Raw genomic sequence first — 54,628 nt, 5'->3', positions numbered from 1 at the left:
CCCTTCGAGGGGCCGTTCGCCATGCCTGAGGGCGTGGTGTACAGCATCCACGGACACACCCCCGTGCCGGTGCCCGCGCGGCTGGGCCGGCACCTGTACATCGACATGGGGGCCTACGAGACCGGTCGGCTGGCGCTGGCCGAGATCCAGGGCGGCGGCCTGCCCAAAATCACCGTGCTGTGCGGGCGCGGCAAGCCCAGCCTGGGCAGCAAGTACCCGCGCTTCGGCGAGCCGGTCCCGGTGCAGGCGGTGGACCTTCCCGGTGCGCCGCCGCGTTAGAGCAGTTGTCAAAAGAGCTGTTTCCTTTTGACCGAACGGAGTGAGTGGATTTCAACGAGCAGTTGGGAGAATGGAGGCATCAGAAGTCTCCTTTTCTGATGCTGTAATTCGGACGGTAGAAGGCTGGAATCATGACCGACATGGGTTCTTCATGACCACGGTGCCGAGTAGGCGCAGCACGCTCCACACCGTGTCCGTGATCCCGATGGCCATTGCTGGCGTCCGTTGCGCATATTGACGACGCCCCATCGGTTCATCCAACTTGACTCGCAGGCTCCGGTTCACCCGACAGAAGTTGTAGACCCCGCCCACCAGATCGCTGACCGTCTGACGGACGTGGGGAAGCCTCGCAAACGCGAGGCTTCTGCGGACCTGGTGTGGATTCATGCGCCGGGCCGTCCCGTTGTGCCGTTCCACCGCCGAGGTGTTGGGGGTGTTGTAGCCGAGAGAGGCCAGTTCCTGGTCGACGCGCCGCCGGCTCCCAGCGGCGCGTTCGATGCGGATGTCCACCACCCGCTTGCCCTGAGACGTCTTGATGATGCGCACGTGCCCTGAAGTCCGGGGAATGCGGTACTGAAGTTTGGGGAAGCGTCCACGCTTCCCTTGACGCTTGGGCTGGAAGGGGCGTCCAAACACGGCTGGGAACAGCGATTCATATGGAAGCCAGCCATCGGTGAAGAGCACGATGCCATGTGGATCGTGCAGCCGTGAACGGGCGCCGAACAGCAACCGCATGGCCAGATCAGTCGTTCTCGCCCCCAGAGCGTTCTGGACGATGAATTTTGAGCATGGGTCGATGACCGTAGCCTCCCAGCACGGCTGATCCTTACGCCCCACGAAGCCGTGCCGTTCATCGGCCTGGAGGCTCGTTACGTGCAGATCTTGGGCGTGTTGATCGTGAACACGCGCAGCGTGTTCGCCTGCGATGCACGCCAGCCGGGAGACGGTGGTGCGGTGGGTGTGGGTGAGTTCAGCGGTCTGCTTGAAGCTGTTCCCGCGCGTCACGTGCTCCACGATGCTCTCCACCCGCTCACAGGGGAGCTTTACGTTCCACAGGGCGGTGCCTTTGCGTTCACTGAATTCCTGGGCGCAGGTCGAGCAGCGGAGCAACCGGCGCGGCCCCGAGCGCGTGTCGTACCACTTGCGGTGACGAATATTCCCGAGACCTGACTGTCCAGCAGTTGGACAGGCGAGGTTGAGGCAGCGGAAACTGTTGAGTGAGGGTGATTGCATACGTCCGGGGATACGCCCCGGACGCCCCTCATATCAGGCATGTCGGTTATGATTCCAGCCTTCTACCATTCGGACAACTGCTCTAAACCCCGCTCCAGACCAGGGCTGCCGCCTACCAAATACGGCGGCGAACCCGATGAAAGGTTCGCCGTCCCGAAGTGGCTGAAGCTCAGCCTTCCTCGTATTCCAGGTAGGTGTAGCCCAGCAGCTCCTCGCCGTAGTCGTCGAGCAGCTCGTTTTCCTGATCGTCGGTCAGGATGCCGTGCTTGATGGCGGCGTCGGCCTGATCCTCGATAGCGTCGCGCAGCATGGGTTCCTCGTAGCCCATCGACTCGATCATGCGCCGGGCCTTCTGGCCGCGCACGAACAGATCGATGTGGAACTTGCCGCCCGGCTTGACCGTCACGTGCGCCTCGCTGACCTTGCCGAACAGGTTGTGGGCGCTGCCCAGCACGTCCTGGTACGCGCCCATTAAAAAGGTGCCCAGGTAGTACGGGCGGTCCCCCGGCTCATGCAGCGGCAGGGTGGACTTCACGTCGCGCAGGTCGATGAACTTGTCGATCTTGCCGTCGCTGTCGCAGGTGATGTCCACGATGGTGGCCTGCCGGGTGGGCTTCTCGTTCAGGCGGTCCAGCGGCACGATGGGAAACAGCGCCTGAATCGCCCAGTTGTCCGGCAGGCTCTGGAACAGCGAGAAGTTGCAGATGAACTTGTCGGCCAGCACCTTTTGCAGGTCTTCGAGTTCGTCGGGCACGTACTTCTCGTTCTGAACCAGCTTGGCGATGCGGCGCAGGATGGCGTTGAACAGCGCTTCGCCGCGTGCCCGATCCGCCAGGGTCACGTAGCCCAGATCGAACAGGTTGTGCAGGGTCTGCTTGTCGCCCACCGCGTCGTTGTACGACTCGCGGTAGTTGCGCAGCGTGATGTTTTCCAGCACGTCTTCCATGTCCTTGACGATCTGGTGGCTGTCCTCGTTGGCGGGCGCCAGGTCTTCCAGGTCACGGGTGGGGCCGGTCACGTCCACCACCGGCATGATCAGCACGGCGTGGTGCGCCGTCAGGGCGCGGCCCGACTCGCTGATGATCACGGGCTCGGGCACCTCGCGGGCCTTGCAGACCTCCTGAATGGTGTACACGATGTCGGCGGCGTACTCGCGCACGGTGTAGTTCATGGAGGCGTAGAAGGTGGTCTTGGAGCCGTCGTAGTCCACGCCCAGACCGCCGCCCACGTTCAGGTACTTTAATTTTGCGCCCGCCGCGATCATGCCCGCGTAGGTCTGGGTGGCCTCGCGCACGGCCACCTTGACCCGGCGGATGTCGGTGATCTGCGAGCCGATGTGGGTGTGCAGCATCACCAGGCTGTCGAGCATGTCCTCTTCCTTGAGGCGCTCGACGACGCGCAGCAGTTCGTAGGCGTTGAGGCCGAACTTGGCCTGATCGCCCCCCGATTCCTCCCACTGCCCCGAACCGCGTGCGTGCAGCTTGAAGCGCACGCCGATGGCCGGCTTGACGCCCAGGGCGCGGGCCTGCTTGAGGATCCGGTCGAGTTCGCTGAATTTCTCGATGGTGATGACCACGTTCTTGCCTAGCGTGCGGCCCCACAGGGCCAGCTTGATAAAACCGTCGTCCTTGAAGCCGTTGCAGCACAGCAGCGCGTCGGGGTGCATCCGCTGGGCCAGGCACAGCGCCAGTTCGGCCTTGCTGCCGGCTTCCAGCCCGTGCGCGTAATCGTAGCCAGCGGCGGCCACGGACTCGACCACCACACGGCGCTGGTTGACCTTGATGGGAAACACACCCTGGTAGTGGTTGCTGTAACCGTATTCGGCGATGGCGTTCTGGAAAGCCTCGTTCAGGTGCTTGACGCGCCCGGTGATCACCTGCGGGAAACGCAGAATCACCGGCAGGCTCTCGCCGCGCTCGACGATCTCGTCCACGATGGCGCGCAGCGGGGCGTGCAGGCCGGGAGCGGGCGTGACTTCCATCTCGCCCTGGTCGGACACGCGGAACCAGCCGCCGCTCCAGTTGGGCACCTGGTACAGCTCGGCGGCGTCGGTAATGGAAAAAGCAGGGGTGGTCAGGGGGGATTTTGTGGCAGTCACGTTCGGGCGTCCTCCTCCGGAGCTGGGGATAGGCTCGCCGTGCGCGGGGTTCGGAGCCGTGGATCAACGGAAACTTGCTCACGGACGCCGTGCGAAACCGGGCGCATGATACGTCAAAGCGCGCGCAGAGAGTGTCAGAGAGTCCGGGTTATGCTCTGCGCTGCAGGGGCCAGCGCTTCCAGCGCCGTGTGGAGGGCCAGGCGCATCGTCGCTGGATTGCGCCAACCAAGGTGGAAGCCGCCCAGGCGTGGGCAGAAGACCGATCAGGCCAGCATGAAAAAGCGCCCACCTGTTCAGGGGGCGCTTCTCTATTCTGGCGGTCCGGACGGGATTTGAACCCGCGACCTTCTGCGTGACAGGCAGATATGCTAACCGCTACACTACCGGACCATTGAACTGGCGGACCATCAGGCTGGCGGACCAGCGGACAGAAGATTAAAGGTCAGGGCCGGAGAAGTCAAGCTGGGCGCCTGTGGGGCTAGTCTGGGGGGCATGACACAGACTGGAACCCAGGTGGCCCGAGTGGTCTTCACGCGCGGCGGCGTCGATGAGAGCATCCACGAGATTCATCTGGCCGTGGTGGACGCGGGGGGCATGCCCGTCGCCAGTTGCGGTGATCCCGATCTGGTGACGTTTCCGCGCAGCAGCAGCAAGCCGGTGCAGGCGCTGCCGCTGGCCCTGGCGGCCCCGGACCTGCCGGCGGATGAGCTGGCGATTGCCTGTGCCAGCCACGCCGGAACGGCCGAGCATCGGCTGGCGGTGCTGCGCCTGCTGGAGCGTTCCGGCAGCACCGTGGCTGACCTGCGATGCGGCACGCACCCGCCGTTTGACCCGGCGGTGGCGGCAGAACTGATTCGCACGGGCGAGGCTCCGACGCCCCTGCACCACAACTGTTCGGGCAAGCACGCCGGCATGCTGTTGTCGTGCGTGCTCGGCGGCTGGCCGAAAGAGGGCTACACCGAACACGCCCATCCGCTGCAAGTCCGCATCCGCGAGTTGCACGCCGAACTGGGCGGGGTTGATCTCGAACAGGTGGAGGCGGGCACCGATGGGTGCAGCGTTCCCGCCTTCGCACTGCCGCTGGCCGCTGTTGCCCGGATTTTCGCGGGACTGGCGCAGCCCTCGGGTGAACATGCGCAGGCGCTGGAACGCATCTTTGCGGCCATGACCGAACACCCGTTCCTGGTGGCCGGACCCGGAAGGCTGGACACCACCCTGATGCCGCTGGTGCCGGGGCTGGTGGCCAAGATGGGCGCGGAGGCGTTTTACGGCATGGGCCTGCGGGGCGGCCCACGCGGGCCCCTGGGCGTGGCCTTCAAGATCATGGACGGCGGCGAGCGGGCGCGGGCCCATGTGGCCCTGGCGGTGCTGGAGGCGCTGGGCGTGCCCCTGACGCCTGAGCTGCGCGCCCTGGCCCCCACGGCGCTGCACAACTGGGCCGGGCGTGAGGTGGGCGGGGTGCGGGTGGAGTTGCCGCTGGCCTTTGCCTGACCGAAGCTTCTCCGCCATCTGGCCCATGTGCGGCTGACACGGTGGCCTCACACTGAGGCATGATCCTGACTGACGTGACCGTGACGCCGTTCGATCCCGCTGCTGCGCCGCCTGAACAGCGTCTGGCGGTGGGTCAGCTGAATGTCGATGTCTTCGCCTGGGCCTATCCCGCCGAGCCGCCGCTGAGTGCCGAGAAGCAGGCGCTGGCGCTGACCCACCTGACCCCGGGCGAGCGGGCCGAGCATGTCGTGGTCTGGGACGGTGGGCAGGCCGCCGGGTGGGGCAGCCTGAGTTACGACACGCAGCAGAACACCCACCTGGCCCACGCCCGACTGGTGGTGCATCCGCAGCGCCGCCGCCGGGGGCTGGGCCGCGCGCTGGCGGCGGCGCTGCAGGAGCTGGCCCGCCGTGAAACGCGCCGCACCCTCACCTTCGTGACCTCGGACCGTCACCCCGGCGGCGAACCCTTCGCCCGGCTGCTGGGCGCCCAGCCTGCCCTGCCCATGCGTCAGAGCCGTCTGCAGCTGTCTGCCGTCGATCCTGACCTGGTGGCGCAGTGGTTGAGCCGGCCCGCGGGCGAGCCGTACCGCCTGCACCTCTGGGACGGCCCCATTCCGGAAGAGGAGCTGGAGCGAGTGGCCGACCTGATGATGGTCATGAACTCGGCCCCCAAAGGCGAACTGGAGATGGACGACTGGCGCATCACCGCCGAGACCATCCGGGGCTGGCAGGAGAATGCGGCGCAGAGCGGGGAGCGCGACCTGCTGATCGCGGTGGAAGACGTCCGGAGCGGCGAACTGGTGGGGTACACCGATGTGTCCTGGGCCCCTGAACGCGCCGCCATCGTTCATCAGGGCTCGACCGCCGTTCGCCCTGAGGCGCGCGGGCAGGGTCTGGGGAAATGGCTCAAGGCGCTGATGCTGGACCATCTCGCAAAAAACGCTCCCGAAGCGCGCGTGATCCAGACCAACAACGCCGAGGAGAACGCCGCCATGCTGGGCATCAACGTGGCGCTGGGCTTCAAGCCGTGGGTGGCCATCACCGAATGGCAGCTCAGGCTGAAATAACGAGCGGAGGGCGGCGCAGTCATCAACGACTGCGCTGCCCCCTCTTCATTTCCCTTCAGGTCAAGTGCGTTCAGGCTTTCGCGCTGGCCCCGCGCCCCTGGCCCAGCCGGACCCTGAAGTTCCGGATCTCGTAGCCCTTGACCGTCTCGTTGCTGCCCACGGTGGGCGGGGTGACGATTTCCACGTCGTTCCAGATCAGCAATCGGCGCAGGAAGGCGTCGCTCTCGCGGATCGCCAGGAACGCGCCGGGGCAGCGGTGATGCCCGTCGCCGAAGGCCAGCACCGGGGCCTGCACGCCGCGCGGCAGTGGGCGCATGGGGCACAGGGCGTTGGCGGGCTCGCCCACCACGTCTGGATCGGTGTTGGCGTCGGTGATGTGCAGGGCCATCACGCTGCCGGCTGGAACGGTCTGCCCGTCCAGCGTCAGGTCTTCATTGGCGCGGCGGTACAGCGTGCGGACCACCGGCTCCAGCCGCAGGATCTCGTGCAGGATGGCGTGGCGCTCCTTTTCGGTGCCGTGGACGTAATCGGCGCGCAGTTCGGGGTGCTGCAGCAGATGCCACGCGGCGGCGCTGATGAACTCGCGGGTGGTGACCATGCCCGCCGTGGCGTAGGTCAGGCACTCGGTCATGATCTCGATGTCGCTGTAGTCGCGGTCCAGCAGGTGGCTGATCAGGTCGTCGCGGCGTTTGCGGCGGCGCGCGGCGATGGCGGGCTTCACGTCCAGCAGGAAGAAGGAGGCCACATTCGTCTGCATCAGGGTCTGCTTGCCCCGGCCCATGCTCTGCGCGGCTCCCGGCTGGCTGTCCAGACCGTTTTCCACGAAGCTCATCACGCGCTTTTCCAGCCCTGGCAGCACGCTGCTGGTCAGGCCCACCACCTGCGCGGCCACCTCCACGGCCAGCACCAGACTCAGGTCGTCCAGATTGGCCTCACCGTCGCGCGCCAGCCGGGCCACCAGTTTGTCGGCCAGTCCGGCGATCATGGGTTGGTAGCCCGCCACCGACGCCGGGGTGAAGTACTTGGCGGTCTGGCGGCGCATGTCGTGGTGATGGTCCCCCTCGGCGAACAGCACCGGCTGGTTGGTCAGCGACGGCCCGCTGCTCTGGGAGGACTCGGACATGAATCCGGCCTGCGAGACGCCGTCCTGTTTCAGCACCTCGCGGGCCGTGGCAAAGCGGTGGATGTGGTACAGGCCGTCCTCGCCGCGGGTCACGGCGGGCAGGGCCGCCACGTCTGTGGCCGGGTGGGTCAGCGGCTCACCGTAGCCGAAAGGGCAGCCGGAGGCGGGGGCAGGGTTGGCGGGCTTGCGTCCAGAATATTCAGTCATGGGATAGCTCCTGGCGGGTTTGATCCTGAGTGGGCGTGCTGGAAGGGGAGGGCTGCTGCAGGGCGGCGTGCGCCACCCCCTGCAGGTTTCCGATCAGGGTGAGCTGCTGTGCGTGGTCCAGCCGGGCCAGCGCGGGGCCGGTCAGGGTGCGGATGGTTTGCAGGGCCGCCCCCCAGCGCTCGCAGCCAGCCGGGGTGATGCGGACGATCACGCCGCGTCCGTCGGTGTCCCCACGCTCGCGGGTCACCGTTCCCAGCGCGTCCAGCGCCGCCAGCACCCGGCTGACCTCGTAACGCGGGACTCCCAGTTCGCGGGCCAGATCGGCCGGGTGCTGGGGTCCGGCCTGCAGGTACGACAGCGCGACGAAGCCGCGCAGGTCCAGGCCGTGCAGTGCTCGCAGGCGGGCCTCGCCCACCGTGGTCAGCGCCTGCCAGGTGTCCCACAATGCCGTCAGAAACCGGAGTTCCGGGCTGTTCAGCTCGGCCTCGGTGGAGGGAGGCGGGGACGGGTCACTCACACCTCCATGATGCCGGGTCGGGCAGATGATTGCAAACTGCAATCAATACAATTGGGGGCGCTGTATTCGACTCTCAAGGCTGTGTGAGGGTTGCCGTGTGGGTCCGGCTGCTACGTCACCCGCTCCAGCCAGTGGGCGTGGACGCGCAGTTCCTCGGCGTGCAGCAGGTGGGGCGGGCCGCCCAGCGTCAGGCCCAGCGACCCGGCCAGCGTGTTCTCGTGGATCACGGCCTCGGCACGGCGCAGCGGCCACGCGGCATGTGCGATGCGGCCCCGGTACACCCGTCCGTGTCTGTCGGCGCTGTAAAGGTTCAGGCGGTGGGTCAGCCAGTCGTCCAGGCTGCCAGGGGGCGCGGCGATGGGTTCACCCACAGGCCGGTACGCAGCGGCGAAGCGCGCGGGTGGCTGGCCGTGGTGGGTCCGCAGGCTGGCGTAGCGCGTGACGCCGCCCTGGCGCGAAACCCACATCCGCGCGTCGAAGTACGGCAGGTGAAAAAGCTGCCGCGCCAGCCGCACGGCCAGCGGTTGCGCCGCGTCCAGGCTGTAGAACCACACCCCCGGCTCCCCGCCTGCCGTCACGTAGGTGCGCAGGTTCAGTTCGGGAAAGGCGCTCAGGCCCGGCACACCGGGCAGCAGACGCGGGGCCACATCGGCCATGCGGAACGGCACGGCGCCCAGGTACGCCTGGCCGTCAAAGGTGTCGAGGTGCACGCCGCGCGGCAGGGTGCCGGCCAGGGCGTCCGCGTCCACGGTCCAGTGCATGAAGCACAGGTCGTACCAGGCCATCCTCAGAATCCAGGGGTGGGTGACGGGCAGGGTCATGCCCCAGAGGCTAGTGCGCCCATGGACAGCAGATTTCCCTGAACCGCGCATTCTGCAAAAGCCAAGGTCTTCCCAAGACCAGATGCGGCACGCCTTAAGACCGTCCACAGTCCGTTCCCAGACCTCGCGGCTAGCCTGACGGCCAACGGCAAGGGCCACCTGACCTCCGTGTCGCTGGGCCGCGCCGAAGGGAGAGACCACCATGATGAACAACGAACAGGCCATCGACAAGCTGCAGTACCTGCTGGGCACCCTGCGCGACGGCGAGAAGGGCTTCGCGCAGGCCGCCGAACACGCCGACGCGCCCAACCTCAAGAGCATGTTCTCTGAGCGCAGCCAGCAGCGGGGTCGGCTGGCGGGCGAGGTGGCCAGCAAGATCCAGAGCATGGGCGGCGACGCCGACAAGGGCGGCAGCGTGGGCGCGGCCCTGCACCGCACCTGGCTGAACGTGCGCGACGCCGTGACCGGCAAGGGCGATTACGCCGTGGTGGCCGAGGCCGAGCGCGGCGAGGACGTGGCGATCCAGAACTATCAGGACGTGCTGAACGACACGGACCTTCCCGCCGATCTGCGGTCGTTCGTCGACGGTCAGTACGCCCAGGTCAAGGCCAGCCACGATCAGATCCGTGACCTCAAGCACAGCATGAAGCCGGACTGAGCGGTTGCTGGGACGGCTGAACCTGGCCGAGACCGCTGTGTATTGACCTGAACCGGGGAGGCGGAGCCATCTGTCTCTCCGGTTCAGGTTGACCTGTGCATAGAGAGCGGCGTCAGGCTACAGCCCACTTACGGCGGGCTCCCGAGTCATGCTAGCGGGTCTCGAATGCCCCCAGCAGTTCAGGCTCTCTCTGCGTGACGTAGGCGCGCGTCAGGATGTTCATGCTGCCCTGGCCCGTCGGCAGGATCAGCACGTCTTCCAGCCGGGTCCCCTGGGCGGGCCGCCAGCCCTGGCCCTGTGGGGTCTGGACCTGCGCGGCTCCCTGGCCCGCCAGGGCCTGCGCCGTGAACTGCGCGCCGCTCAGGTTCATGAACCACGCCCGTGGCCGGACCTCGCTGTCGTAGTACAGGACGATCTTCTGGACGGGCAGCGGCGGCTTGTTGTTCCAGACGGCCAGCCGCAGGGTGCCGGGCCGACGTTCCTTCTGGTCCGCCTGCGCGTCGTAGGAGCCGGTGGCCGTGAACAGCACCTTCGCCACCAGGTCCTCGGAGTGGCCGGCCTGCGTGTCCCGGCGGCAGGCTCCCAGCGCACACAGCGCGGCGGCGGCCAGCAGGGTGGGGGCAGGACGGAGCCTCATCGCCCCAGACCATACGCCCACCGGGAAGGCGGCGTCCAGACGAAGGTCCTGGCAGCCCAGGGGTCCGGCAGACGACTATCCTGAGCGCTGTGAGCGTTCAACACCTTGCCCTGCTGTTGACCGGCGCGTTGCTGGCCGCGCTGAGCGGGCTGGGGCTGTCGCTGCAACTGGGCTGGCGCCGGGACGCGGCCCGTTGGCCGCACCACGCCCTGTTCTTCATCGTGTGCGCGGGGGTGCTGCTGTGCGGGGCGCTGCTGGGGTGGAGGGGTGGGCGCTGGTGGGCGCTGCTGCCCGCGCTGGCGCTGCTGCTGTGGATGCCGCGCACCCGTCCGGGCCGCGCAGACCACTGGCGGCTGGCGCTGGGCTGTGCGCTGGCGTACGGGCTGGGCGCGTGGGCAGCGTGGTGACGCTCGGGGCAGGGCAGTGAAGCACGGGGCAGAGTGCCCGTCCCGATGGGCTAGCCTGCCTGCATGACCTCTTCCTCCCCCTCCTCTTCCGCCCCGCCGCCGACTCCGGTGATCGAGGGCATGCTGCGGCGGCGCACCACCAACGGCCCCTTCCGGCCCGATCCGGTCAGCCGCGAACACCAGCACACGCTGATGCGCGTGGCGCAGGCCGCGCCCAGCCACTTCAATTCGCAGCCGTGGCGCTTCGTGCTGGTCGAGAACCCGCAGACCATCGGGCGGGTGGCCGAGCTGGCGGGCCAAAGCATGACCGAGCTGATCGAGGCCGGCCTGTTCTTCGAGCGCTACCGCCGCTATTTCCGCTTCTCGGGGGCCGAGATGGAAGAAAAGCGCGACGGCATCCACATCGATCATCTGCCGGGACCCCTCAAACCCTTTACGCGGCAGGTCTTCAGCGACGCTGGCTTAAAGCTGATGCGTCAGCTGGGCGTGCCGAAAAAACTGGGCGAGGACAACCGTCAGCTGGTGGCCGGCAGCCCGCTGCTGCTGGCCGCGCTGCTGGACAAGACCGAATACCGTCCCGGTGAACTGTCGGGCTTCTACAGCGTCTTCGGGCTGGGCGCGGCCATCGAGAACATCTGGAACGCGGTGGGCGAGCTGGGCATGGGCATTCAGTTCGTCAGCACCCCGGCCGAGATTCCGCGTCACTGGCAGGAGATCCAGCGCCTGCTGGCCGTACCGGACGATCTGGAACTGATGGCGCTGTACCGCCTGGGCTACCTGCCGGCGGACCAGAGCCGCCCCACCATCGACTGGAGCAGCCGTCACCGCAAGCGGCTGGGGCAGTTCGTGTACCGTGAAAGCTGCGCCGCGCCGGAGGCCGAGAGTCCAGCGCCTCAAACCTCTGGACACGCTCAACCCTGACCTTTCCCCGCCTGGACCCAGAAGGCGCACACTTCACCGATGGAGGCACCACCCATGACCGACAGAGCACACACGGCGGAACAGCCCAACGCGGCCCATAGCGGCACCTTTCAGATTGGCGGCGACCTGAGCGTCAACCGCCTGGGCTTCGGCGCCATGCGCATTACCGGCGACGGCATCTGGGGTGATCCCGCCGATCCCGAGGGCGCGCTGGAAACCCTGCGGCACCTGCCCGAACTGGGCGTCAACCTGATCGACACCGCCGACAGCTACGGCCCCGCCGTCAGCGAGGAGCTGATCCGCGAGGCGCTGCACCCCTACGACACGGTGGTGATCGCCACCAAGGCCGGCCTGACCCGCACCGGCCCCAACGTCTGGACGCCGGTGGGCCGCCCCGAGTACCTCAAGCAGCAGGCCTACATCTCGCGCCGCCGCCTGGGCGTGGACCGCATCGACCTGTGGCAGTTGCACCGGATTGATCCGGGTGTGCCGCGCGACGAACAGTTTGGGGCCATCCGCGAGCTGATGGACGAGGGCGTGATTCGCCACGCCGGCCTCTCGGAGGTCACGGTAGAGGAGATCGAGGCCGCCCGCGAGGTGTTCCCGGTCTCCACCGTGCAGAACCTGTACAACCTGGTCAACCGCAAATCCGAGGCCGTGCTCGATTATTGCGAGAAGGAGAACATCGGTTTCCTGCCGTGGTTCCCCCTGGCGGCGGGCAGCCTGGCCAAAGACGGCAGCGTGCTGGACGAGGTGGCAAAACGCCTGAACGCCACGCCGTCGCAGGTGGCCCTGGCCTGGGTGCTGCGCCGCAGCCCGGTGATGCTCCCCATTCCTGGCACCGGCAAGGTGCGCCACCTGGAAGAGAACGTGGCCGCCGCCAGCCTGACCCTGACCGACGAGGACTTCACGGCGCTCGACGCGGTGGGCCGGCAGGAGTGGGAGAAGAACCAGAAATAATCCCGACTCCGATTGAATCGTTTGCGAAAACGATGGACATCCGAGCGAAGCGAGCAGGAGGAGAACGGGTTCCGGGCGTGGAGTTGGCAAACCGGTGGTGTCCCGGTCTGCTGATGAAACAGAAGGAATCCGTCTCAGGCCTGTGGGCGGGGGCATGAACGTTTTGCTCATCCAGTGACATTTTCCGCCTCGCTTCGCGCCACAATGCCCCGATGAGTTCTGCCGTTTCACCGCCCGTCCTGCGCGCCCTGGTCACCGGAACCCCACCGTACCGGGTGGCGCAGACCGAGATCCGCGAGGCCGCCCGCACGCTGTTTCCCCGGATGGCGGCGCGGCCTCACCTGCTGGACGTGTTCAGCAACGCGCAGATCGACTCGCGGGCGCTGGCCCGGCCGCTGCCGTGGTTTCTGGAACCGCATGGCTTCGGCGAGAAGAACGCGGTGTTTCTGGAGGAAGCCCGCGCTCTAATCACCCGCTTGGGCCGGGAGGCGCTGGCCCAGGCCCAGGTGCGTCCCGCCGACATCGACGCGGTGATCGTGGTCAACACCAGCGGCCTGAGCACGCCCAGCCTGGACGCGTGGCTGATCGAGTCGCTGGGCCTCAGCCGTCACGCGGCGCGGCTGCCGGTGTGGGGGCTGGGCTGCGCGGGCGGCGCGGCGGGGCTGGCGCGGGCCGCCGATCTGGTGCGCGCGGGCTTCCGGCGGGTGCTGTACGTGGCGGCAGAGCTGTGCAGCCTGACGCTGGTGAAGGGCGACGAATCCAAGAGCAACTTCGTGGGCACCGCCCTGTTTGCCGACGGCGGCGCGGCCCTGGTGGTCACGGCCCCGGACGTGCCCGGCCCGCCTCCGCTGCTGTCCATCCACGGCGCGTACAGCACCCTGATCGAGAACAGCGAGGACATCATGGGCTGGGACGTGGTGGACGACGGTCTGAAAGTGCGGTTCAGCCGTGATATCCCCACCCTGGTGCGTGGCATGATGCGTGAGAACGTCGCCGAGGCGCTCGCCGCCCACGGCTGGCCGCGTGAGGGGGTGGACACCTTCGTCGTCCATCCGGGGGGAGTCAAGGTGCTGGCCGCCTACGAAGAAGCCCTGGGCCTTGCGCCGGGAACGCTGGACAGCAGCCGCAAGGTGCTGCGCGAGCACGGCAACATGAGCAGCGCCACCGTCCTGTTCGTGCTGGAGGAGGCGCTCAAGGCGGGGGCGCAGGGCCGCGCCATTCTGAGCGCGATGGGGCCGGGCTTCAGCGCCGAGCATGTGCTGATGGAACTCTGAGGACTGAATGTCCGAAAGCCGGGCCGGAAGACGTTCTGCTTCTGGCCCGGCTGCTGGTTCGGGCGTTCTAGAGCATCTGTCAAAAGTGCTGTTTGCTTTTGACCGAACGGAGTGAGCGAATTTTCCTGGGCATTTGGGACTGATTCAGCTCCGAAGGAGAGAATGGAGGCATCAGAAGTCTTTTTTCTGATGCAGCAATTCGGACAAATGCTCTAGATTTTCTTGTCTGCGTCCACCGTCTTGTCGGGATCGGCCGGAGCGCCGCTGGCTGGCAACCCATCCTTCAGGCCGCCGAAGCTACTGGGATTGATCGCATCGCCCCCCTGCCGCTCGGCGCGGGGGTCCAGGGTGCTGGCCACCTGCTGCGCGGTAGAGGTGGCCGCTCCATCCCCCGCGTGCTTGTCGCTCATGGCGTCCACCACGCCCTGCGCCTCCGCATCACTGGGGGTCTTGGGGGTGCCGGTGTTCCAGGTGTCATTGGTCTGCACATCCGTCTGCGCGACATTCGTCTCGGCCTGTGACTGTGGCTTGCCTTCTCCCATCTTGACGCCTCCTTGACGGTGCAGCTACGAGCGCTGATTGGGGTTTTTCAGGGTGTCCGTGCCGATCACGCTCTCCGGCAGGTTCTCGGCCTGCCTGGCCTTTTCCTGCATACCGGTCTTCTGCACGTCCTTGATGTCGCTCAGGTCGTTGGTGTCCTTCACGCCGCCCTGCGGGCTGCGGCCTTCCTGAGCGGGATGATTGGCCTGCTCGCTGCTGCGGGTGGACTCGGGTTTGCCTTCTCCCATGATCGAACCTCCTTGGGTGATGAGTGGCCCCAGGCTAGGCGAGGTCAGGAGGCACGTGGTGCGACGCGGGTTTACGGAGCTTTGGGGCTTGGGCGCAGGTTGATCCCCTGAAGACGCCTGACCTCGCCTGCGATGAATGCAAACGTGGATGACCGTGGTTCAGGAGTTGCTGCTGTCTGGACTGGCCTCACCTCGTCCTGACGGGCCTGCTTGGCCAGTGGCCCAGGATTCTCTCCATTATCCTGGGCGCAACGATGAAACTCTGGTCCATTCTCGGCCTGATCGCGCTGCTCATTCTGGGAGCGGTGCTGACCTTCTTCACCCTCGCGGCGTCGCTGTTTGCCAGCGACAGCGGCGCGCAGGACCCGGTAGGCGCGCACTTCTCGCAGACCATGTTCACCGTGCTGTACGTCTATCCCGTCTGCGTGACCGCCACGCTGGTCCTGATGGTCCTGCGGCGTGGCAGGCTGGCGCTGCTGGCCGCCGTTTTCCCATTCATCTATGTTTTCGGGGCGTTCATCTACACCGCCGTCGCCACAAAAAATTTCTGATTGCCTCTGCCTTGCCGGGACTGCCCCGATCCGAAAGCAAGAGGCCCCCTCCCGTCTGGAAAGAGGCCAGTATACGGACTCCGATTGAAAGGTGTTGAAGACACCTGGAAATCCGAGCGAAGCGAGCAGGAGAAAAACGGGTTCCGGACGTGGAGTGTAGAAATCGGAGCTGTCCCGATTTCTACACGAAACAAACGGAATCCGTATAACGGGTCTGATCTACAGCCGGTGCCCCAGCAGCCGCAGCCCCATGAACACCACGAACACGGTGCCGCCCTCGTGCGCGATCACGCCCAGCGGCAGCGGGATATGCCCGGCCACCGCCAGCGGCGCAATCAGCAGGATCACCCCGAAGGCAAAGGCCAGGTTCATGAACACGGTGCGGCGGGCGTCCTTCGCCAGTTTCACGGCCCCGGCCAGCTTGCCCAGATCGTTTTTCATCAGCACCACGTCGGCGCTTTCAATCGCCACGTCGGTGCCGCTGGCGACGGCAATGCCCAGATCGGCGCGGGCCAGGGCGGGCGCGTCGTTCACGCCGTCGCCCACCATCGCCAGCGGGCCGGGCAACTCGCCCATGATCCGCAGTTTGTCCTCGGGCAGCAGCTCGGCGCGGTACTCGGTCAGGCCGATCTGGGCGGCCACGGCCTGGGCCACCTCCATCTTGTCGCCGGTCAGCATGACCTGATGGGCCACGCCCGCCGCCCGCAGGCTGGAAATGGCCTCGGCAATGCCGGGGCGCAGCGTGTCGGACACACCCATCACGGCCAGCACCCGCGCGCCTACGCCCACGATCACGCTGCTGCTGCCCTCGGCGTTCAGCTCGCGCAGGGCGGCGTCCTGGGCCGGACTCAGGCTGGCCCCCTCCCGCGTCATCAGGCGGAGGTTGCCCGCCCAGGCCCTTTGGACACTGCCCAGCTCGCCGCCGTTCAGCGTGGCCTCGATGCCCATGCCGGGTACGGCCTGAGCATTTCGCACGGGAACCGGAGCCACGCCCCGTTCACGCGCCAGCGTCACCACCGCCTGCGCAATGGGGTGTTCGCTGTGGCTTTCCAGCCCGGCGGCCAGGGCCAGCGCCCCGGCTTCGCCCCCTTCCATATGCTCGGCGGCCAGCACGCGGGCCACGGTCATCTTCGCCTGGGTCAGGGTGCCGGTCTTGTCGAAGGCCACCGTGTTCACGCGGGCCAGGGCGTCCATCGCCGCGCTGCTCTTGAACAGCACGCCGCCGCGCGCCGCCGCCGCCATCGCGCTGAGCATCACGGCGGGCGTGCTGATGACCACCGCACAGGGGCTGGCCACCACCATGAAGGTCATGGCGCGGTACCACGAGTCGTCCACATTCAAATTAAACCCGTAGCGCAGCAACGCGAAGACCAGCGGCACCAGCACCAGCACCACCGTTGCGTAAGGGCTTTCCCAGCGCTCGGTGACGGTCTCGGTGCGGCTCTTGGCCGTCTGCGCCTGTTCCATCAGGGCCACCAGGCGGGCCAGGGTGCTGTCGCCCGCCGGACGCAGCACCTCGGCCTCCACGCTGCCGTTCAGGTTGACGGTGCCGGAGGCCAGTTCCGCGCCCACCGCCTTGTCGATGGGCAGGCTTTCCCCGGTGATGGGCGACTCGTCCACGGCGGTCTGCCCCCGCGTCACGCGGGCGTCGGCGGCGATGCGCTCGCCGGGCTTGACGATCAGCATGTCGCCAACCCTGATCTCGCCCAGCTCACACCAGCGTTCGCGCCCATCCCGGCGCACGGTGGCCCCCGCCGGATTCAGATCCATCAGGGCGCTGATGGCGTTCTTGGTGCGGCCCATCGCCCAGTCCTGCAGGGTGTTGCTCAGGCTGAACAGGAACAGCAAGATCGCCCCGTCCGCCGCCTGCCCGATGCTCGCCGCGCCCAGGGCCGCCAGCACCATCAGCAGGTCCACGTCCAGCTTGCGTTCCACGAACAGGCTGTGCATCGCCTCGCGCCCGGCGGGAATCCCCCCCGCCAAGTACGCGACGAGGTAGCCCCCCCACATGACGGCGGGTTGCTGGAGGAGATACTGTCCCGTCGCCCCCACCAGCAGCCCCCCCAGGGTCAGGCCCGTCATGAGGACGGCAAAGCGCAGTTGCGGCGAGAGGTTGAAGCGCGGTTGAGGGGTGGGCGCGGTGAAACTGGTGGGGGTAGATGTGGTCACTGGGCCTCCTGGCAGAGAATCCTTAACAGGAATTATTCTCAATAAGCCCATTCTATCTCCCTGCCATGACAAACTCAATGCTTCATCCTGAGCGGAGAAGTCAGGATGGGACGCGGTTTTTCGGCAGTATGTCGTGTGGCGTCGGGCCGGGTGTACGCTCAGTCATGAGACATCTGCTGACGCTGACCCTGGCCGCCACCGTCACGCTCGCTGCGGCGAACGAGCGCATTCCGGTCAACCAGGTGCGCTTCTCCGCCGACTCCTCGCGGGTGATGGTCCTGACTTCGGGGGTGCGGGACGGCTCCGGTTTCGGCACGGCCAGCCTGAAGGTGTTCAGCACGGCGACGGGCGCGCAGCTCTACAGCCGTCAGAAAACAGCAGACGCCGCGCCCAACACCCTGCGCTGGACGCTGCTGACCACGCCCCCCACCCCGGCCACGCTCTCGGCTTACGGATTGACGCCGGGGGTCGTGTCGGCCGCGAAATACAGCCGCGTGTATCCGCGGCCGTTTCCGCAGTGGAGCGACGGTCTGGGCGCGGGACAGACTGGAATCTCCAACGTGGCCCTGTGGTCCGTGCCCGTCCCAATTAAGCTGAACGTCTATACGCTGCCCTCCACCTGCCCCTACGGCGATCTGCTGGGGCCGGGGAATGCGCCCACCGGCTTCCGCCTGACCGTGAACACGCAGACCATCCACCAGGACTTGAGTCTGCCCGCAGACCGCCTGTGCGCCGCCCGTTACTCGCTGGAGCGGGTGGACGTGCGCGGCAACCGCGTGCTGGTGACCGTGCGGGCCTACGGGTCGGGCTTCGAGGGACCGGACGCGGTGCCGGTCTTTATCGCGGCGACGCTGCGTTAAGACCCTTCACCTACAAGCTCTCGCAACTCCCCTCTGCAAGCAGGGCGGCGACTCTCCCCGTGGTAGGGAGCCAGGAGCGATAGTTTGATCGGTCCATTACCCGCCTGCATGGGCCATGGAAAAGCCCTCTCCAGGGAGAGAGCGTTCCGTACCCGTCCGCGTCCCGGTGACTCGCCTTACGCCTGCCCCACCACCGCCTGCATCAGCGCCCGCATGGCGTCCAGTTCCTCGGTGTTGACTGAGTGGCCTAGCCCCGGAAAGACGCGGGCGTCCACCTTCGCGCCGCGCGAGCGCAGCAGCTCCTCGCTGGCCTGGAAGCGGTCCAGCGGAATATGCGCGTCGTCCGGGGCCACGCCCATGAAGACCGGTAGACCGTCCAGATCGCCGGTCTCGTCCAGCGTGATCAGCGCGCCGCTCAGGGCCACAACGCCGCCCAACCGCGCCCGGCTGCGGCTGGCGTATTCCAGCGCCAGGCACGCGCCCTGGCTGAAGCCCCCCAGCACCACGTTCTGCGGCGGGATGCCCTGCGCCTCCAGCTCGCCCAGCAGGGCGTCCACCGTCGCCAGCGCGGCGTCCAGGTAAGGCTGATTCTGTTCCACCGGGGCCAGGAACGACTGTGGATACCAACTGTTGCCGTCCGCCTGCGGGGCCAGGTAGGTGAAGGCGCTCAGGTTCAGGTCCCCCTCCAGCGACAGGATGTCCTGCGCCGTGGCGCCGCGTCCGTGCAGCAGGATGGCCGCCACGCGCGCCTCGCCCAGCGGGCGTCCGGCGGTCAAGACCTGAATGCTGGAGGGCGCGTCTTCCTCGTGAACCGGTGGTGTTGTCCCCAGCTCCCGCGTGCCCAGCGTCACGCCGTACTCGGGGCTGGTGATGCGCGGCAGGTGCGCCTCGATGGTGGGACGGCGGGCCTCGTACCACGCGGGCAGCTTGAGGTGCTGGCCCAGCTCGTCCACCGGCTCGTCATCGGGAAAGCCGGGGGCGTCGGTGGCGATCTCGAACAGGATGCCGTTGCTCTCCCGGAAATAGATGCTGTGGAAGTACTGGCGGTCCTGCACCGGGGTGGGCCGGAAGCCCGCTGCCATCAGGCTTTCCATGTACGCGGCCTGCTGCTCGTCGTCGCGGGTCCGCAGGGCGACGTGATGCACGCTGCCCGCCCCGAACGAGCCGCGCGGTTGGCCGGGCCGTTCCACCACGTCCACGAACAGGCCCACACCTGCGCCTCCATCGTCATCGCCGCTTCCCCGGAAGCGGGTGCGCTGGCCCTCGGCATCGTCCTCGCTGCCCATTTCGGTGAAGCCCAGTTGGCCCACCAGCAACTCGCGCACGGCCCCGGTGTCCCGCACCCAGCCGGTGACCGAGTGAAAGCCGCGCAGGGCGTGTTCGCTGGGGATGGGCGAGGCGGGCCACTCTTCCACGGGTGCGCCGTCCTCGAAGACCAGTTCCACCCAGGTGCCGTCCGGGTCGTCCACCGTCAGCATGGGGTGACCGAAGCGCTGGCCCCCGCGCACCTTCAGCCCCAGTCCGGTCAGGCGGCCCAGCCAGTAGTCATACGAGGCCGCCGGGGCGCTGTAGGCCGTCGCCACGATCTCGCCGTTGCCGCGCACGCCGCGCGCCGCGCCGGGCCAGGGAAAGTGGGTCATGATCGTCCCCGGCTGCCCGGTGCGGTCCCCGTAGTACAGGTGATAGGTGCCGGGATCGTCGAAGTTGACAGTCACCTTAACCATGCGCTGCCCCAGCACCCTGGTGTAGAAGTCGATGTTGCGCTGCGGGTCGCTCGCCATCACCGTGACGTGGTGCAGACCCTGAACCGGGGAAGTCTGGCTTAAAGAGGAGGAAGTCATAGCGAGATTATAGCTTAACGTTGAACGATTTTCAACAACAATATGAATCCCTGGGAAAACTGGTTCTGGGTCTTCAGCACGCAGCTTCTGGATGGGTCATCCAGATGAAGGTGAAACAGAAATGCCTTGCCTCAGCGCATTAACCGAAAGAGCGGAGGCGTCACGTCAGCAAAGGACACTTTTGGGGGGATTCACACTGCTCCCAGACGTGTCCTGATTCAGGCAATGTTCTGAATTCACTTTGATTGTCGGTTGATGGGCGAGGGCGTCTGCCCCCAATTGCTACTCGGGTTCAGACCAGACCCTTGACCAGGAACACGGCCACCAGACCTGCCAGTGCCAGCAGCGCGGCCACGCTCAGGCGGCGGTCCCGGTTCCACGCGGCCACGGCCACCCACAGCGCCGCCAGCACCGGCACGGCGCCAATCCAGGCCACCCCCACGGCGGCCAGATCTGGAAACAGCACGCCGACGGCCAGCAGCGCCACGCCCACCCAGAATCCGGCCGGATACAGCCACGACGGCAGTCCGGCGATTTCAGATTGTGGTTCGGTCATGCGTTCCCCCAGTACTTCCACAGCAGTTGCACCGCGGTAAAGATCAGCAGCAGGCTGAACACCAGTTTCAGCCGGTCCGCAGGAATGCGGCTTTGCAGCCCCGCCCCGGCCCGCGCGCCGATCAGCACGCCCAGCGCCACCCCGGCGGCCAGCCGCAGGTCCAGCAGCCCCCCCGCCTGATAGACCAGCGCGTTGCCCACGGCGGTCAGGCCCATGATGAAGGTGCTGGTGGCAATCGCCTGTCGGATCGGCAGGCCCGCCATCAGGTTCAGCACCGGCACCTGCACCGTGCCGCCGCCGATGCCCAGCAGGCCACTCATGATGCCCGCAAAGGTCATGGCTGGGGTGACCATGCGGCTGGGCTCGCGCTCAACCTCCACCCGTTTCAGGCCGCGCAGCAGGTTGTAGGCCGAGTACAGCAGCAGCGCGGCGAACACGCTGGCCACCGCCTGTGCGGGCAGCACCAGCCCCAGGAAACTGCCCACCGCGCCGCCCACGATGGTGTAGGGCGAGAGCAGGTAGCCGGTGCGGGCGCGCACCAGCCCGCGTTGCAGGTACGCGGCGGCTCCGCTGAGGCCCACCGCCAGCACCCCGATCTGACTGATGGCGATGGCCTGCCCAATGGTGATCTCCTGTCCCAGGCGCGGCAGCACGAATTCCAGCGCGGGCACCACCACCACGCCGCCGCCCAGCCCCAGAATTGCGCCCAGTACCCCGGCCAGCAGGCCCACACCGATCACAGCCAACGTCACGGCGGAAATCATCGTTGTCTCACGGCCCAGAGGCTAACACGGGCGGGAGGCGAGAGAAACGGTCTGTCCGCCTCAAGGCCACTGTGAAGCGAATGCCCGCACTTTGGTTTCTGGTGGAACGACGGCGAACCGTCAGGAATCGAAGCGGAGGAGCGGAGCGCCGGATCAGGTGCCACGCTCCTCCGCACGCCCCCCCTACAGTGCAGATTTAACGGCGCAGACGTTCGAGCTGAGCCGCGCCATCCTTCAACTCACCCATGTCCGAACGCGAAAGGGAAGGCTGAGAGGTCTCTAGGGCGGCCATCAACCGGGCCTTTGCCACGGCCTTCTGATTGCTGGAGAGAGTGGACGTTTTGGCGTTCGGATCTATGTTGGTACGGACCATTCCGAAATAGCCCTCGGTCTCAACGTCACCGCTCAGATTGAATGTCGCTGCTTCCCCGGCAAAGAAAGGGTTGCCCTTCTCGTCTGGACTGAACGCCCCGTCAGCGTCAATGGCGATCAGGTAGGACTTGACCTCGCTGCTGTCATGGAAAAAGGCGTTCGTCAGCGCTTTCTGCCCGTCCAGTGTGAGTTCACCGATGAACGCTTCTCCTCTCATCTCGGGCATGGGACGCGCCTTCAGATAGGTTCCGTCGCCGAGCATTTGGCCCTCCCTCCCCTTGTATTCACCGTTAAAGATGACCGTACCCTCGCCAACCACGCTGGTCTCGGGTTTCGCCAGATCGGTGAACAGCACCCAGTAATACTGGCCCTGGTAAGCCGTGGATTTGGGCGGCGTGGTATCGGCAGGCTGAGGGCTCCCCCCACCACCACAGGCGGCCAGCAGGAGCGCGGAGCTGAGGAGGGGCAGAAAAAGTTTTTTCACATCCTTAGGGTAGAGCGCCCGGGGCAGAACCGGGAGATGATTTGCCTTCTCAAGCCTGTCTACCCGTTCTCGCGCCACCAATCGTCAAACGGCGTCACCGGCACCGTCCGTTTGTGGCGGGTGTTGAGGTACATCCGTTCCAGACGCTGGGCCACCTCCTCGGCCACCTCCTGGCCTTCCAGATAGTCGTCGATCTGGGCGTAGGTCAGGCCCAGGGCCACCTCGTCGGGCACGCCGGGGCGGTCATCTTCCAGGTCGGCGGTGGGCACCTTGCGCCAGGTGCGCTCGGGGGCGCCCAGATGCTGCAACAATTGCGCGCCCTGGCGTTTGCTCAGACCGCTCAGAGGGGTCACGTCCGCGCCGCCGTCGCCGTACTTGGTGTAGAAGCCGGTGATCGCCTCGGCGGCGTGATCGGTGCCGACCACCAGCAGCCCGTCCTGCCCGGCCAGCGCGTACTGCGCCACCATGCGCTCGCGGGCCTTGATGTTGCCGCGCACGAAGTCGCGCAGGCGTTCCCCGGTGGCCGCGTGGGCCGCTTCCGCGCTGGCGTCCGCCGCCGCCTGAATATTCACGGTCAGGCAGCGGTCCGGGCGGATGAAGTCCAGCGCAAGCTGCGCGTCGGCCTCGTCGCTCTGAGTGCCGTAGGGCAGCCGGACGGCGGTGAAGGTGGCCTCATGCCCCGCCTTCCGCAGCCGCTCGGCGGCCAGCTGGCACAGCCGTCCGGCCAGCGTGCTGTCCTGCCCGCCGCTGATGCCCAGCACGAGGCCGCGCGCCGGAGTGCTGCGCAGGTAGTCGGTCAGAAAGGCCACGCGCCGCTCGACTTCTGTGGCCGGATCGATCTGGGGCAGCACCTGCAACTCTCGGCGGATGCGCTCACGCAGGCCAGCGGGGGCCGTCTGGGTCATGGCCCGAGTATCGGGCGACGGGTGGGCCAGGGCCAGCCGTGTGGGCTTGAGATTGCTGTCATGTTGCGGCGGACGGGGCGGGGCAGCCTCTACACTTTTCCCGTGATCCCCTCCGCGCTGCTGACCGACCTGTACCAGCTCACCATGATGCAGGGCTACTTCGCCAGTGGGCTGCACACGCAGACGGCGGTGTTCGACATGTTCTTCCGGAAATTGCCGTACCAGGGGGGCTACGCGGTCTGGGCCGGGCTGGAGGAACTGCTGGAGACCCTCGAAACCCTGCGCTTCACAGAGGACGAATTGGCGTATCTGGACACGCTGGGTCTGTTCCGTCCCGACTTCCTGGCTGCCCTGCGTGACTGGCGCTTCTCCGGCCAGATCAATGCCTTCGCCGAGGGCCGCGTGGTGTTCGCGCACGAGCCGTTGCTGACCCTCACCGCCCCGCTGTGGGAGGCTCAGCTCATCGAGACCATGCTGCTGAACACCCTCAACTTTCAGACCCTGGTGGCGACAAAAGCGGCCCGCTGCGTGCTGGCCGCCGCCGCCAGTCCCCATGGCGGCGAGGTGATCGAATTCGGCACCCGCCGTGCCCAGGGGCCGGACGGGGCGCTCAGCGCGGCGCGGGCCGCCTTCGTGGGCGGGGCCACGGGCAGCAGCAACGTGCAGGCCGGGCAGCGCTTCGGCCTGCCCCTGACCGGCACGCACGCCCACGCCTGGGTGGAAAGTTTTCCCGACGAGCTCAGCGCCTTCCGGGCCTACGCGCGGGTCTACCCCGACAGCACCACGCTGCTGCTGGACACCGTGGACACCCTGAACAGCGGGCTGCCGAATGCCCTGACAGTGGCCCGCGAGTTGCGCCGGAGTGGTCATGAGCTGCGCGGCGTGCGGCTGGACAGCGGCGACCTGGCCTACCTGTCGCGCACGGTGCGCGCGGCGCTGGACGGAGCTGGATTTCCGGACGTGAAGATCGTCGCCAGCAACGACCTGTCCGAAGGGGTGATCGCGGCCATCATCGCCGAGGGCGGACGGGTGGACGTGTACGGCGTCGGCACCCAGCTGGTCACGGCAGGCGGGACGGGAGGCGGGGCGCTGGGCGGCGTGTACAAGCTGGCGCAGCTGGACGGACGGCCCCGCATGAAGCTGACCGGCGATCCGGTCAAGTCCAGCCTGCCGGGCGTCAAGCGGGTGTGGCGGGCGCAGGCCGAGGATAAAACCTTCGGCTGGGACGTTCTCACGCTGGGCGAGGCGCCGCAGGCCGGGCAGCTCGTGACCGATCCCACCAACCCGCTGCGTTCGGCCCGGCTGCCTGCCACGCTGACGTGGGAAGACGCCCGCCAGACCGTGATGGCCGGCGGTGGGCGTACCCAGCCCGCCGGGACGCTGCCCGAAATCCAGGCCCGCGCTCACTGTGAACTGGCCCGCCTGCCCGCCGAGACGCGCCGCCTGCTCAACCCGCACGTCTACCGCGTCAGCCTGGGCGTGGACGTGTCGGGGCTGCGCGACTCGGTCAGCGCAGGCTTGCGGGCTGAATTGAAGTGAACCCGCCTGCCGGCGCGGTGTACGTGGGGCGGTTCCAGCCCCCGCACGCCGCCCATGTCGGCAGCGTGCTGCACGCGCTGGAGGCGGCCCCGCGCGTGCTGGTGCTGCCCGGCAGCGCCAATCTGGCCCGCAGCGTCCACAACCCCTGGAGCGCCCCCGAGCGAGCGAGCATGTTCCGCGCCGTCCTGCGCGAGGCCGGGGCCGATGTGCGGCGCGTGACCTTCCGCCCGCTGCCCGATCATTTCGACGCGGAACGCTGGGCCGCCGAAGTTCGTGCCCAGGCCGCCAGCGTGTTCGGCCCGGCGGCGGCGCTGGCCCTCGTCGGTTTCGAGAAGGACGCCAGCAGCGCCTACCTGCGCTGGTTCCCCGGCTGGTCTCGCCTGAACGTGCCACAGACGCCGGAGCTGAATGCCACCGATCTGCGCCGCGCGCTGTTCGAGGGTCAGCCGCTGCCCCCCGCCGTGCCCGCCGCCGTCCGGGCTTTTCTGGAAGCCTTTGCCCACACCCCCGCCTTCACCCGCCTCCAGGCCGAGTGGCGGGCGGTGGCGGCGGCCCGCGCGGCCCTGCCACCCGGCGTCCATCTGGCCGAGGAACGCTGGCTGTGGCGGGCAGAGGAGAGGGTGATGCTGCACACCCGCCCTGGCCCCATCGGGCAGGGCTTGTGGGAGCTGCCGGGCCACGTGCTGCCGCCAGGCCAGCCGCCCCGCGCCGGGGCAACGGCGGTGTTCGATCATCCGGCCCGCGCGCTGGTGGCCCCGACGGCCGCGCATATTTACCTTGCTGAGCCGCCTCCTGCCTTCGCCTGCCACGCGGTTCCTCTGACCACCGCTCTGGCCCGCCCGCGCCGTTTTTCTGAGGATCATCACGTCATCCTGACGCGGCTGCTGGGACTGGGCTGAGGGCGCTTACAGTAGCACCACGTCCACCACCTCTCCGACTTCCACCGCGCCGCCCTCCGGCACGATCACCAGCGCGTCCGCGTCGCTCAGCGAGCGCAGGATGCCGCTGCCCTGGGCGCCGTAGTCGCCCACCTCGCCCTCCCGGATCACGCCGCGCCAGAAGGCGGTCTTGTCCTTCAGGCCACGGAAGGGCGTGGCCGCACGCAGCTTTAAGCTCTGTACCGGCTGCCCGGTCAGGGCCGGGCGCACGATCACGTGAAAGACCACCAGACTGCTGACCGGATTCCCCGGCAGGCCGAACACCGGCAACCCGTTCCAGCCGCCCAGGATGGCCGGGCCACCGGGCCGCATCCTGACCTTCCAGAACGAGACGCTGCCGTGTTCGACGAGCAGGTCACGCATGAAGTCGTACCGGCCCATGCTGACGCCGCCGCTGGTGAGCAGCACGTTCGCGCCGCCCGCTGCCCCGAGGGCCGCCTGCAGCGACGCGGGGCTGTCCGGGGCGTGGCCCAGTTCGATGACCTCGCAGCCGCTCTCCTGCAGCATGGCCGACAGCCCGACGCGGTTGCTGTCGTACACCTGACCGGGTTTCAGGGGCAGTCCAGGCTCGATGACCTCGTCCCCGGTGGAGAGCAGCGCTACGCGCATCCTGCGGCGCACCGGCACCCGCGCGTGGCCCAACGCGGCGGCCAGGGCCACCCGTGGGGCGCTCAGGCGCAGTCCGGCCCGCATCACCACCTCGCCCGCGCGGAAGTCGCCGCCCTCGGGGCGCACGTCGCCGGGGAAGGCGGGGCGCCGCAGCAGAACGTGTTCGGGGCCGTCGTCCTGCAATTCCTCGACGGGGCAGATGGCATCCACCCCGGCGGGCAGCGGCGCCCCGGTGTAGATCCGCACGCACTCGCCCGCGCCTACCGTTCCGTCAAATGGCACCCCGGCGCGGCTCTCCCCGGCGATCCTCAGCCGAACGGGCGTCTCGGCGCTGGCGCTCAGCGTGTCGGTCTCGCGGGCGGCAATGCCGTCCAGGGCGCTCTCGGTGGCGCTGGGGTGGCTGACCCGGGCTTCCAGATCGGCGGCCAGGGTGCGGCCCAGGGCCTGGGCGACGGGCACGGTCTCGGTGCCCAGGGCGGGCAGCAGCGCGGACAGCATCTCGCGGGCCTCGGTCACGCTGACGTGCATGGGAAACGGGGGGTGGGGCATGAGGAACAGCATAGAGGGCGGCGCGCGGCGGGCCGCCGTTCCCACCCCCCGCCGCGTCCAACCCACTACCCTGTGCCTATGAAGCTCTACACCAAGACAGGCGACGGCGGCACCACCGGACTGTACGGCGCGGATCGCGTGAGCAAGACGCACCCGCGCGTGGAAGCCTACGGCACGGTGGACGAATTGAACAGCGCCATCGGTCTGGCCCGCGCCCACAACACCCGCAGCCACAAGCCCGACGCCGCGCTGGACCAGGATCTGGAATACCTGCAAAACGCCCTGTTCGATCTGGGCGCGGACCTTGCCACCCGGCCCGGCACCACCTACGAGAAGAAGATCAGCCGCATCGACGCCCAGGACTCCGCGTTTCTGGAAGCCATGATCGACCGCTATCAGGAGGCCGCGCCGCCCTTCACCGGCTTCGTCCACCCCGGTGGCACGCCCGCCGCCGCCACCCTGCACATCGCCCGCACGGTGGCCCGCCGCGCCGAACGAGAGGTGATCCGCCTGCTGGAAGTGGAGGAGGCCAACCGCGAGGTGCAGATCTACCTGAACCGTTTATCGGACCTGCTGTTCGTGATGGCGCGCGCGGCCAATCAGGCGGCGGGCATCGAGGAACACGCCTGGCTGGTCAAGGGACGGCGCTAGGCTTCAGGTCTAGCCCCCGCCCAGGATCACCCGCACAATCTCCTGTGCCCCCGCCTGTGCCTGCTGAATGGTCAGCCCGCCGTAGCCCAGCAGCAGGGCGTTGGGCACGGCCCCGGCGAAGGTGTAGGTGTCCAGTGTGGAGACGTGAACACCGCGCCTGGACAGTTCGGCGGCCACGGCCCGCGCGTCCAGCGGCGGCGACAGGAACAGGCAGACGTGCAGCCCGGCCTCGATGCCGCCCAGCGTGGCGTGCGGAGCCAATGGTTCCAGAATCTGGGTCAAGACGGCCCGCACTCCCGCGTGCCAGCGGCGCGTGCGGCGGATGTGGCGGTCCAGCTCGCCGGTCTTCAGCAGGTGCAGCAGCGCGTGCTGAACGGGCAGCGGGTGGCCCGAATCCAGCAACGTGCGGGCGCGCACCAGCGCGGGCAGCAGCGCGGGCGGGCAGATCAGGAAGCCGGTGCGCAGGCCCGGCGTCAGCACCTTGGACAGCGTGCCCAGGTATAGGACGCGGCCCTGTGAGTCCAGACTCGCCAGCGTGGGCAGCGGCGGCGCACCGTAGCGGAACTCGCCGTCGTAGTCGTCCTCCACAATCAGGGCGTCATGCCTGGCGGCCCACTCCAGCAGGGCCAGTCGGCGCGGCACGCTCATGCGCCCGCCCAGCGGAAAGCTGTGGCTGGGGGTCACGTAGGCCAGGCGGGCGGGGGGCGTGTCGGCGGTGATCACGGGGCCGTCCACGTCCTGCCCCAGCGGGATCAGGCTGTGTCCGGCGTCCACGATGGCCTGCCGCGCCGCGCGGTAGCCGGTGGCCTCGAACAGCACCCTGGACTGCGGGGGCAGCAGTTTCAGGATCAGGTTCAGCGCCTGCAGGGAACCCGCCGTGACCAGCACCCGCCCAGCCGCCGCGCCCAGCCCGCGTGACCGGGCCACGAGGGCGGCCAGCGCCGCGCGCAGTTCGGGTTCGCCCGCCGGATCGCCGTAGTCGCCGGCCACGTCTGCCCGCGCCGCCGCCGCCCAGGCCTGCCGCCACGCCCGCGTATCCAGCGTGGCCGTCGTCGCCACGCCCACCCGGAAGTGGACGCCTCCGGGGCGCGGGGGGCCGTCCACCGGGGCCGCCTGCGGGGCCACGAACCAGCCGGGGGCGCCGCCCTCGCCTGTCCGGGGCTGGGCGGCCTGCGCCGCGCCTGCCGAAACGCGCGTGCCCCGGCCCACTGCCGCCTCCAGCGTGCCGTCGGCCACCAGTTCGGCGTAGGCGTCGGCCACCACGCCGCGCGTGACGCCCAGTTCGGCGGCCAGCGTGCGCGAGCCGGGCAGCCTCAGCCCAGCGGGAAGCGCGCCCGACAGCGCCGCCACCCGCAACCCCTCGGCCAGTTGGGCGTGCAGAGGCTGGACGCCGTCCCGGTGCAGGGCCAGCGCCACGGGCAGGCTGTCCAGAAGTGGACTGCTCTTTTTGGGCCGAAGTGGAGCTTCGCGGGGGGCCACCATGCGGCTAGTCTACGGCCATGAGCGGCTTCTACGATCCCCGGCAGCGTGACCCCAGCGTCAGCCGCCGCCCGCAGAACCGCCGGGACGACGCCTGGATTCGGGACCTGCTGGCCCGCGTGGGGATCGGACGGGTGGCGACGGTCTGGCAGTCGGGGGACGGGCAGCCCTTCCCCTTCATCACGACGCTGGCCTACGCCTACCGCCCCGAAACGCACGACATCGTGTACCACACCAACATCACCGGGCGGCTGTGGGCCAACACCGGGCAGGGCCACCCGGCCACCTTCGAGGCCATGGAAATCGGCGCTCTCCTGCCCAGCAACTCGCCGCTGGAACTGAGCGTGCAGTACCGCAGCGTCGTGGCCTTCGGCGCGGCTCGCCTGCTGACCGACCGCGAGGAGGCCCGCGAGGCCCTGCGTGTCCTCTCCGAGCGGCTGTTTCCTGACCTGCGCGTCGGCGAGCAGACCCGCCCGATTCTGGACAGCGACCTGGCGCGCACGAGTGTCTACTCGCTGGCGGTGGAACGCTGGAGCGGCAAGGAAAACTGGCAACCGGGGGCAGATCAGACCGACGACTGGCCCGCGCTGACGCCGGAACTGGCCCGTCTGCGTCCGGCCCTTCCCAACCCCGCCGTCCCCGATCCCGCTAGAGTCAGGCCGTGACCCGTCAGGACGCCCTGCAACTGTTTGCGCTCTCCGCCGTGTGGGGCATCTCGTTCCTGCTGATCAAGTGGGGGGGCGAGGTGTTCCCGCCGCTGTGGGTGGCGCTGCTGCGCTGCGTGTTCGGCGCGGCGGTGCTGTGGCTGGCGCTGCGGCTGGGCCGCCACACGCTGCCGCCCGCCCGGTTGTGGAAACCGCTGCTGCTGGTGGCCTTTTTCAACAACGTGGTGCCGTGGACGTTCTTCGCGTGGGGCGAGCTGAGCGTCTCCAGCAATATCGCCGCCATCCTGAACGCCACCACGCCGCTGTTCACGCTGCTGATCAGCCTGGGCGTGCGCGAGATCGCCCCCAGCGCCCGCGTGATCCTGGGCGTGCTGATCGGCCTGGGCGGCGTGGGCCTGACCGTCTTCGGCGGCCTGAGCGGCGGCCACGCCTCGGCCCTGGGCGTCACGGTGCTGGCGGCGGCGGGGCTGGGCTACGCGGTGGCGACGGTGATTGCCAAGCGCACGCTGAACGGCCTGAACCCGGTGGGGCTGGCGACGACTCAGCTCTCGCTGGCCGGATTGATGCTGCTGCCCGCCGCCCTCCTCGGCTCCGCGCCGTCCGCGCTGACCTCGCAGGCCGTGCTGTCCATGCTGTTTCTGGGCGTCTTCGGCAGCGGGTTTGCCTACCTGCTGTATTACGGCCTGCTGTCGCGCATCTCCAGCACGCAGGTGGTGGCGGTCACGTACCTGCTGCCGGTCTGGGGGCTGTTCTGGGGCGCGGTGGCCGGCGAGCGGGTGGGCGTGCTGTCGGTGGTTGGCGTGGGCGTCATCCTGGCCGGGTTGGCGCTGCTGAACCTGCGGCCCAGGCGTGCCCGTCCGCCGGTTCCGGTCTGATTGCCCTTCACCGTGTCCAATCGGCTGGACACCTCACCGATTTTCCCATTTCTGACGCCTACACTGAGGCAAACGGAGGACTGTATGACTGCAACCCCTGAAAGCAAGCCCCACAGCAAGTGGCTGGACGCCGAACTCAAGTACGACAGTGGCGTGTACAACAAGCATGAAGTCGTGATGGTGCGCGGCCTGGGCGCCACGGTCTGGGACGAGAACGGGCGCTCGTACATCGACTGCGTGGCCGGCTACGGCGTCGCCAACATCGGTCACAGCCACCCGGACGTGGTCAAGGCCATCCAGGAGCAGGCGGGCAAGCTGATGATCATGCCCCAGAGCGTGCCCAACGACAAGCGCGCCGAATTCCTGCAGGAACTTGTGGGCGTGCTGCCCCAGGGGCTGGAGCGCGTGTTTCTGTGCAACTCCGGCACCGAGGCGATGGAGGCGGCCAAGAAGTTCGCCATCACCGGCACGGGCCGCCAGCGCTTCGTGAGCATGAAGCGCGGCTTTTCCGGGCGCAGCCTGGGCGCGCTGGCCCTGACCTGGGAACCCAAGTACCGCGAACCCTTCGGCGACGCCGTGGACAACAAGAACGTGGACTTCGTGACCTACGGCAACATCGAGGAACTGCGCGCCGCCGTGACCGATCAGACGGCGGCCGTGATCCTGGAACCCGTGCAGGGCGAGGGCGGCGTGCGCCCCGGCACGATGGAATTCATTCAGGAAGCCCGCCGGATTACCAAAGAGAAGGGCGCGCTCCTGATCATGGACGAGATCCAGACCGGCTTCTGCCGCACCGGCAAGATGTTCGCCACCGAACACTTCGGCGTGACCCCCGACGGCATGACGCTGGCCAAGGCGATGGCCGGGGGCGTGCCCATCGGCGCCTTCGTGATGACCGCCGAGGTGGCCGACCGCATGCCTGCCGGCGGCCACGGCACCACTTTCGGCGGCAACCCGCTGAGCATGGCCGCTGGCATCGCCGCCATCCGCGCCATGAAGCGCGAGGGCATGGCCGAGCAGGCCCGCGAGAAGGGCGCGTACTTCATGGAGCGGCTGCGCGCCATCGACTCGTCCAAGATCCGTGAGGTGCGCGGCATGGGCCTGATGATCGGGGTGGAACTCAAGGAGAAGAGCGCGCCGTACATCACCGCCCTGGAACACGATGAGGGCGTGCTGGCGTTGCAGGCCACGCCGCTGGTGGTGCGTTTCCTGCCGCCGATCACGATCACGAAGGAGCAGATCGACAGCGTGGTGGACGCTTTCACACGGGTGCTGGGCAGCGTCAACCCGCGGGCCGAGCGGCAGGCCGAGCTGGCGGCCCAGGCTGAGGAAAAGCAGAGCGAGTAATCCCCCACTGCTGGGGACTGGAGGTCACGTCCGTAGACGTGGCCTCCAGCCTTTTTGCATGTCCATGTGAGGCGAACGCGCCCGGCGGCGCAAGGACGCGCGGCAGAGTGTGAAAATCCCTCAGACCCTCCACGGTGAAGTTCCTTACACTGAACCCGTGAAGTTCTGGTTGATGGGGGTAACGGCGACGGTGCTGCTGGGCGGGGCACTGGCGATGGGCGTGGCGGCGAGCTCCGACGAGAAGCTGGCGCCGGGCCTGAGTGTGGCGGGCGTGGATGTGGGCGGGCTGACCCGTGAGCAGGCCATCGCCGCCCTCGGCGAGCGCGCCGCCACGCCCCCGCAGGTCACCGTGACCGCCGGGAAGCAGTCGTGGACGCTGGGGGCCGATCAACTGGGCTGGCACGCCGACGCCGAGACCAGCGTGGCCGCCGCCGAGAAGGTCAGCGCCGCCCGCACCCTGCTGGAGCGCGTTCAGGGCATGCTCGGCCAGCCGCAGCCGCAGAACTTTCCGCTGATCGCCGCCGTCGATCCTGCTTTGGCAAAGGCGGCGCTGACCACCCTGACCGCCAGCCTGAACGCGCCGCCCAGGAACGCCGCCGTCGCCTTCGACAAACAGAAGCTCCGGTACGCCGTGACGGTCAGGGACGCGCCGGGCCGCCAGTACGATGCCGCCGCCGCCGCCACGGTCTACGCCGCCGCGCCCACCGCCACCACCCTCCAGATTCCAGTCCGGGAGTCCAGGGCGCAGTACACCGCCGACGTCCTGCAGGGCTACGTGGACCAGGGCAACGCGCTGATGCGGCCGTTCGGGGCGACGCTGGCCGGCACGGCGCGCAAGGGCGTGCTGACGCCGCTGCAGGTGGCCAACCTGTACTGGGTCAGGCCGCAGGGCATCGTGGCCGACGAGGCGGCCATCAAACGCGCCTTCGCCCTGCTGACGGACTTCATCGATCAGCCCGCGCAGAACGCCCGCTTCGCGTTCAAGGGCGACAAGCCGGTCAAGGTGCCCGAGCAGGCGGGGCGCGTGACCCAGCAGTCGGCCTACGCGGCTTTCCGGGCCACGGTGCTGGACCCGGCCAAGACCAGCATGGTGTTCGCCTCCAAGAAGGTGCGGCCGGAGTTGACCGAGGCGCAACTGCCCGACGCCAGCAAGCTGAGCCTGATCCACACCGGGGTCAGCACCTACTACGGCAGCAGCCCCGAGCGCCGCACCAACGTGGCCAATGCCGCCGCCAAGATCAACGGCGCCGTGGTGCCCGTGGGCGGCACCTTCAGCTTTCTGGACGCCCTGGGCGGGATCACCGCCGACAACGGGTTTGTAGGCGGACTGATCATCAGCGGCGGGCGCACGGTGGACGGGCTGGGCGGCGGCGTGTGTCAGGTCAGCACCACCGTGTTCCGCGCGTTATACGGCGCGGGCCTGCCGGTGGAGGAGCGCAACCAGCACAGCTACCGCGTCGGCTACTACGAGCCGCAGGTGGGCTTCGAGGCCGCCGTCTACGATCCGGGTCTGGATCTTAAGTTTGGCAACGACACGGGCGGCCCGCTGCTGATCAGGACCGTCAACGACGACGCGGCCAGCACCCTGGACGTGCAGGTCTGGGGGGTCAAGCAGGCGCGCAAGGTCACGGTCAGTCCCGCCGTGATCCTGTCGCGCACGCCGCACCCGGCCCCCAAATACGTGGTCAATCCCAAACTGCGCCCCGGCACCACCCGGCAGGTGGACTGGGCCGCCGACGGCTTCAGCCTGTACATCACGCGCACCATCAAGGATGCCAGCGGCGTCCGCACCGACAAGACCAGCACGGTCTACAAGCCGTGGCAGGCGGTGTACGAGGTGGGGCCGAGCTGAGAAGCCGCTGCAAAACACGCCCAATAAACGTGGGTCAGAGACAGCCTCTGACCCACGTCTGCATCTCATCCGGCGTTATTTGACGGGTTTGCGGACGGCGGCCATGATCAGCGAGAAGGCGGCGATCACGAACAGGTAGCTGAGCAGGGAGGCGGCGGGGCTGAAATTGGGGTTCAGCACGTCCAGCGAGAACTTGTAGATGGCGAACGGCACCGCCCAGCCCATCGCGAAGTACGCGGCGCGGCGCAGGAAGTCGCGCGCGACGGCGGCCTGCGGAAAGTAGAACATGGGCACCAGCATGGCCGGAATCAGCAGCAGCTGCACCAGATAGAACCAGATCGGCAGGCGGGCAAAGCCGTATTCCAGGCCGCCGAACACGATATTCAGCGCACCGATGACCAGCCCGGTGATCAGGGCGGTGCGGGGGAGAAAGGAAGGATTCACGCCCGCCATGCTGCCACAGTGGGCGGGTGGCAACTGTCCGGTGACCGCTTGCTGGCCAGCCTGACGCGGCGGCGCCGGTCTGCGCGCCGCCCGGAATGCGAAGCCCGCACCCCTCGCCCCGCCTGTTCCGGCCTATCATCGGTGCCGTGTCTGATCCCGTCCGTTCTCGTTCCAGGCCAGCCGAGCCGTCCGCCGCCGATCCCGCCGCCCTGCCCGATCTGGGCGAGGTCATCCGTGCCGGCGAGTGGCGCCGGGCGCTGGCCGTCTCGCGCCTGAACGCGGCGGACCCCAACCTGCAAGAGGCGCTGGAGACAGTGTTCCGTTTTCAGGAAACGGTGCGGGCGCGGCGTTACCCCTCGGCCCGGCGGGCGCTGACCGACTACCGCGAGGCGCTGGCTGGGAGCGGTGACGCCGCCGAACTGAGCGTGCTGCGCCGCGCCGCCGATCCGGACGCCCTGGGCGCGGCGCTGGACGCCCTGACCGCCCACCTGAAGGAGCCGGATCCGGAGGTGCTGGCCGCCGGCCTGGCCCCGGCGCTGGCCCAGCCGCTGACGCGGGCCGAGGCGCTGAACATTCAGGGCGTGTTGCTGGCGTTGCAGGGCGAGAGCGCCGGGGCCAGGGCGCTGTTCGAGACGGCGCTGGAGGCCGATCCAGGCCACTACCGCGCGCTGACCAACCTGGGCAATCTGGACATCGAGAGCGGGGACCATGCGGGGGCCGAGGCCCGTTACCGCGAGGTGATTCGCCTGAATCCCGAGTACGACGGCGGCCACCACAACCTGGGCGTGGCGCTGCGCCGCCAGGGAAAGATGGGCGAGGCGGTGCGCTCGATCCGCCGTGGGCAGCGGCTGGGCATGAAGCGCTCCAAGGAGGACGCCGACGCCGAGGTCAAGGCGCAGTTCGCGGGCAATCCGCTGTTCAGGGGCCTGCGCTGGGTGCTGCTCGCGGTGGTGATTCTGGTGCTGTTCCTGGCCCTGCGCGGCGCGGTGACCTGAAGCCGGCGTCCGGCGACACAGCCGGGCCAGGGCTTGAAGTGACCCACGGGCCGGTGCGCTATAAGCGGGCATGAGCGAATTCATCCTGAGTCCCGAGGGCGCGCGGCGGGTGGACGCCCGTCTGGAGCGTGCCGGGCTGCTGGACCTGACAATGGAGGAGGCCGGGCGCGCGGTGGCTGACGCCGTGCAGGCCTCGTTTCCGGACGGCCCGGTCCTGGTGCTGGCGGGCGGCGGGGCCAACGGGGGCGACGCGCTGGTGGTTGCCCGGCAGCTGCTGGCGCTGGGCCGGACGGTGCGGGTGCTGGCGCAGCCCGGCAAGCATCCGCTGACCCGGCTGAACCGCCGTCGCCTGCGGGCCGTGGGCGGGGAGGTGCGGCCCCTCCAGGTGGCGGCCCTGCGCCGCGCCGCCGCTTCCGCCGGGGTGCTGGTGGACGGTCTGCTGGGCACCGGCTTCGTGCCGCCGCTGCGTCCGGCCCTGGCCGAGCTGATCGGGGCGCTGAACGCTACCCGCCGTGCGGGTGTGCCGGTGCTGTCCATCGACGTGCCCAGTGGGGTAGAGGCTGCGAGCGCGCAGGAGCCGGAGCCCAGCGTGCGCGCCGACGTGACCGTGACCCTGATGGGCCTTAAGACGGCCCTGCTGTTCGGCGAGGCGGCCACGCGGGCGGGCCGGGTGACGCTGGTGCCGCTGCGCGTGCCGCCGGGGTGGGTGCGCGAGGAAGCTTTTGCCACCCGCCCCGACGACGCGGCGGTGGCGGCGCGGCTGCCCGTTCGCACCTCAGGCGCGCACAAGGGCACGGCGGGGCGGGTCTGGATCGTGGGCGGGCATCCCGGCACGGTGGGGGCGGCGGCGCTGGCGGGACTGGGGGCGCTGCGGGCCGGGGCGGGGCTGGTCACGGTGCATTCGCTGGCCGAGGTGCCCCTGGTGACGCCTGAGCTGATGGTTCAGCGGCACGTGGACTGGGATCAGGCCCTGCCCGCGCTGCGGGCGGTGGGTCTGCCGGACGCTGTAGCGCTGGGCATGGGCCTGGGGCCGGAGGCCGTGCGGGTGGCCCGCGAGGTGCTGACCTGGGGCATCCCCACCGTGCTGGACGCCGACGCCCTGCACCCCGAACTGGCCGGTCAAGGCCACCCCGAATGCCTGTGGACCCCGCATCCCGGCGAGGCGGCGCGGCTGCTGGGCACCCGCACGGCAGACGTCACCCGTGATCCGCTGGCCGCGGCGCGGCGCCTGCAGACCCTGCTGGGCGGCACGGTGGTTCTCAAGGGCGGCCCCAGCGTCGTCGCGTCGGCGGGCGCGCTGAGCGTGTCACGCGGCGGGCATCCCGGCATGGCTTCCGGGGGTATGGGGGACACGCTGTCGGGCATTCTGGCGGCGCTGCTGGGACAGGGACTGAGTGCCGCCGACGCCGGTGTGGCCGGGGTGCGGCTGCACGCCCGCGCGGGCGAACGCGCCGCCAGCACGCACGGCTACGGCCTGATCGCCACCGACGTCTCGGATCAGCTGGGCGCGGCGTGGCTGGACCTCGCGGCCGACGCGCCGCCGCCTTGATAAAGCTGGGCGCGGCCCGCAAATGTGTGACTCCGGTAAGACGCCCGGTGCTACGTTGCTCATATTCATGCAGGGACTTCTTGAGGACCTTCCGCTGCTGGGCATTCTGGAGCTGATTCACACCACCCGGCAGACCGGGGTGCTGGACGTTCAGGCCGACGTGCCGTACACCGTCACCTTCGTGTCCGGTGAGATCATCTCGGGCGGGATCCTCGACTGGATGGGGCTGGACGCGCTGTACGCCAGTCCGCTGCTGCCGGACAGCGGCACCTTCGACTTCGCGCGCCGTCCAGTGGCCGGAACGCCGCTGGGGCCGTACGGGCACCTGACCACCGACTGGGCGCGCGTCAGCGACGAGTGGGAAAAGATCTGCGAGGTCATCGGCAGCCCCAGCCGCTGCTTTCAGGGCGACCTGTTCCCCTTTGAGGGCCAGGGCGGCGGCTCGGTGCGCGGCGCAGCCAGGGAGCTGGACATTCCGGTGTTTCAGGCGGCCCAGCTGGTCGTGGGGGCCATGAAGCAGGGGCGGCTGCGGCCCCTGGACCGCTACGAATGGCACCGGCTGAGGCTGCAACCCACCGGGCCGCGCGCCCGGACGCACCCGGTGGCCCGCCACCTGAACGGCAAGCGCACGCTGGGCGAGGCCACCGGGGCGGGCCTGCCCCAGCGCGACGTGCGCGACTATCTGCTGGACGAACTGCGGCTGGGCCTGCGCTTTCCCGGCAGCGGCTGGGTGCTGCGCGATCTGGTCTGGGAGCAGAAACACAGTGCCGTCGCGGCGGACGCTTTGCTGCAGTACCAGCTGTAGCGCTCAAGTCCGGCGGTCCCCAGGAGCCGTGCAGGGTCGGGCACCGGTTTTGCTCAGCTCAGCAGCTCAGGCTCCGGGCAACCTCAGCAGACCCTCCAGCGCGGCATAGGCGTCCGGACGGGCCAGAAAGACCAACTCGTCGTCGGGTGTCAGGCGCACTTCGGGGTGGGGCAGCCGCACCGTGCCGTCACGCACCAGCCCCACCACCTCCACCCCTGGCGGCAGGCTCAGCAGCTTGAGGCGGGCGCCGCGCCAGCTGGGCGGCACGCCCCGGCGGTACAGTTCGCGTTCACTGGAAGGGGGTTCGGTGGGGGTCTCGGCAGCGGCGGCGGGCGGCCCGTCATAGCGGACGGCCGGCGCATCCTGGACAGCCTCCACCGACGGGTCAGGGGCGCGGCGCGGGATGAAGCGCACCGAGTCGGGCAGCTGCGCCAGACCGCCCACCAGCCCCGGCCCGCCCTGATGCACGCCGCTCTGGGCACGGGACTCGACCTGGCCCGGCACCAGGCCGCCGGTGCCGCTCAGGGCGTGGGCCAGCCCGGCGGCCACCAGCGCGCTGGGCAGCAGCGCCTCGCCGCCCCAGGCCACCGCCAGCAGCGCGGCGGCCAGCGGCACGTTCAGGGTCACGGTCAGGTAGGCCACCAGCCCGACCAGGGTAGACAGCGCCGGGTCCACGCCCAGCACGCTGCCCAGCCCCGCGCCCAGCAGCCCGCCCACCCCCACCGAGGGCAACACGCCGCCCCCGAAGGCCAGCCGCGCCCCCAGCGCCAGCAGCAGCCAGCGCCACGCACCCGCCACGCCGCCGTCCGCCCCCACGAAATCCGAGACGCCCAGCTGCACCCAGCCGCTGCCGTCGCCCAGCACGGCGGGGGTGCCGTAAACGGCGACGGCCGCCGTCGTCAGCCCGAACAGTCCGCCCAGCAGCGGGCGCAGGCGGCCACCCGCCCAGCTTTCGGGCACGACGCGCACCGCCAGCAGCGACAGCCACCCGGCCAGCGTGGCGGCCAGCGCCACCCCCAGCAAGGCCGGAAGCTGGGCCGAAGACGGAACTCCCAGCACCGGCACGCTCAGCAGCGGCGTGAAGCCGAAGGCCAGCCCGTACACCGCCGTCCCGGCCACGGCGGCCAGCACGCACGGCATGACCACCTCGAACTCGAATTCGAAGCGGCGGTACAGCACCTCGGCGATCAGGACGGCGGCGGCCAGCGGCGCGTGCAGCACGGCCCCCAGCGCCGCCGCCGCCCCGGCCAGGGTCAGCGTGCGGGTCTCTACTGCGTCCAGCCGCGTGAAGCGGCCCAGCAGCCGCGTGCCCAGTTGTCCGGTGACCGTGAAGGCCGAGTCCCGGCCCACCAGCAGACCCGTACCGTAGGCCAGCACCGTGCCCAGCAGCGTGCGGAACTGAACGAGGGGCGTGGGCCACTGCCCGCGGGCATGGTAGCCGCGCACCAGCTGCCCCAGCGCGTCGCCCGCCGCCGCAGGCACCAGCCAGCTGTACAGCGCTCCCACCACCGGCAACGCCAGCAGGCCCCAGGGCAGCGCGTCCCCGAAGGCCATCAGCAGCCCGCCCTCGCCGGGGGTGCCGGGAGGGGCGTAGCCCGTGATCAGGGCGCCCAGCCCCAGAACCGCCTCCAGCAGCAGGCGCAGCAGAATGCTTAGGCCGCCCACCAGCGCCCCCACCAGCACGCTGAGCACCACCACCCGTCCCGTTTCCAGACGGGTCAGCACGGCGCGGGGCAAGGGGGAACGCATACGCGGCCCATGCTAGAGCAAAGCGGCCCTGGGCGTTTCTGGCTGCCTGCCGGTCAATCTGAACACCCCCTCTCATTTTAGGATCACCTAAAGCTTCATGGTGTTCCGGGAATTGAGGCCGTGGCGTAAGCTGAGGGAGGTTTTTGCGAAGGGAGTGCGCGCACCGTGCGCGTCTCCGGCTTTGCCTTGTAAGGAGAGAGATTGTTATGGCTTACCAAGTTCCCCCCCTGCCCTACGCTTACGACGCCCTGGCCCCCCACATCGACGCCCGCACCATGGAAATCCACCATGACAAGCACCACCAGGCCTACGTGGACAACGCCAACAAGGCGCTGGAAGGCACCGAGTTCGCCGACCTGCCCGTCGAGGAACTGATCACCAGGCTCGACAGCGTGCCCGCCGACAAGAAGACGGCGCTGCGCAACAACGCGGGCGGCCACGCCAACCACAGCCTGTTCTGGACCGTGATGGGCCCGCAGGGCAGCACGCAGCCGGGCGGCGAGCTGATGACCGCCATCAATGACGCCTTCGGTTCCTTCGACGACTTCAAGAAGAAGTTCGAGGACGCCGCCAAGACCCGCTTCGGCAGCGGCTGGGCGTGGCTGGTCGTGCAGAACGGCAAGCTGGCTGTGGTCAGCACCGCCAACCAGGACAGCCCCCTGATGGGCGAGGCCATCTCCGGGACGAGCGGCACCCCGATCCTGGGCGTGGACGTGTGGGAACACGCCTACTACCTGAACTACCAGAACAAGCGTCCCGACTACCTGGAAGCCTTCTGGAACGTCGTCAACTGGGATGAAGTGGCCCGGCGCTACGCCGACGCGAAGTAAACCCGCGAGCCAGAAGTACCCCCCGGCCACACTCGGCCGGGGGGCATTTTTTTGCCAACCGCTTTTTTGCTGGTCGCGGAGGGCTTGAAGCCAGGGCCTGCGCTACACCCGCACGAGGTAGGCGCTGTCGATCACGTCCAGATCGCGGACGGCCCGCAGTTGCTCGGCGCTCAGGCCCTCGTCCAGCGTCAGCGTAAACAGGGCCTCCCCGCCCCGCGCGGCGCGCCCCAACGCCATTCCCGCGATGTTCACGCCCCAGGTGCCCAGCAGCGTGCTGAGCTGCGCCACCGCTCCCGGCTTGTCCTGGTTGCTGGCGATCAGGATGTAGCCTTCGGGTTCCAGCTCCACGCGGTAGTCGCGCAGGCGGGTCAGGCGCGGGCTGCGGCCAAACACCGTGCCGCCCACCGTGCGGGTGCGGGCCTTGTCCGGCCCCTGTGCTGGTCCCTGGGTGCTGACCTTGACGATCACCTCGGTCTGGTAGTCGGGGCTGTCGGTCTGCTCGCGCACCGCCAGATTCAGGCCGCGTTCCTTCGCCAGTGCGCGGGCGTTGATCATGTTGGGGCGCTCGTCGGTGCTGCCCGACAGGTAGCCCACCAGCACGCTGGAGACCACCGGGGCCGGGTCCACCGGGAATTCGCCCCGGAACGTGACCTCGATGTCGTAGGCGCCGGGCAACAGCTGCGCCTGGATGCGGCCCAGTTTCTCGCCCAGGTCCAGGTAACCGCCCAGGGCCTCCAGCGTCTTGGGGTCCAGCGCCGGGGCGTTCACCGCGCCCTTGCTCACGTCGCCGTGCAGGGCGGCCAGCACGCGCGAGACGATTTCGGCGCCCACGCGCTCCTGGGCCTCGCGGGTGTTGGCCCCCAGATGGGCGGTGATGCCCAGATTCGGCGCCCCCAGGAAAATGTGGTCCGCCGTGGGCGGCTCGTCCACGAACACGTCCACCCCGGCCCCGAACAGATGCCCGCTGTGCAGGGCGTCCACCAGCGCCTGCTCTTCGATGATGCCGCCGCGCGCCGCGTTGACCACGATGGCGTCGGGCTTCAGCAGCGCCAGTTCACGCGCGCCGATCATGCCCGTGGTTTCCTCGGTCAGCGGGGTGTGGACGGTCAGGAAGTCCACCTGACCCAGCAGCTCGTCCAGCGAGGCGGCGCGGGTCACGCCCAGGCGCTCGAATTTACTCTCGGGCACGTAGGGATCGTAGGCCACCACGTTCATGCGGAGGCCCTGCGCGCGGTCTGCCACCATGCTGCCGATGCGGCCCAGACCCACGATGCCCAGCGTGCGGTCCTTGAGCTCCAGCCCCAGGAATTTGCGGTCCCATTCGCCCGCGCGGGTCTTGCGGTCACTGCGCGTCAGGCCACGCGCCGCCGCCATCAGGTGCATCACGGCCAGTTCCGCCGCCGACACGTTGTTGCTTTCGGGCGCGTTCAGCACCAGCAGCCCGCGCAGGCTGGCGTACTCCAGATCGATGTTGTCGACGCCCACGCCGCCGCGCCCGATCACCTTCAGGCGCGGCCCGGCGGCGTCGATCAGCTCGCGGTCCACCTTGGTGCGACTCCTCGTGATCAGCGCGTCGTATTCGGGCAGACGGCGCAGCGTTTCACTGCGGTCCATATTGCCCGCGTAGTCGATCTGGAACCCGTCATGGTCCAGAAGGCCGGGGTTCATCTCGTCGCAGATCAGCACGCGCAGCACTTGCGGGGTCCGGTCAGTGGAGGCAGGGGCGCTCATGCCCGCAGGGTAAGCCGCGCGGGAGGGGCGGGGGGCGGTTGATCTAGCCCGTTAGAGCATTGGTCAAAAGTGCTGTTTGCTTTTGACCGAACGGAGTGAGTGAATTTTGCTGAGCAATTGGGAGAATGGAGGCATCAGAAGTCTTTTTTCTGATGCAGCAATTCGGACAAATGCTCTAGTCGCAGAGGACAGAGCCGCGCCCTCTACAACGCCGCGTTCACCTTCAGCGCCGCCGCGAGCAACGGCGCGTACTCCTCGTCCGACACCTCATAGACCCCCAGCGTTTCCAGATGCGGGTTCTGAATCTGGGCGTCCAGCAGCGTGAAACCCCTGGCCCGCACGTGTTCGGCCAGACGAATCACCGCCACCTTGCTGGCATTGGTGACCCGGTGAAACTTGCTCTCGGCGATGAACGCGCCGCCCAGCGCCAGTCCCAGAATGCCCCCGGCCAGCTCGCCGCTCTGCCAGACTTCGAAGGAATGGGCCAGTCCGGTCTGGTGCAAGTGCCCATACAGGTCCGTCAGTTCCGGGCTGATCCACTCGCCGTCGCGCTCTGGCGCCCCTGGCAGGCGGCCCCGGCAGCCCTCCAGGACATCGTCGAACGCGGTGTCCACGCGGACCTCGAAACGCGGCAGTTCGCGGCGCAACCGGCGCGCGATGTGCAGGCCGGCCTCTTCCGTCAACGGGACCAGCGCCCGGCCCGGCACGCTGTACCACTGCACGCCGTCGCCGTTGTCCATTAAGAACGCGCCCCCCGCGTACCCCCTCGCGATTTCGCGGGTCAGCGGGTCAGGATGGCGGAGAAAAGGCGCGGCGCTGGGCATCTCAGGCCAGAGGCTCGGCAGGCATGGCCCCGCTGGACTTACTTCGCATACAGCACCGCCTGTGTGCAGCGGAACAGCGCCATGACCTTGCCCCCCGGCCCGCGCACCTCGGCGTCCCAGACCTGGGTGGTGCGCCCGGCGTGGACGCTTCTGGCCTCGCAGGTGACCGTGCCCTCGCGCGCCGTGCCCAGGTGGTTGCTCTTGAGTTCAATCGTGGTAAAGCCGCTGGCCCCCTCGGGCAGCAGCAGCCGCGTGCCGTAGCCGCAACTGGTATCGGCCAGCGCCACCACGCTCGCCGCGTGCAGAAAACCGTTTGGGGCCAGCAGCTCGTCCCGCAGCGTCAGTTCGGAGCGGATCAGCCCGCGCTCGGCGTGCGTGAAACGGATGCCGATCAATCCGGGCAGCTTGCCCTCGCCCTGGCGGTTCAGCTCGTCCAGCGTGGGAATGGGGCGGGAGGGAAGCTCAGGCATGACGGTCAGGGTAGCAGCTCGGCCCCGCCACTTCTTCAGTGCCGCCGCCTATTTGGGCCACAGGCGGTCCACCCAGTTGGCCGGATTGGTGCCCTCGCCGCGCACCCGCATTTCCAGGTGCAGGTGTGGCCCGGCGCTCAGGCCCGTGGTGCCCACCTCGCCCAGTTTCTGGCCGCGTTTCACCACCTGACCGGGCTTGACCGCGATCTTGCTCTGGTGGAAATACAGGCTGGTCACGCCCGCGCCGTGGTCGATCAGGACCAGCCCGCCGCGCACCGGGTACTTGCCGGCCAGAATGACCTTGCCGTCGTTGACCGCCAGCACGGGGGTGCCCACCGGGGCCGGGTAGTCGGTGCCGAAGTGGTAGGCCACCTCACCCCCCGGCACGTAGGTGCGCGGCTGCCCGAAGCTGCTGCTGGTGGCCTTGGCCTTCGCCAGCGCCGGGGCAAAGGGCCGGGTCCACACCTGCGGGGTCCGCAGCGTGTACGCCTTGTCCACGGCGGCGTCCTCGGCGGCCTTGCCGGGGTCCTGCAACACGCCGCTGACGCGCTGCGGCAGGTTCAGGTGCTGGATCGGCTGGTCCAGGCCCACCACCGGAATGCGCCCCCGGATCAGCTCGCCGCCCAGCGTCACCTCGTACACCACCGGGGTCGTCTTGCCCAGCACCACGCGCCCCAGGACCATGTACTCGCCCGCCGCGCCGATGGGTTTCAGGACCTCGTTCGGCATCCGCACGTCCTCGCCCACTTCGCTGGGAAAGCGCACGGTGGCCTGCCCGGCCCGCGCCCCCGACAGCTGCACCACGAACGCCTCGCCCATTCGCAGGCTCTGCGGCACCCGCACGGTCACGCCCGCAATGCTGGAGGTGGGCGCGGTGGGCGTGAGCTGCTCGGCGGGCAGCGGCGCGGGCAGGGCGGTCTTGCTGGTGGCCGGCGTGCTGGAGGTAGGGGCCACGCCGGGAATCCGCAACTCCTGCCCGATTTCCAGCGTGGTGCCCTTCAGGTTGTTCAGGCGGATGATGGAGTTGACACTGGTGTTGTTGGCCCGCGCAATCGAGTACAGCGTGTCGCCCTTCTTCACGGTGTAGGCTCCCGCCACGCTGAACAGCAGGGAAAAGGCAAGCAGCACGGCGGCGCGGTCTTTCATGCCGGGCAGAATAAGGGGAGGATGTGAGAAAGCTGACAGGTGGGCGCGGAGCGCGTTGGGCCGTGACCTGCGGAATGGTTGTGCACGGCTTTTCAGCCGCCTGGCCGGCTGGTCCACGCCTTCATCTTTCTGTGCCCACCGCACTCCTGATGCTCTGTCGAGACGCCTTCGGGGGGCGCCCACACGGGCCTGGCGGCGAACTGGGCCCGTGGCTGCTGAACAGGAACCGGGAGGCGGTCAACGTCGCTCGTCGTGTGGTGACGGTCACGTTGCCCCGCGTCAGCCTGGCCGTGCGCGGTGAGGCGGGCGCTAGAATCGGCAGCTCCAGGCGGCCTTCATGTCCTCCACGCCGACCTGCGCTAGCCTGCCCGGTGACATCATGACGCCTTCATTTTCCCGCCGCGCGGCGCTGCTGACCCTCACGCTCATCCTCGGGACGGGGTGGGGCGGTCAGGGAGGCGCGCAGGACACCACCGTTCCCGCCGTGCCGGTGGAAACGCCGCCCACCACGCCGCCGCTGCCCGGGACGCCGTCGCCCGGGGTACCGCTGCCAGAGGTGCCGCTGCCAGAGGTGCCGCCGGTGGAAACGCCGGAACCTGCCCCGGACCCGGCTCCGGAACCGCCCGCACTGCCCCTGACGCCCGCGCCTGAGCCCTCTCCTGTGCCGCCCGCCGAAGCGCCGCAGCCCCAACCCCAATTGCCTCAGTTGCCGCAGCCGCAAGTGCCGCAACCCCAGATGCCTTCGCCCACGCCGCCGGCCCAGGGGCAGACCGGGACCGAGCCCGCAGTTCCGGTCCAGAAGCCGGTGGCCGCGAAGCCGCCGGTGGGCAGCGGGGTCCGGGGCCTTTGGGTTGACGCCTTCGGGCCGGGCCTGAAGACGCGGGCGCAGGTCACGCAGATGGTGGACGACGCCGCGCGCATGGGCGTCAACACGCTGTTCGTGCAGGCCATTCGCCGGGCCGACTGCCTGTGCCTCAAGGCCAGCGTGCCCAAGGCGACGGACCCCGATCTGGAAAAAGGCCTGGACCCGCTGGGGCTGGCCGTGCGGCTGGCCCACGCGCGCGGCATGCGGGTGATTGCCTGGGTCGCCGTGACGGGCATCGCCAACGCGGCGGCCCCCAACACCAACCCGGCGCACATCTCGCACACGCATGGGCCGACTGCCGGCGCGGCGTCGTGGATGGCCCGCCGCCCCGACGGCAGCTGGCTGGAGGGCAACGACGGCTGGCTGGACCTGGGCATTCCCGAGGCCGCCGAATACGCCATTCAGGGGGTCGTCAGCCTCGTCAAGAACTATGGGATCGACGGCGTGCAGCTGGACCGCATCCGCTATCCGGACGGGGACGTCTGGGGCTACGATCCCAAGGTGCTGGCCCGCTACCGCGCCGAGACCGGGCGCAGCGGCACCCCCTCCGTGAGCGACGCGGTCTGGCAGGACTGGAAGCGGCAGCAGGTGACCAACGCGGTGCGGCGCATCACGCTGGAGATCAAGTCGCTGCGCCCGGACGCCTGGATCACGGCGGCCACCATCACCTACGGTCAGCCGCCGGCCCCCGGCGATCTGGCGGGGTTCCGCAAGACCCGCACCTACGGCGACGTGCTGCAGGACTGGCCCGCGTGGATGCAGAGCGGCCTGATCGACCTGAACGTGCTGATGAACTACAAGCGTGACGCGGTGGCCGAGCAGGGCCAGTGGTTCGACGGCTGGAACGCCTTTGCGCGCGGCGTGCAGCCCCGCCCCGACGGCCTGAGCGCGGGCGTGGCCGCCGGGACCGCCATGTACCTGAACGGCGCCCCCGTGACCGCCAATCAAGCGCAGCGCAGCGTGGGCGCGGGCCTGGGCTGGGTGGGCTACTCGTATCGCACGCCCACCCTGGATGTGTACGGCGCCAAGGAAACCACGGCTCAGGGGCTCGACACCGTGCAGAAGCTGCTGACCGCCCCTGGAGCAGTGCTCGCCTCGCCCGCTCCATGGAAGGAAAAACCGCCCACCACGCGCGGGCTGATGGGCCGCATTACCGGCACGCCCGTGCCGGGTTTCCGGGTGGTGGAAGCCCTGCAGGGCGGGCAGGTGGTTGCCCACACCATGACCGACGGCAGCGGCTATTACGGCTTTGCGGCGCTGCCCCCCGGCAAGACCGAAGTGCGGGTCAGCGGCCAGCGCTGGGTCGACACCGTGCCCGAGCGCGGCGTGGTGCGCCTGCCGGACCTGACCGTGCGGGACCTGAAACCGGTGACCGCGTCGCCCGTCCCGGTGACTCCGGCGGGGCTGACGCCTGCCAAACCCTGAACCTCCGCGCGCATGGGCAGGTAAACTCGGCGCATGACCTCCACCGATTCAACCGCCGGCGCACAGGCGGGCGTCACCCCTCTGGAATTCCGCGAGACGCTGGGGCGCTTTGCCAGCGGCGTCACCGTGATCACCGCCAGCGACGGCGAAACCCGCCGGGGCATGACCGCCAGCGCCTTCGTGTCGGTCAGCCTGACGCCGCCGCTGATCCTGGTGAGCGTGGACCACCGCGCCCACATGTACGCCCTGCTCTCGGAAGACCGCGTGACCCACTTCGGGGTCAACGTCCTGAGCAGCGCCCAGCGTCACCTGAGTGACCACTTCGCCGGACGCCCCGGCCCGGAGGAGGCCGTGCCGTGGTTCGCCCACGAGGGCCTGCCCCTGATCGGCGGCAGCGTGGCGCAGCTGGTCTGCCGCAAGCAGCAGGTCATCCCTGCCGGAGACCACACCCTGTACCTGGGCTTCGTGGAATACAGCCGCTACACCGATGACGATCCGCTGCTGTACTTCCGGGGTCAGTACCACGAACTGGGGTAGGGCAGGGTGTGGATTTCCGCCACGGCAAGGAGGCCAGATGGCCCGGCCACGTCCCTTCTCGTGGGTCACCGTCCACTTTCCGCCTCCCGCACCCAAATAAAGGCCTCCTTACAGACTGTGCGAAAGCCGTCAGCCGCAGTGGTCTAGACTTCCGGACATGAAACGCCTCGCCATCCTCGCGGACCTGCACGCCAATCTGGCGGCCACGCTCGCGGTACATCAGGACGCGGCGCGGCGCGGGATCTCCGAGTTCTGGGTGCTGGGCGACGTGGTGGGCAAAGGCCCGCGCCCGCGCGAGGTGCTGGACTGGACACAGGCGCACGCCAGCCGCGTGATCCAGGGCAACTGGGACGCCCGCGTCGCCGGGGCCAGCCACCGCCCCCAGGACCTGTGGCCGCGCAGCAAGCTGTCGCCCGAACAGCTGAGCTACCTCGAAGGGTTGCCCTACGGCATCGAGGAGCAGTTCGGCGGCGCGTGGTGGCGGTTTGTCCACGCCAGCAGCCGCGGCCTGTTTCATCGCCTGTACCCGCACAGCAGCCTGTCGGACCAGATCGAGGCCTTCGCGCCCAACCCGCAGCTGGGCCTGACCCAGTACGCCGACGCGCTGGTCTACGCCGACATGCACGAGGCCCTCCTGCTGGATGTGGAGGGCCGCCCGCTGATCAACTGCGGCTCAGTGGGCAACCCGCTGGACAGCACCCTGCCGTGCTACCTGATCTTGGAGTTCGAGGACGGCGGCCCCGGCTACAGCGCCAGCTACGTCCGCCTGACCTACAACCGCGACGAGGAGATCCGCGCCGCTGAGGCCAGCGGAATGCCGTTCACCCGCGAGTACGTCACCGAGCTGCTGACCGGGGCCTTCCAGAAGCGCCGGGCACGGACGGGGGAGGGCTGAGGAGAGGGACGCGGTGAAACAGAAGAACTCCCCTCCGGGGAGGGAAGGGGAGTGCCTGGGGGAGCGTGCTGCGGCGGTCTTCAGTCGCCGATGGCCGCGCCGATCACCGGGATGCTCAGCGTGGCGAGCGTCTGGCCGCCCGAGATCACGTTGATGCTGGCCAGCTGATCGATGCTGACGCCGGTATCTGCCCGGCTGACCGTGACGCGCAGCAGCGCCATGTCGCCCTGCTGGCTCACGCTGTCCAGGGTAATGGTGGTTCCGGCGGCCAGCGCTCCGGCGTCCAGACTCAGATCACCCGGAATGACGCCGCCCAGCACGGCAACGGGAACTTCCAGCGACATCCACGAGCTTTCGGTGTACAGCATGGGATAGCTGAGATCGCCGCTGCTGTCGCTGGCGGTGACCCGGACGGCAGTCGGGGCCGCGAAGGCAGTGGTCACGGCGGCGGGGGCAAAGATCAGGCTCAGGCTGAAGGCGGCGGACAGAAGGTTCTTTTGCATGGTGGGTCTCCTTGAGGTTGGCGGGTTCGGCCCGGTGGCGTCTTCTTCCCGTCTTGGCATCAGTGTCCGCCCGGCGTGTGCAGGGGAAGTTCAGGAGCTGTGCAGATTGTGTCTATGCGGCGTAATGCCGCCAGTGGCGGTGGGGACGGCAGAAATGTGCTGACCGCCTTGAAATGTGGAGAAACGGCGCAGGCAGGCGGCGCCCCACGCGCTAGCCTGCCCGCATGGCCGACATCAGCCTCAATGTCCTGAGCGCCATGATCACCCCCGCCGTGCTGATCAGCGGCGCGGGCACGCTGATCATGAGCACCAGCACGCGGGTGGGCCGGGCCACGGACCGGGTGCGGCACCTGACCGCCCGTTTCCGCCTGCTGGTGTCGGCCGAGGGTCAGCAGGAGCCCCGCGCCCGCGAGGAGAAACGGATGATCGTGCGGCAACTGCCGCGGCTGGCCCGGCGCACCCGGCTGCTGGTGCGGGCCATGACGGCGCTGTATCTGGCGGTGGCCCTGCTGGTGCTGACCAGCATTCTGATCGGCGGCTCGGCCCTGCTGGGCGAGATTTCGGGCGTCCTGCCGGTGCTGCTGGCGGTGGCCGGCTCGGCCTCGCTGGCCTACGCGGCCCTGCTGCTGAGTTTCGAAACCCGGCTGAGCGCGCGGACCACCCGCGAGGAGATGGATTTTCTGGTGGGCCTGGGCGAGCACTATTCGGCCCTGTACGACGACACCTATCCCGACGTGGCGGTGGAGGCCGGGTCCGCGCCGCCGGCCTCCGAACCTCGCTCACAGAAGTCCCCAGAGCAAACCTGAAAGCCCGTCCTGGCCGCCTTTCTGACCGTTCGGTCTGGGACGCCTGACCCTCCCCCTGAGCGCTAGGTTACGCCCTGTGAGTCTGCTGCCCGTCTTCCTGAATCTGAGTGGCGAACGGGCCGTGGTGGTGGGCGGCGGCGCGGTGGCCCTGCACCGTGCCCGGAGTCTGCTGGAGGCCGGACTGGCCGTGACCGTGATTGCCCCCGAGCTGTGCCCGGAACTGCTGGCCCTGCCTCTGACCTCGCTGCGGCGGGCCTACCAGCCCGGCGATGTGGCAGGGGCGCGGGTAGTGGTGGCAGCGACCAGCCGGGCCGACGTGAACGACGCTGTAGCCGCCGCCGCCCATCAGACCGGCGCGCTGGTCAACCACGCGGGCGAGGCGGGGCAGGGCAATCTGCGATTCGCCGCCACGGCGCAGCGCGCGGGTGTGCAGGTGGCCGTCAACACCGGGCGCGAACTGCCCATGCTGGCCCAGGCGCTGACCCGTCGTATCGCCGCCGTGCTGCCCGGCGAGGCACAAATTGATGGCTGGGTTGCGGCCCGCGAACGCGCGCTGACGCTGGACGGACCAGGGCGCGAGACGGCCCTGCGGGACCTGAAAGCCGACATCCACGCCGCGCTGGGGGTGCCGGCGTGACGCTGGCCTGCCCCACCGCCCGGCGCTTCGTGGCCCGCTCGCCGCTGCCCGCCCCCGATCCGCTGGACTTCGTGGTGGTGGGCCTGAACCACAACACCGCCCCGGTCGAGGTGCGCGAACGCGCCGCCGTGCGGGCCGGTGAGGAGGACGCGCTGCTCGCGCACTTGTCGCGCCACGCCCGCGAGGTCATGCTGCTGGCCACCTGCAACCGCACCGAGGTCTACCTGGCCGGGCTGAGCGGCGATCCGCTGGCCGCGTTCCAGGGCGCCTGGGGCCACGCGCTGGAAGATCACCTGTACAGCTATTCGGGCGAGGACGCCGTGAGCCACCTGTACCGTGTTGCCGCTGGGCTGGACAGTCTGGTGATCGGCGAGACCCAGATTCAGGGGCAGGTCAAGCGTGCCTGGCAGGCCGCCAATGCGCGCGGCCTGAGCGGCCCGCTGCTGAACAAGATCGCCCAGGGAGCGTTGGCCGCCGGCAAGCGTGTGCGGACCGAGACAGGCCTGAGCGACAGCGTGGTCAGCGTGTCCAGCGCCGCCGTGGAACTGGCAGAACTGGCGCTGGGTGGGCTGTCGGGCCGCACCGCTTTAATCATCGGCGCGGGGGAGACCGCCGAGCTGACCCTGACCCACCTGCGCGCCGCCGGTATTGAGGACGTGATCGTGGTCAACCGCACCGCCGAACGCGCCCGTCAGCTGGCCGCCAAACTGGGGGGGCGAGTGTGCGCCGCCGAATTCCTGCACGAGGCGCTGCCCGAGGCGGACGTGGTGATCGCGTCGAGCGCCGCGCCGCATTACGTGCTGAACGGTGAGGCGGTGGCCGCTGCCCTGGCCGCACGCGGCGAGCGCCCTATGTTTTTAATCGACATCAGCGTGCCGCGCATTCTGGACCCGGACATCGCCGGGGTGCGTGGGGCGCACCTGCTGAATCTGGACGACCTGACCGCCGTGGTCCACCGCAACCTGCAGGGCCGCCGCGCCGCGTTGCCGCAGGCCGGGGCCATCATCCGCGAGGCCGCCTCGGACCTGAGCCGCTGGCACCTGACCCGCACCGCCCAGCAGATGCTGCGGGGGCACGGCAGGGGGCAGGGGTTGGCCGCGGCCAGCGACTGAGCGGGGAGCGGGGCTGTCCGCCCGCCTTCCCCCATTCCCCGCCGGCCCTTTCCCGTACCCTGAACCGCATGTGGACCCTTCTTCCTTCAGGTGGCCTGCGCGTGACCGGCGCGGACCGGGTGGATTTCGTGCAGGGGCAGATGACCGGCGATCTGCGCGGCGCGCCGACGCCCGGCGTTGTGGCCTGCGCCTTTCTGAACGTGCGCGGCCAGATCGAGCAGTTCGCGCGGGCCTACAAACGCGCCGATGACGTGTACCTGCACCTGGACGCCGGACAGGCCGCGGCCCTGCTGGCCCGCCTCAAGCGCTACATCATCTTCGATCAGGTGGAGGTGGAGGACGTGTCCGAGACCCTGCGGACGGTCCACGTCTGGGAGGGGGCCGGGCTGCCCGGCTGGAACGCGGAGGGTCCCGACGCGCAGAGCTTCGAGCTGGGCAGCGGCACCGTGCTGGCCGGGCGCGTGAACCGCAGCGGGACGCCAGGGGTGGACCTGCACTATCTGGCCCGCCACGAGGCGGAGGTGCTGGCTGCGTTGGGCGGTGAGGAAGCCAGTCTGGAGGCCCTGGACGCTGCCCGCATCCGCGCCGGGATTCCCGACGTCGCCCGCGACGGCTTTCTGGGCGTGCTGCCGCAGGAGGTGGGGCTGGACGTGGGCGGCCCGCTGCCGGCCATCAGCTACCGCAAGGGCTGTTACGTGGGCCAGGAAATCATGGCCCGGCTGGAGGCGCGCGGGCAGACCCGCTACCACCTGGCCCAACTGGCCGGGGACGGCTGGACTGTGGGCGCGGACGTGACCCACGCCGGCAAGGTGGTGGGGCAGGCGGGCCTGAACGTGGACGGCCTGGGGCTGGCCCGCCTGCGCAAGGACCTGCCGGAGGACGCGGAGGTGCAGGTGGGCGGCACCTCGGCCCGTGTGCAGACCCTGGCCGCCCGCCGCTGAAGCCCATGCTTGAGAGCCTCGTGCGCGATCTGCGCTCGGACCGCGCGGGGCTGATCCGCGCCGCCCGCCGCGCCTACCTGCTGGGGCTGGCGGCGCTGACGCTGCCGGGCCTCGTTCTGGGCGCGGTGCTGGCGCTGACCCGTCCGGCGCCTGTTCCATTCGCTGCTGTCCTGGCACTGCTGGCCCTGGCGCTGGTGCTGGCGCTGGTGGTCTTGCGGCTGGCCCGCCGCGCCGCCAGCACGCCCGAAGTGCCTGCCCGGCAGGCCGCCCTGACCGGGGCGATTCAGGCGGCCACCGCGCCGGGGGTGGCGCTGCTGCTGGCCTGCGCGACGCTGTCGCAGGGCGTGTCGGTGCTTCTCTTCGTTGTGCTGGCGGCGGGACTGCATCTTGTGGTCTGGGCGCAGTTGCCCGGCTGGGTGCGGGAGCCGGACGCGGTGAACTGAGGAAGCGGGAGCATGAGGAGGGCGCCCCACCCCCCAGCCCCCTACCCCAAAGGGGCAGGGGGAGCTGGCGTTGCACTGGGCAGGAGTTTTCAGACTTTTCGTGCGGGGGAGGACAGCGGTATTCCTGCTCACACGCCCCGCTCCGTGACGCTGCGTTCGGCCCGTCCGCTTCGCGCCCGACGGCCTTTGGTTGCTGTCTCGTTGGGGCTTCTATAGTGCGTTGAAAGAGGCGGGATGCTTTGTTGCAGTGACCTCCCAGCGCTGTTATACGGATTCCGTTTGTTTCGTGTAGAAATCGGGACAGCTCCGATTTCTACACTCCACGTCCGGAACCCGTTTTTCTCCTGCTCGCTTCGCTCGGATTTCCAGGTGTCTTCAACACCTTTCAATCGGAGTCCGTATTAGAGACAGAGTTGCATCCTCACCGTTTGCAGAAGTAAATGGTGCGGGCGACTTCTGAGCGCTCACTCCCCCAACTTGCTACCCTGACCCATGAACCCAGACATCATCGTGGTGGGCGCGGGGCTGGCGGGCCTGACGGCGGCGCGGCGGCTGAGTGCAGCGGGGCGACGGGTGCGGGTGCTCGAAGCCCGTGAGCGTGTCGGGGGGCGCACCCACACGCTGCGGCTGCCGCACACCGGCCTGAGCGTGGACGTGGGGGGGCAGTGGGTCGGCCCCAACCAACCGCACGTCATGGCCCTGATCCACGAGCTGGGGCTGGAGGTGTATCCCACCTACGACGAGGGCCAGAATCTGGCGCTGATCGGCGGCAAGGTGCTGCGCTACCGGGGGCTGATTCCGCCGCTGCCGCCGCTGGTGCTGGCCGACTACGCGCTGCTGTCGCGCCGCTTCGAGGCCCTGGCCCGCACCATTCCGCTGGACGCGCCGTGGACTGCTCCCGACGCCGCCACGCTGGACGCGCAGACCTTCGACACCTGGATTCTGAAGAACGCCCGCCGCCCGCAGACCCGCGCCCTGATGCGGCTGTACGCCGGGGCGGTATTCAGCGCCGCACCCGCCGAGATGAGCCTGCTGCACGCCCTGACCTACACGGCGCACGGCGGAGGCATCAACGGCCACACCCTGACCCGTGGGTACGCCCTGCAGGACCGCGTGCTGGGCGGCGCCGGGAGCATCTCGCAGCGGCTGGCCGATGATCTGGAGGACGTGCAGCTCAACTCTCCGGTGATCCGGGTGGAGCAGAACGGCACGGGCGTCACGCTGCATACCCCAGACGGGCAGCACCGTGCAGAACACGCCATCTTCGCCGTGCCGCCCACCCTCCTCTCCGGCCTGCCCTTCGATCCGCCGCTGCCGCCCCGCCGCGCGCAATTGCAGCAGCGGCTGCCGATGGGCGCGGTGATCAAGTTCATGGCCGTCTACGACCGGCCCTTCTGGCGCGACGCGGGCCTGAGCGGCATGGCGATCAGCGACACCGGCCCCGTCACGGTGACTTTCGACAACAGTCCGCCGCAGGGCCGCCCCGGCGTCCTGCTGGGCTTTATCGAGGGCGCCGAGGCCCGCACGCTGATGGACGCGGACGAGGACGGGCGCCGCACCGCCGCCCTGGGCAGTCTGGCCCAGCTGTTCGGCGACGAGGCGCTGACGCCCCTTGAAACTGTGCAGCGCGACTGGACTGCCGAACCGTTCAGCGGCGGCTGTTACGGCGCGCTGTTCGGCCCCGGCGTGTGGACCGGCTACGGCGAGGCGTTGCGCGCCCCGGTGGGCCGGATTCACTGGGCCGGCGCGGAAACCGCCCGCGTGTGGATGAACTACATGGACGGGGCCATCGAAAGCGGCGAGCGGGTGGCGGCGGAACTGCTGGGCGGGCTGGGCTAGCCCAGCATGGCGACGATCTGCAGGGCCGTCTCCTGTGGCGTCAGCCCCGTGGCATTCAGCGTCTGGCCCGGCCACGGCGCGGCGTCCTGCCCCAGCCAGCGGTCCCAGCGCATGTCGGCCCAACCTCCGTCGGTCAGAACGCCAGGCTGCCAGTCCGCAAAAGCCTGATGGACGCGCAGCCACGCCGCCCAGTTCAGCGTGTCCTGGGTGGCCTCCCCGACCCCGCGTCCGCGCAGGCGACGGATGCGCTCCACATCGTCCACGTCCAGCAGCAGGTGGCGGAGGCCGGGCAACTTGGGGGCCGAGGGCGCGGCCAGGATCTCGCCCAGGGGGCACGGCCCCAGCAGGCCGAAATCGCCCACCAGGCCCAGCGCGGCCTGGATCCAGCGCTCGGTCTGTTGCTGGCGTTCTGCCTTGTCGCCTGCTGCGCCGTGTTCATCGAAATCGTGCCAGCGCACGTCGGGGCGCAGCCGCTGAAGCAGCGGCAGGACCGTGGATTTCCCGGCGCCGGAGGCCCCGCCGATCACGTAGAACATGGCTCAAGCATAGGCGGTCAGGGGGCAGGAACGATACCGCCTGTCTGGCCCCGTCAGTC

At 69.0% G+C, this 54,628-nt stretch carries 55 protein-coding genes and 1 tRNA gene (2 of these 56 only partly in view); 30 read left to right on the top strand and 26 right to left on the bottom strand.

What is annotated here, in order from left to right:
• Nucleotides 1-279, top strand: the 3' portion of a protein-coding gene (locus FHR04_RS04780) for a metallophosphoesterase (protein WP_039684643.1). 531 nt of this gene lie to the left of the window's left edge; only the last 279 of its 810 coding nucleotides appear in the window; its start codon lies beyond the left edge, outside the window; the stop codon is at nucleotides 277-279.
• 129 nt (nucleotides 280-408) lie between these two features.
• On the opposite strand, the gene FHR04_RS21160 is transcribed toward FHR04_RS04780, so the two are convergent.
• The 3 genes from FHR04_RS21160 to FHR04_RS04765 all read right to left on the bottom strand — a co-directional run bounded on the left by FHR04_RS21160 (nucleotide 409) and on the right by FHR04_RS04765 (nucleotide 4,000).
• Nucleotides 409-1,512 carry an IS1 family transposase gene (locus FHR04_RS21160; protein WP_211344170.1) on the bottom strand — a complete coding sequence of 368 codons (1,104 nt, stop codon included), beginning with the start codon at nucleotides 1,510-1,512 and terminating at the stop codon, nucleotides 409-411.
• A gap of 169 nt (nucleotides 1,513-1,681) precedes the next feature.
• On the bottom strand, nucleotides 1,682-3,610 hold the full coding sequence (gene speA, locus FHR04_RS04770) for a biosynthetic arginine decarboxylase (RefSeq protein ID WP_375782566.1): 1,929 nt from the start codon (nucleotides 3,608-3,610) through the stop codon (nucleotides 1,682-1,684).
• Between the two features lie 314 nt (nucleotides 3,611-3,924).
• A tRNA-Asp gene (locus FHR04_RS04765) sits at nucleotides 3,925-4,000 on the bottom strand.
• 102 nt (nucleotides 4,001-4,102) lie between these two features.
• Between FHR04_RS04765 and FHR04_RS04760 the strand changes: the two genes are divergently transcribed.
• Together FHR04_RS04760 and FHR04_RS04755 are read left to right on the top strand one after the other, a co-directional pair.
• Nucleotides 4,103-5,101: an asparaginase gene (locus tag FHR04_RS04760; RefSeq protein ID WP_139401220.1), complete on the top strand. Its 999-nt coding sequence runs from the start codon at nucleotides 4,103-4,105 to the stop codon at nucleotides 5,099-5,101.
• A 59-nt stretch (nucleotides 5,102-5,160) separates the two neighbouring features.
• Nucleotides 5,161-6,168, top strand: coding sequence for a GNAT family N-acetyltransferase (locus tag FHR04_RS04755; protein ID WP_139401218.1), 1,008 nt, complete (start codon nucleotides 5,161-5,163; stop codon nucleotides 6,166-6,168).
• A gap of 70 nt (nucleotides 6,169-6,238) precedes the next feature.
• Here the strand turns inward: FHR04_RS04755 and FHR04_RS04750 are convergent, their stop codons facing one another.
• The 3 genes from FHR04_RS04750 to FHR04_RS04740 all read right to left on the bottom strand — a co-directional run bounded on the left by FHR04_RS04750 (nucleotide 6,239) and on the right by FHR04_RS04740 (nucleotide 8,836).
• Nucleotides 6,239-7,498 carry a cytochrome P450 gene (locus FHR04_RS04750; protein ID WP_039684639.1) on the bottom strand — a complete coding sequence of 420 codons (1,260 nt, stop codon included), beginning with the start codon at nucleotides 7,496-7,498 and terminating at the stop codon, nucleotides 6,239-6,241.
• Complete coding sequence (locus tag FHR04_RS04745; RefSeq protein WP_170213857.1) at nucleotides 7,491-8,015, bottom strand: MarR family winged helix-turn-helix transcriptional regulator; 525 nt, start codon at nucleotides 8,013-8,015, stop codon at nucleotides 7,491-7,493. The genes FHR04_RS04750 and FHR04_RS04745 overlap by 8 nt, the downstream gene beginning before the upstream one ends.
• A 110-nt stretch (nucleotides 8,016-8,125) precedes the next feature.
• On the bottom strand, nucleotides 8,126-8,836 hold the full coding sequence (locus FHR04_RS04740) for a YqjF family protein (RefSeq protein ID WP_249038987.1): 711 nt from the start codon (nucleotides 8,834-8,836) through the stop codon (nucleotides 8,126-8,128).
• 202 nt (nucleotides 8,837-9,038) lie between these two features.
• Here FHR04_RS04740 and FHR04_RS04735 point away from each other — a divergent pair, with 202 nt between their 5' ends.
• Nucleotides 9,039-9,494, top strand: a complete 456-nt coding sequence (locus FHR04_RS04735) for a PA2169 family four-helix-bundle protein (RefSeq protein WP_139401214.1) — start codon at nucleotides 9,039-9,041, stop codon at nucleotides 9,492-9,494.
• A gap of 151 nt (nucleotides 9,495-9,645) precedes the next feature.
• Here the strand turns inward: FHR04_RS04735 and FHR04_RS04730 are convergent, their stop codons facing one another.
• Nucleotides 9,646-10,131, bottom strand: coding sequence for a hypothetical protein (locus tag FHR04_RS04730; protein WP_249038986.1), 486 nt, complete (start codon nucleotides 10,129-10,131; stop codon nucleotides 9,646-9,648).
• 89 nt (nucleotides 10,132-10,220) lie between these two features.
• Between FHR04_RS04730 and FHR04_RS04725 the strand changes: the two genes are divergently transcribed.
• From FHR04_RS04725 to FHR04_RS04710, 4 genes are all read left to right on the top strand, one after another.
• Nucleotides 10,221-10,538 carry a hypothetical protein gene (locus FHR04_RS04725; RefSeq protein ID WP_039684632.1) on the top strand — a complete coding sequence of 106 codons (318 nt, stop codon included), beginning with the start codon at nucleotides 10,221-10,223 and terminating at the stop codon, nucleotides 10,536-10,538.
• A gap of 63 nt (nucleotides 10,539-10,601) precedes the next feature.
• Nucleotides 10,602-11,459 (top strand): nitroreductase family protein, encoded by an 858-nt coding sequence (locus FHR04_RS04720; protein ID WP_052195439.1) that lies wholly within the window; start codon nucleotides 10,602-10,604, stop codon nucleotides 11,457-11,459.
• Between the two features lie 54 nt (nucleotides 11,460-11,513).
• The gene (locus FHR04_RS04715) at nucleotides 11,514-12,419 is read left to right on the top strand and encodes an aldo/keto reductase (protein ID WP_170213856.1); all 906 of its coding nucleotides are present in this window, start codon (nucleotides 11,514-11,516) and stop codon (nucleotides 12,417-12,419) included.
• Nucleotides 12,420-12,631: 212 nt separating this feature from the next.
• Entirely contained in the window at nucleotides 12,632-13,693 is a 1,062-nt protein-coding gene (locus FHR04_RS04710) for a type III polyketide synthase (protein WP_139401210.1), read from the top strand.
• A 212-nt stretch (nucleotides 13,694-13,905) separates the two neighbouring features.
• On the opposite strand, the gene FHR04_RS04705 is transcribed toward FHR04_RS04710, so the two are convergent.
• Together FHR04_RS04705 and FHR04_RS04700 are read right to left on the bottom strand one after the other, a co-directional pair.
• A complete protein-coding gene (locus tag FHR04_RS04705) occupies nucleotides 13,906-14,235 on the bottom strand; it encodes a hypothetical protein (RefSeq protein ID WP_139401208.1) in 330 nt (109 codons plus the stop codon).
• A gap of 24 nt (nucleotides 14,236-14,259) precedes the next feature.
• Nucleotides 14,260-14,481 (bottom strand): hypothetical protein, encoded by a 222-nt coding sequence (locus tag FHR04_RS04700; RefSeq protein ID WP_039684623.1) that lies wholly within the window; start codon nucleotides 14,479-14,481, stop codon nucleotides 14,260-14,262.
• Between the two features lie 254 nt (nucleotides 14,482-14,735).
• On the opposite strand from FHR04_RS04700, the gene FHR04_RS04695 reads away from it, so the two are divergent.
• The gene (locus FHR04_RS04695; protein ID WP_139401206.1) at nucleotides 14,736-15,032 is read left to right on the top strand and encodes a hypothetical protein; all 297 of its coding nucleotides are present in this window, start codon (nucleotides 14,736-14,738) and stop codon (nucleotides 15,030-15,032) included.
• Nucleotides 15,033-15,251: 219 nt separating this feature from the next.
• On the opposite strand, the gene FHR04_RS04690 is transcribed toward FHR04_RS04695, so the two are convergent.
• A complete protein-coding gene (locus tag FHR04_RS04690; protein WP_249038985.1) occupies nucleotides 15,252-17,201 on the bottom strand; it encodes a heavy metal translocating P-type ATPase in 1,950 nt (649 codons plus the stop codon).
• A 164-nt stretch (nucleotides 17,202-17,365) separates the two neighbouring features.
• Between FHR04_RS04690 and FHR04_RS04685 the strand changes: the two genes are divergently transcribed.
• Nucleotides 17,366-18,061, top strand: coding sequence for a DUF2259 domain-containing protein (locus FHR04_RS04685; protein WP_170213854.1), 696 nt, complete (start codon nucleotides 17,366-17,368; stop codon nucleotides 18,059-18,061).
• A 176-nt stretch (nucleotides 18,062-18,237) separates the two neighbouring features.
• On the opposite strand, the gene FHR04_RS04680 is transcribed toward FHR04_RS04685, so the two are convergent.
• The 5 genes from FHR04_RS04680 to nadE form a co-directional block, all read right to left on the bottom strand.
• The gene (locus FHR04_RS04680) at nucleotides 18,238-19,902 is read right to left on the bottom strand and encodes a VOC family protein (protein ID WP_139401202.1); all 1,665 of its coding nucleotides are present in this window, start codon (nucleotides 19,900-19,902) and stop codon (nucleotides 18,238-18,240) included.
• A gap of 292 nt (nucleotides 19,903-20,194) precedes the next feature.
• The gene (locus FHR04_RS04675) at nucleotides 20,195-20,458 is read right to left on the bottom strand and encodes a hypothetical protein (RefSeq protein WP_139401200.1); all 264 of its coding nucleotides are present in this window, start codon (nucleotides 20,456-20,458) and stop codon (nucleotides 20,195-20,197) included.
• Nucleotides 20,455-21,222, bottom strand: a complete 768-nt coding sequence (locus FHR04_RS04670; protein ID WP_039684611.1) for a sulfite exporter TauE/SafE family protein — start codon at nucleotides 21,220-21,222, stop codon at nucleotides 20,455-20,457. Before FHR04_RS04670 ends, FHR04_RS04675 begins: the two co-directional genes overlap by 4 nt.
• Nucleotides 21,223-21,418: 196 nt before the next feature.
• Nucleotides 21,419-22,078 carry a hypothetical protein gene (locus FHR04_RS04665; protein WP_139401198.1) on the bottom strand — a complete coding sequence of 220 codons (660 nt, stop codon included), beginning with the start codon at nucleotides 22,076-22,078 and terminating at the stop codon, nucleotides 21,419-21,421.
• A gap of 59 nt (nucleotides 22,079-22,137) precedes the next feature.
• Entirely contained in the window at nucleotides 22,138-22,983 is an 846-nt protein-coding gene (nadE, locus tag FHR04_RS04660) for an ammonia-dependent NAD(+) synthetase (RefSeq protein ID WP_139401196.1), read from the bottom strand.
• A gap of 60 nt (nucleotides 22,984-23,043) precedes the next feature.
• Between nadE and FHR04_RS04655 the strand changes: the two genes are divergently transcribed.
• The gene (locus FHR04_RS04655; RefSeq protein WP_139401194.1) at nucleotides 23,044-24,522 is read left to right on the top strand and encodes a nicotinate phosphoribosyltransferase; all 1,479 of its coding nucleotides are present in this window, start codon (nucleotides 23,044-23,046) and stop codon (nucleotides 24,520-24,522) included.
• Nucleotides 24,519-25,421, top strand: coding sequence for an ADP-ribose pyrophosphatase (locus FHR04_RS04650; protein WP_139401192.1), 903 nt, complete (start codon nucleotides 24,519-24,521; stop codon nucleotides 25,419-25,421). The genes FHR04_RS04655 and FHR04_RS04650 overlap by 4 nt, the downstream gene beginning before the upstream one ends.
• A gap of 6 nt (nucleotides 25,422-25,427) precedes the next feature.
• On the opposite strand, the gene FHR04_RS04645 is transcribed toward FHR04_RS04650, so the two are convergent.
• Entirely contained in the window at nucleotides 25,428-26,618 is a 1,191-nt protein-coding gene (locus FHR04_RS04645) for a molybdopterin molybdotransferase MoeA (protein WP_139401190.1), read from the bottom strand.
• A 78-nt stretch (nucleotides 26,619-26,696) separates the two neighbouring features.
• On the opposite strand from FHR04_RS04645, the gene FHR04_RS04640 reads away from it, so the two are divergent.
• The gene (locus FHR04_RS04640) at nucleotides 26,697-27,269 is read left to right on the top strand and encodes a cob(I)yrinic acid a,c-diamide adenosyltransferase (RefSeq protein ID WP_139401188.1); all 573 of its coding nucleotides are present in this window, start codon (nucleotides 26,697-26,699) and stop codon (nucleotides 27,267-27,269) included.
• A gap of 9 nt (nucleotides 27,270-27,278) precedes the next feature.
• On the opposite strand, the gene pdxR is transcribed toward FHR04_RS04640, so the two are convergent.
• The gene (pdxR, locus tag FHR04_RS04635; protein WP_139401186.1) at nucleotides 27,279-28,751 is read right to left on the bottom strand and encodes a MocR-like pyridoxine biosynthesis transcription factor PdxR; all 1,473 of its coding nucleotides are present in this window, start codon (nucleotides 28,749-28,751) and stop codon (nucleotides 27,279-27,281) included.
• Between the two features lie 17 nt (nucleotides 28,752-28,768).
• Here pdxR and FHR04_RS04630 point away from each other — a divergent pair, with 17 nt between their 5' ends.
• The 4 genes from FHR04_RS04630 (at nucleotide 28,769) to FHR04_RS04615 (ending at nucleotide 33,487) form a co-directional block, all read left to right on the top strand.
• Entirely contained in the window at nucleotides 28,769-29,413 is a 645-nt protein-coding gene (locus FHR04_RS04630) for a pyridoxamine 5'-phosphate oxidase family protein (protein WP_139401184.1), read from the top strand.
• The gene (locus FHR04_RS04625) at nucleotides 29,410-30,288 is read left to right on the top strand and encodes a DMT family transporter (protein ID WP_139401182.1); all 879 of its coding nucleotides are present in this window, start codon (nucleotides 29,410-29,412) and stop codon (nucleotides 30,286-30,288) included. The genes FHR04_RS04630 and FHR04_RS04625 overlap by 4 nt, the downstream gene beginning before the upstream one ends.
• 84 nt (nucleotides 30,289-30,372) lie before the next feature.
• Entirely contained in the window at nucleotides 30,373-31,635 is a 1,263-nt protein-coding gene (locus tag FHR04_RS04620) for an aspartate aminotransferase family protein (protein WP_139401180.1), read from the top strand.
• A gap of 157 nt (nucleotides 31,636-31,792) precedes the next feature.
• Nucleotides 31,793-33,487 (top strand): VanW family protein, encoded by a 1,695-nt coding sequence (locus FHR04_RS04615; RefSeq protein ID WP_139401178.1) that lies wholly within the window; start codon nucleotides 31,793-31,795, stop codon nucleotides 33,485-33,487.
• 75 nt (nucleotides 33,488-33,562) lie between these two features.
• Here FHR04_RS04615 and FHR04_RS04610 read toward each other — a convergent pair whose 3' ends face one another.
• Nucleotides 33,563-33,931, bottom strand: a complete 369-nt coding sequence (locus FHR04_RS04610; RefSeq protein ID WP_139401176.1) for a hypothetical protein — start codon at nucleotides 33,929-33,931, stop codon at nucleotides 33,563-33,565.
• Nucleotides 33,932-34,077: 146 nt separating this feature from the next.
• Here FHR04_RS04610 and FHR04_RS04605 point away from each other — a divergent pair, with 146 nt between their 5' ends.
• The 3 genes from FHR04_RS04605 (at nucleotide 34,078) to FHR04_RS04595 (ending at nucleotide 37,280) form a co-directional block, all read left to right on the top strand.
• Entirely contained in the window at nucleotides 34,078-34,926 is an 849-nt protein-coding gene (locus FHR04_RS04605) for a tetratricopeptide repeat protein (RefSeq protein ID WP_139401174.1), read from the top strand.
• Between the two features lie 70 nt (nucleotides 34,927-34,996).
• Complete coding sequence (locus FHR04_RS04600; RefSeq protein WP_139401173.1) at nucleotides 34,997-36,475, top strand: NAD(P)H-hydrate dehydratase; 1,479 nt, start codon at nucleotides 34,997-34,999, stop codon at nucleotides 36,473-36,475.
• A gap of 67 nt (nucleotides 36,476-36,542) precedes the next feature.
• On the top strand, nucleotides 36,543-37,280 hold the full coding sequence (locus tag FHR04_RS04595) for a DUF4388 domain-containing protein (protein WP_052195435.1): 738 nt from the start codon (nucleotides 36,543-36,545) through the stop codon (nucleotides 37,278-37,280).
• Between the two features lie 66 nt (nucleotides 37,281-37,346).
• Here the strand turns inward: FHR04_RS04595 and FHR04_RS04590 are convergent, their stop codons facing one another.
• Entirely contained in the window at nucleotides 37,347-39,029 is a 1,683-nt protein-coding gene (locus tag FHR04_RS04590) for a chloride channel protein (RefSeq protein WP_139401171.1), read from the bottom strand.
• Nucleotides 39,030-39,235: 206 nt separating this feature from the next.
• On the opposite strand from FHR04_RS04590, the gene sodA reads away from it, so the two are divergent.
• On the top strand, nucleotides 39,236-39,859 hold the full coding sequence (gene sodA / locus FHR04_RS04585; RefSeq protein ID WP_139401169.1) for a superoxide dismutase [Mn]: 624 nt from the start codon (nucleotides 39,236-39,238) through the stop codon (nucleotides 39,857-39,859).
• A 102-nt stretch (nucleotides 39,860-39,961) separates the two neighbouring features.
• Here sodA and serA read toward each other — a convergent pair whose 3' ends face one another.
• From serA to FHR04_RS04565, 4 genes are all read right to left on the bottom strand, one after another.
• Nucleotides 39,962-41,590 (bottom strand): phosphoglycerate dehydrogenase, encoded by a 1,629-nt coding sequence (serA, locus tag FHR04_RS04580; protein WP_139401167.1) that lies wholly within the window; start codon nucleotides 41,588-41,590, stop codon nucleotides 39,962-39,964.
• Nucleotides 41,591-41,793: 203 nt separating this feature from the next.
• The gene (aat, locus tag FHR04_RS04575; protein WP_139401165.1) at nucleotides 41,794-42,414 is read right to left on the bottom strand and encodes a leucyl/phenylalanyl-tRNA--protein transferase; all 621 of its coding nucleotides are present in this window, start codon (nucleotides 42,412-42,414) and stop codon (nucleotides 41,794-41,796) included.
• Nucleotides 42,415-42,452: 38 nt separating this feature from the next.
• Nucleotides 42,453-42,884 (bottom strand): PaaI family thioesterase, encoded by a 432-nt coding sequence (locus tag FHR04_RS04570; RefSeq protein ID WP_170213853.1) that lies wholly within the window; start codon nucleotides 42,882-42,884, stop codon nucleotides 42,453-42,455.
• Nucleotides 42,885-42,932: 48 nt separating this feature from the next.
• Nucleotides 42,933-44,030 (bottom strand): LysM peptidoglycan-binding domain-containing M23 family metallopeptidase, encoded by a 1,098-nt coding sequence (locus FHR04_RS04565; RefSeq protein ID WP_139401163.1) that lies wholly within the window; start codon nucleotides 44,028-44,030, stop codon nucleotides 42,933-42,935.
• A gap of 379 nt (nucleotides 44,031-44,409) precedes the next feature.
• Between FHR04_RS04565 and FHR04_RS04560 the strand changes: the two genes are divergently transcribed.
• The 3 genes from FHR04_RS04560 to FHR04_RS04550 all read left to right on the top strand — a co-directional run bounded on the left by FHR04_RS04560 (nucleotide 44,410) and on the right by FHR04_RS04550 (nucleotide 47,752).
• Nucleotides 44,410-46,320, top strand: coding sequence for a glycoside hydrolase family 10-like protein (locus FHR04_RS04560; protein ID WP_249038984.1), 1,911 nt, complete (start codon nucleotides 44,410-44,412; stop codon nucleotides 46,318-46,320).
• A gap of 33 nt (nucleotides 46,321-46,353) precedes the next feature.
• Complete coding sequence (locus FHR04_RS04555; protein ID WP_139401161.1) at nucleotides 46,354-46,857, top strand: flavin reductase family protein; 504 nt, start codon at nucleotides 46,354-46,356, stop codon at nucleotides 46,855-46,857.
• A gap of 157 nt (nucleotides 46,858-47,014) precedes the next feature.
• Nucleotides 47,015-47,752 carry a metallophosphoesterase family protein gene (locus FHR04_RS04550; protein ID WP_039684578.1) on the top strand — a complete coding sequence of 246 codons (738 nt, stop codon included), beginning with the start codon at nucleotides 47,015-47,017 and terminating at the stop codon, nucleotides 47,750-47,752.
• An 80-nt stretch (nucleotides 47,753-47,832) separates the two neighbouring features.
• Here FHR04_RS04550 and FHR04_RS04545 read toward each other — a convergent pair whose 3' ends face one another.
• Nucleotides 47,833-48,255: a hypothetical protein gene (locus FHR04_RS04545; RefSeq protein ID WP_139401159.1), complete on the bottom strand. Its 423-nt coding sequence runs from the start codon at nucleotides 48,253-48,255 to the stop codon at nucleotides 47,833-47,835.
• Between the two features lie 224 nt (nucleotides 48,256-48,479).
• Here FHR04_RS04545 and FHR04_RS04540 point away from each other — a divergent pair, with 224 nt between their 5' ends.
• From FHR04_RS04540 to FHR04_RS04515, 6 genes are all read left to right on the top strand, one after another.
• Nucleotides 48,480-49,061 carry a DUF2721 domain-containing protein gene (locus tag FHR04_RS04540; protein WP_139401157.1) on the top strand — a complete coding sequence of 194 codons (582 nt, stop codon included), beginning with the start codon at nucleotides 48,480-48,482 and terminating at the stop codon, nucleotides 49,059-49,061.
• A 76-nt stretch (nucleotides 49,062-49,137) separates the two neighbouring features.
• Nucleotides 49,138-49,698, top strand: coding sequence for an NAD(P)-dependent oxidoreductase (locus tag FHR04_RS04535; RefSeq protein ID WP_249038983.1), 561 nt, complete (start codon nucleotides 49,138-49,140; stop codon nucleotides 49,696-49,698).
• Nucleotides 49,695-50,810 carry a glutamyl-tRNA reductase gene (hemA, locus tag FHR04_RS04530; RefSeq protein ID WP_039684575.1) on the top strand — a complete coding sequence of 372 codons (1,116 nt, stop codon included), beginning with the start codon at nucleotides 49,695-49,697 and terminating at the stop codon, nucleotides 50,808-50,810. Before FHR04_RS04535 ends, hemA begins: the two co-directional genes overlap by 4 nt.
• A gap of 68 nt (nucleotides 50,811-50,878) precedes the next feature.
• Nucleotides 50,879-51,751, top strand: coding sequence for a CAF17-like 4Fe-4S cluster assembly/insertion protein YgfZ (ygfZ, locus tag FHR04_RS04525; protein ID WP_139401155.1), 873 nt, complete (start codon nucleotides 50,879-50,881; stop codon nucleotides 51,749-51,751).
• 5 nt (nucleotides 51,752-51,756) lie between these two features.
• Nucleotides 51,757-52,194, top strand: a complete 438-nt coding sequence (locus tag FHR04_RS04520) for a hypothetical protein (RefSeq protein ID WP_139401153.1) — start codon at nucleotides 51,757-51,759, stop codon at nucleotides 52,192-52,194.
• A 492-nt stretch (nucleotides 52,195-52,686) separates the two neighbouring features.
• Nucleotides 52,687-54,033: a flavin monoamine oxidase family protein gene (locus FHR04_RS04515; protein ID WP_139401151.1), complete on the top strand. Its 1,347-nt coding sequence runs from the start codon at nucleotides 52,687-52,689 to the stop codon at nucleotides 54,031-54,033.
• On the opposite strand, the gene FHR04_RS04510 is transcribed toward FHR04_RS04515, so the two are convergent.
• Both FHR04_RS04510 and FHR04_RS04505 read right to left on the bottom strand, forming a co-directional pair.
• Complete coding sequence (locus tag FHR04_RS04510) at nucleotides 54,030-54,569, bottom strand: DEAD/DEAH box helicase family protein (RefSeq protein ID WP_139401150.1); 540 nt, start codon at nucleotides 54,567-54,569, stop codon at nucleotides 54,030-54,032. The genes FHR04_RS04515 and FHR04_RS04510 overlap by 4 nt on opposite strands.
• A 53-nt stretch (nucleotides 54,570-54,622) precedes the next feature.
• On the bottom strand, nucleotides 54,623-54,628 hold the 3' portion of the coding sequence (locus FHR04_RS04505; RefSeq protein WP_260170117.1) for an HAD family hydrolase. The gene runs 687 nt beyond the window's last position; only the last 6 of its 693 coding nucleotides appear in the window; its start codon lies beyond the right edge, outside the window; it ends in the stop codon at nucleotides 54,623-54,625.

It is taken from the genome of Deinococcus radiopugnans ATCC 19172 (assembly GCF_006335125.1).
GTDB lineage: Bacteria > Deinococcota > Deinococci > Deinococcales > Deinococcaceae > Deinococcus > Deinococcus radiopugnans.
This window is presented reverse-complemented; position numbering and strand designations above follow the sequence as displayed.

Bases quoted from the DNA above. Each gene is read 5' to 3' on its own strand.
- FHR04_RS04740 (WP_249038987.1), bottom strand. From the start codon at position 8,836: ATGACCCTGCCCGTCACCCACCCCTGGATTCTGAGGATGGCCTGGTAC.
- FHR04_RS04685 (WP_170213854.1), top strand. From the start codon at position 17,366: ATGAGACATCTGCTGACGCTGACCCTGGCCGCCACCGTCACGCTCGCT.
- FHR04_RS04590 (WP_139401171.1), bottom strand. From the start codon at position 39,029: ATGCGTTCCCCCTTGCCCCGCGCCGTGCTGACCCGTCTGGAAACGGGA.
- FHR04_RS04630 (WP_139401184.1), top strand. From the start codon at position 28,769: ATGAGCGGCTTCTACGATCCCCGGCAGCGTGACCCCAGCGTCAGCCGC.
- FHR04_RS04555 (WP_139401161.1), top strand. From the start codon at position 46,354: ATGACCTCCACCGATTCAACCGCCGGCGCACAGGCGGGCGTCACCCCT.
- FHR04_RS04645 (WP_139401190.1), bottom strand. From the start codon at position 26,618: ATGCCCCACCCCCCGTTTCCCATGCACGTCAGCGTGACCGAGGCCCGC.
- FHR04_RS04510 (WP_139401150.1), bottom strand. From the start codon at position 54,569: ATGTTCTACGTGATCGGCGGGGCCTCCGGCGCCGGGAAATCCACGGTC.
- FHR04_RS21160 (WP_211344170.1), bottom strand. From the start codon at position 1,512: ATGCAATCACCCTCACTCAACAGTTTCCGCTGCCTCAACCTCGCCTGT.
- FHR04_RS04655 (WP_139401194.1), top strand. From the start codon at position 23,044: ATGTTGCGGCGGACGGGGCGGGGCAGCCTCTACACTTTTCCCGTGATC.
- FHR04_RS04620 (WP_139401180.1), top strand. From the start codon at position 30,373: ATGACTGCAACCCCTGAAAGCAAGCCCCACAGCAAGTGGCTGGACGCC.
- FHR04_RS04515 (WP_139401151.1), top strand. From the start codon at position 52,687: ATGAACCCAGACATCATCGTGGTGGGCGCGGGGCTGGCGGGCCTGACG.
- serA (WP_139401167.1), bottom strand. From the start codon at position 41,590: ATGAGCGCCCCTGCCTCCACTGACCGGACCCCGCAAGTGCTGCGCGTG.
- FHR04_RS04565 (WP_139401163.1), bottom strand. From the start codon at position 44,030: ATGAAAGACCGCGCCGCCGTGCTGCTTGCCTTTTCCCTGCTGTTCAGC.
- FHR04_RS04545 (WP_139401159.1), bottom strand. From the start codon at position 48,255: ATGCAAAAGAACCTTCTGTCCGCCGCCTTCAGCCTGAGCCTGATCTTT.
- ygfZ (WP_139401155.1), top strand. From the start codon at position 50,879: ATGTGGACCCTTCTTCCTTCAGGTGGCCTGCGCGTGACCGGCGCGGAC.
- FHR04_RS04715 (WP_170213856.1), top strand. From the start codon at position 11,514: ATGACCGACAGAGCACACACGGCGGAACAGCCCAACGCGGCCCATAGC.
- nadE (WP_139401196.1), bottom strand. From the start codon at position 22,983: ATGACCCAGACGGCCCCCGCTGGCCTGCGTGAGCGCATCCGCCGAGAG.
- pdxR (WP_139401186.1), bottom strand. From the start codon at position 28,751: ATGGTGGCCCCCCGCGAAGCTCCACTTCGGCCCAAAAAGAGCAGTCCA.
- FHR04_RS04640 (WP_139401188.1), top strand. From the start codon at position 26,697: ATGAAGCTCTACACCAAGACAGGCGACGGCGGCACCACCGGACTGTAC.
- sodA (WP_139401169.1), top strand. From the start codon at position 39,236: ATGGCTTACCAAGTTCCCCCCCTGCCCTACGCTTACGACGCCCTGGCC.
- FHR04_RS04700 (WP_039684623.1), bottom strand. From the start codon at position 14,481: ATGGGAGAAGGCAAACCCGAGTCCACCCGCAGCAGCGAGCAGGCCAAT.
- FHR04_RS04680 (WP_139401202.1), bottom strand. From the start codon at position 19,902: ATGACTTCCTCCTCTTTAAGCCAGACTTCCCCGGTTCAGGGTCTGCAC.
- FHR04_RS04710 (WP_139401210.1), top strand. From the start codon at position 12,632: ATGAGTTCTGCCGTTTCACCGCCCGTCCTGCGCGCCCTGGTCACCGGA.
- FHR04_RS04600 (WP_139401173.1), top strand. From the start codon at position 34,997: ATGAGCGAATTCATCCTGAGTCCCGAGGGCGCGCGGCGGGTGGACGCC.
- FHR04_RS04595 (WP_052195435.1), top strand. From the start codon at position 36,543: ATGCAGGGACTTCTTGAGGACCTTCCGCTGCTGGGCATTCTGGAGCTG.
- FHR04_RS04730 (WP_249038986.1), bottom strand. From the start codon at position 10,131: ATGAGGCTCCGTCCTGCCCCCACCCTGCTGGCCGCCGCCGCGCTGTGT.
- FHR04_RS04550 (WP_039684578.1), top strand. From the start codon at position 47,015: ATGAAACGCCTCGCCATCCTCGCGGACCTGCACGCCAATCTGGCGGCC.
- FHR04_RS04675 (WP_139401200.1), bottom strand. From the start codon at position 20,458: ATGACCGAACCACAATCTGAAATCGCCGGACTGCCGTCGTGGCTGTAT.
- aat (WP_139401165.1), bottom strand. From the start codon at position 42,414: ATGCCCAGCGCCGCGCCTTTTCTCCGCCATCCTGACCCGCTGACCCGC.
- FHR04_RS04755 (WP_139401218.1), top strand. From the start codon at position 5,161: ATGATCCTGACTGACGTGACCGTGACGCCGTTCGATCCCGCTGCTGCG.
- FHR04_RS04540 (WP_139401157.1), top strand. From the start codon at position 48,480: ATGGCCGACATCAGCCTCAATGTCCTGAGCGCCATGATCACCCCCGCC.
- FHR04_RS04695 (WP_139401206.1), top strand. From the start codon at position 14,736: ATGAAACTCTGGTCCATTCTCGGCCTGATCGCGCTGCTCATTCTGGGA.
- FHR04_RS04720 (WP_052195439.1), top strand. From the start codon at position 10,602: ATGACCTCTTCCTCCCCCTCCTCTTCCGCCCCGCCGCCGACTCCGGTG.
- FHR04_RS04760 (WP_139401220.1), top strand. From the start codon at position 4,103: ATGACACAGACTGGAACCCAGGTGGCCCGAGTGGTCTTCACGCGCGGC.
- FHR04_RS04520 (WP_139401153.1), top strand. From the start codon at position 51,757: ATGCTTGAGAGCCTCGTGCGCGATCTGCGCTCGGACCGCGCGGGGCTG.
- FHR04_RS04735 (WP_139401214.1), top strand. From the start codon at position 9,039: ATGATGAACAACGAACAGGCCATCGACAAGCTGCAGTACCTGCTGGGC.
- FHR04_RS04670 (WP_039684611.1), bottom strand. From the start codon at position 21,222: ATGATTTCCGCCGTGACGTTGGCTGTGATCGGTGTGGGCCTGCTGGCC.
- FHR04_RS04570 (WP_170213853.1), bottom strand. From the start codon at position 42,884: ATGCCTGAGCTTCCCTCCCGCCCCATTCCCACGCTGGACGAGCTGAAC.
- FHR04_RS04750 (WP_039684639.1), bottom strand. From the start codon at position 7,498: ATGACTGAATATTCTGGACGCAAGCCCGCCAACCCTGCCCCCGCCTCC.
- FHR04_RS04705 (WP_139401208.1), bottom strand. From the start codon at position 14,235: ATGGGAGAAGGCAAGCCACAGTCACAGGCCGAGACGAATGTCGCGCAG.
- FHR04_RS04560 (WP_249038984.1), top strand. From the start codon at position 44,410: ATGACGCCTTCATTTTCCCGCCGCGCGGCGCTGCTGACCCTCACGCTC.